General features: G+C 65.7%; 58 protein-coding genes (1 of these 58 cut by a window edge). 29 read left to right on the top strand and 29 right to left on the bottom strand.

What is annotated here, in order from left to right:
* Nucleotides 1-289 carry the 3' end of a sulfite exporter TauE/SafE family protein gene (locus tag ATE70_RS03485; protein ID WP_058536579.1) on the top strand. 473 nt of this gene lie to the left of the window's left edge, so only the last 289 of its 762 coding nucleotides appear in the window; the start codon falls outside the window, past its left edge; it ends in the stop codon at nt 287-289.
* On the opposite strand, the gene ATE70_RS03480 is transcribed toward ATE70_RS03485, so the two are convergent.
* Together ATE70_RS03480 and ATE70_RS03475 are read right to left on the bottom strand one after the other, a co-directional pair.
* Nucleotides 286-2,787, bottom strand: a complete 2,502-nt coding sequence (locus ATE70_RS03480; protein WP_058536578.1) for an ABC transporter permease — start codon at nt 2,785-2,787, stop codon at nt 286-288. The genes ATE70_RS03485 and ATE70_RS03480 overlap by 4 nt on opposite strands.
* 154 nt (nt 2,788-2,941) lie before the next feature.
* A complete protein-coding gene (locus tag ATE70_RS03475) occupies nt 2,942-3,613 on the bottom strand; it encodes an ABC transporter ATP-binding protein (protein ID WP_405053485.1) in 672 nt (223 codons plus the stop codon).
* Nucleotides 3,614-3,672: 59 nt separating this feature from the next.
* Between ATE70_RS03475 and ATE70_RS03470 the strand changes: the two genes are divergently transcribed.
* The gene (locus ATE70_RS03470) at nt 3,673-4,386 is read left to right on the top strand and encodes an arylesterase (RefSeq protein WP_058536576.1); all 714 of its coding nucleotides are present in this window, start codon (nt 3,673-3,675) and stop codon (nt 4,384-4,386) included.
* A gap of 91 nt (nt 4,387-4,477) precedes the next feature.
* On the opposite strand, the gene ATE70_RS03465 is transcribed toward ATE70_RS03470, so the two are convergent.
* The 3 genes from ATE70_RS03465 to ATE70_RS03455 all read right to left on the bottom strand — a co-directional run bounded on the left by ATE70_RS03465 (nt 4,478) and on the right by ATE70_RS03455 (nt 7,328).
* Nucleotides 4,478-4,930 carry an outer membrane beta-barrel protein gene (locus ATE70_RS03465; protein ID WP_058536575.1) on the bottom strand — a complete coding sequence of 151 codons (453 nt, stop codon included), beginning with the start codon at nt 4,928-4,930 and terminating at the stop codon, nt 4,478-4,480.
* A gap of 224 nt (nt 4,931-5,154) precedes the next feature.
* Complete coding sequence (gene rlmN, locus ATE70_RS03460; RefSeq protein WP_058536574.1) at nt 5,155-6,399, bottom strand: 23S rRNA (adenine(2503)-C(2))-methyltransferase RlmN; 1,245 nt, start codon at nt 6,397-6,399, stop codon at nt 5,155-5,157.
* A 185-nt stretch (nt 6,400-6,584) separates the two neighbouring features.
* Nucleotides 6,585-7,328 carry an SDR family oxidoreductase gene (locus ATE70_RS03455; RefSeq protein ID WP_058536573.1) on the bottom strand — a complete coding sequence of 248 codons (744 nt, stop codon included), beginning with the start codon at nt 7,326-7,328 and terminating at the stop codon, nt 6,585-6,587.
* Nucleotides 7,329-7,441: 113 nt separating this feature from the next.
* On the opposite strand from ATE70_RS03455, the gene ATE70_RS03450 reads away from it, so the two are divergent.
* Nucleotides 7,442-7,834, top strand: a complete 393-nt coding sequence (locus tag ATE70_RS03450) for a winged helix-turn-helix transcriptional regulator (protein ID WP_058536572.1) — start codon at nt 7,442-7,444, stop codon at nt 7,832-7,834.
* 101 nt (nt 7,835-7,935) lie between these two features.
* A complete protein-coding gene (locus ATE70_RS03445; protein WP_058536571.1) occupies nt 7,936-8,280 on the top strand; it encodes a GIY-YIG nuclease family protein in 345 nt (114 codons plus the stop codon).
* Between the two features lie 122 nt (nt 8,281-8,402).
* Here ATE70_RS03445 and ATE70_RS03440 read toward each other — a convergent pair whose 3' ends face one another.
* Nucleotides 8,403-8,732: a UrcA family protein gene (locus ATE70_RS03440; protein ID WP_058536570.1), complete on the bottom strand. Its 330-nt coding sequence runs from the start codon at nt 8,730-8,732 to the stop codon at nt 8,403-8,405.
* A gap of 151 nt (nt 8,733-8,883) precedes the next feature.
* On the opposite strand from ATE70_RS03440, the gene ATE70_RS03435 reads away from it, so the two are divergent.
* A complete protein-coding gene (locus ATE70_RS03435) occupies nt 8,884-9,765 on the top strand; it encodes a LysR family transcriptional regulator (protein ID WP_058536569.1) in 882 nt (293 codons plus the stop codon).
* Between the two features lie 195 nt (nt 9,766-9,960).
* On the opposite strand, the gene ATE70_RS03430 is transcribed toward ATE70_RS03435, so the two are convergent.
* Together ATE70_RS03430 and ATE70_RS03425 are read right to left on the bottom strand one after the other, a co-directional pair.
* Nucleotides 9,961-10,650: an aspartate/glutamate racemase family protein gene (locus ATE70_RS03430; protein WP_058536964.1), complete on the bottom strand. Its 690-nt coding sequence runs from the start codon at nt 10,648-10,650 to the stop codon at nt 9,961-9,963.
* Nucleotides 10,651-10,982: 332 nt separating this feature from the next.
* Entirely contained in the window at nt 10,983-11,480 is a 498-nt protein-coding gene (locus ATE70_RS03425) for a hypothetical protein (protein ID WP_058536568.1), read from the bottom strand.
* A 170-nt stretch (nt 11,481-11,650) separates the two neighbouring features.
* Between ATE70_RS03425 and dnaN the strand changes: the two genes are divergently transcribed.
* Entirely contained in the window at nt 11,651-12,766 is a 1,116-nt protein-coding gene (gene dnaN / locus ATE70_RS03420) for a DNA polymerase III subunit beta (protein WP_058536567.1), read from the top strand.
* An 86-nt stretch (nt 12,767-12,852) separates the two neighbouring features.
* Here dnaN and ATE70_RS03415 read toward each other — a convergent pair whose 3' ends face one another.
* Nucleotides 12,853-14,196 (bottom strand): PQQ-dependent sugar dehydrogenase, encoded by a 1,344-nt coding sequence (locus ATE70_RS03415; RefSeq protein ID WP_058536566.1) that lies wholly within the window; start codon nt 14,194-14,196, stop codon nt 12,853-12,855.
* A gap of 173 nt (nt 14,197-14,369) precedes the next feature.
* On the opposite strand from ATE70_RS03415, the gene ATE70_RS03410 reads away from it, so the two are divergent.
* A complete protein-coding gene (locus ATE70_RS03410; protein ID WP_058536565.1) occupies nt 14,370-14,585 on the top strand; it encodes a hypothetical protein in 216 nt (71 codons plus the stop codon).
* A gap of 3 nt (nt 14,586-14,588) precedes the next feature.
* Here the strand turns inward: ATE70_RS03410 and argC are convergent, their stop codons facing one another.
* The 3 genes from argC to ATE70_RS03395 form a co-directional block, all read right to left on the bottom strand.
* The gene (argC, locus tag ATE70_RS03405; RefSeq protein ID WP_058536564.1) at nt 14,589-15,515 is read right to left on the bottom strand and encodes an N-acetyl-gamma-glutamyl-phosphate reductase; all 927 of its coding nucleotides are present in this window, start codon (nt 15,513-15,515) and stop codon (nt 14,589-14,591) included.
* Between the two features lie 4 nt (nt 15,516-15,519).
* Nucleotides 15,520-16,464 carry a C40 family peptidase gene (locus ATE70_RS03400; protein ID WP_269433273.1) on the bottom strand — a complete coding sequence of 315 codons (945 nt, stop codon included), beginning with the start codon at nt 16,462-16,464 and terminating at the stop codon, nt 15,520-15,522.
* Nucleotides 16,465-16,549: 85 nt separating this feature from the next.
* Nucleotides 16,550-17,953: a leucyl aminopeptidase family protein gene (locus ATE70_RS03395; protein ID WP_058536562.1), complete on the bottom strand. Its 1,404-nt coding sequence runs from the start codon at nt 17,951-17,953 to the stop codon at nt 16,550-16,552.
* Here ATE70_RS03395 and ATE70_RS03390 point away from each other — a divergent pair.
* From ATE70_RS03390 to ATE70_RS03380, 3 genes are read left to right on the top strand one after another with little or no spacing between them, the layout of a single operon-like run.
* Entirely contained in the window at nt 17,952-18,842 is an 891-nt protein-coding gene (locus tag ATE70_RS03390; protein WP_231732807.1) for a DUF4163 domain-containing protein, read from the top strand. The two genes, ATE70_RS03395 and ATE70_RS03390, sit on opposite strands and share 2 nt — an antisense overlap.
* Before the next feature lie 16 nt (nt 18,843-18,858).
* Nucleotides 18,859-19,794, top strand: a complete 936-nt coding sequence (locus ATE70_RS03385) for an SDR family oxidoreductase (RefSeq protein WP_082640007.1) — start codon at nt 18,859-18,861, stop codon at nt 19,792-19,794.
* A gap of 24 nt (nt 19,795-19,818) precedes the next feature.
* Entirely contained in the window at nt 19,819-20,001 is a 183-nt protein-coding gene (locus ATE70_RS03380) for a DUF3008 family protein (RefSeq protein ID WP_058536561.1), read from the top strand.
* Nucleotides 20,002-20,113: 112 nt separating this feature from the next.
* On the opposite strand, the gene ATE70_RS03375 is transcribed toward ATE70_RS03380, so the two are convergent.
* The gene (locus tag ATE70_RS03375; RefSeq protein ID WP_058536961.1) at nt 20,114-21,652 is read right to left on the bottom strand and encodes a flavin-containing monooxygenase; all 1,539 of its coding nucleotides are present in this window, start codon (nt 21,650-21,652) and stop codon (nt 20,114-20,116) included.
* A gap of 192 nt (nt 21,653-21,844) precedes the next feature.
* Between ATE70_RS03375 and ATE70_RS03370 the strand changes: the two genes are divergently transcribed.
* From ATE70_RS03370 to ATE70_RS03360, 3 genes are all read left to right on the top strand, one after another.
* Nucleotides 21,845-22,969 (top strand): DUF47 family protein, encoded by a 1,125-nt coding sequence (locus ATE70_RS03370; protein WP_197411378.1) that lies wholly within the window; start codon nt 21,845-21,847, stop codon nt 22,967-22,969.
* Nucleotides 22,970-22,984: 15 nt separating this feature from the next.
* Entirely contained in the window at nt 22,985-23,998 is a 1,014-nt protein-coding gene (locus tag ATE70_RS03365) for an inorganic phosphate transporter (RefSeq protein ID WP_037511243.1), read from the top strand.
* Between the two features lie 72 nt (nt 23,999-24,070).
* Complete coding sequence (locus ATE70_RS03360; RefSeq protein ID WP_058536560.1) at nt 24,071-24,532, top strand: hypothetical protein; 462 nt, start codon at nt 24,071-24,073, stop codon at nt 24,530-24,532.
* A gap of 4 nt (nt 24,533-24,536) precedes the next feature.
* Here the strand turns inward: ATE70_RS03360 and ATE70_RS03355 are convergent, their stop codons facing one another.
* From ATE70_RS03355 to ATE70_RS03345, 3 genes are all read right to left on the bottom strand, one after another.
* The gene (locus ATE70_RS03355; protein ID WP_058536559.1) at nt 24,537-26,015 is read right to left on the bottom strand and encodes a DUF4403 family protein; all 1,479 of its coding nucleotides are present in this window, start codon (nt 26,013-26,015) and stop codon (nt 24,537-24,539) included.
* A gap of 370 nt (nt 26,016-26,385) precedes the next feature.
* A complete protein-coding gene (rimO, locus tag ATE70_RS03350; protein ID WP_058536558.1) occupies nt 26,386-27,753 on the bottom strand; it encodes a 30S ribosomal protein S12 methylthiotransferase RimO in 1,368 nt (455 codons plus the stop codon).
* Between the two features lie 19 nt (nt 27,754-27,772).
* Nucleotides 27,773-28,492 carry an esterase/lipase family protein gene (locus ATE70_RS03345; RefSeq protein ID WP_058536557.1) on the bottom strand — a complete coding sequence of 240 codons (720 nt, stop codon included), beginning with the start codon at nt 28,490-28,492 and terminating at the stop codon, nt 27,773-27,775.
* 64 nt (nt 28,493-28,556) lie between these two features.
* Between ATE70_RS03345 and ATE70_RS03340 the strand changes: the two genes are divergently transcribed.
* On the top strand, nt 28,557-28,883 hold the full coding sequence (locus ATE70_RS03340) for a DUF423 domain-containing protein (RefSeq protein WP_058536556.1): 327 nt from the start codon (nt 28,557-28,559) through the stop codon (nt 28,881-28,883).
* A 264-nt stretch (nt 28,884-29,147) separates the two neighbouring features.
* Here the strand turns inward: ATE70_RS03340 and ATE70_RS03335 are convergent, their stop codons facing one another.
* From ATE70_RS03335 to ATE70_RS03310, 6 genes are all read right to left on the bottom strand, one after another.
* A complete protein-coding gene (locus ATE70_RS03335) occupies nt 29,148-30,203 on the bottom strand; it encodes a potassium channel family protein (protein ID WP_058536555.1) in 1,056 nt (351 codons plus the stop codon).
* Nucleotides 30,200-31,252, bottom strand: coding sequence for a M23 family metallopeptidase (locus ATE70_RS03330; RefSeq protein ID WP_058536554.1), 1,053 nt, complete (start codon nt 31,250-31,252; stop codon nt 30,200-30,202). Before ATE70_RS03330 ends, ATE70_RS03335 begins: the two co-directional genes overlap by 4 nt.
* 149 nt (nt 31,253-31,401) lie before the next feature.
* The gene (surE, locus tag ATE70_RS03325; RefSeq protein ID WP_058536553.1) at nt 31,402-32,166 is read right to left on the bottom strand and encodes a 5'/3'-nucleotidase SurE; all 765 of its coding nucleotides are present in this window, start codon (nt 32,164-32,166) and stop codon (nt 31,402-31,404) included.
* Nucleotides 32,167-32,264: 98 nt separating this feature from the next.
* Entirely contained in the window at nt 32,265-33,545 is a 1,281-nt protein-coding gene (serS, locus tag ATE70_RS03320; RefSeq protein WP_058536552.1) for a serine--tRNA ligase, read from the bottom strand.
* A 182-nt stretch (nt 33,546-33,727) separates the two neighbouring features.
* The gene (locus ATE70_RS03315) at nt 33,728-34,189 is read right to left on the bottom strand and encodes an SRPBCC family protein (RefSeq protein WP_058536551.1); all 462 of its coding nucleotides are present in this window, start codon (nt 34,187-34,189) and stop codon (nt 33,728-33,730) included.
* Complete coding sequence (locus ATE70_RS03310) at nt 34,186-34,530, bottom strand: ArsR/SmtB family transcription factor (protein ID WP_058536550.1); 345 nt, start codon at nt 34,528-34,530, stop codon at nt 34,186-34,188. The genes ATE70_RS03315 and ATE70_RS03310 overlap by 4 nt, the downstream gene beginning before the upstream one ends.
* 140 nt (nt 34,531-34,670) lie before the next feature.
* Between ATE70_RS03310 and ATE70_RS25100 the strand changes: the two genes are divergently transcribed.
* From ATE70_RS25100 to ATE70_RS03290, 4 genes are all read left to right on the top strand, one after another.
* Nucleotides 34,671-35,525 carry a hypothetical protein gene (locus ATE70_RS25100; protein ID WP_197411377.1) on the top strand — a complete coding sequence of 285 codons (855 nt, stop codon included), beginning with the start codon at nt 34,671-34,673 and terminating at the stop codon, nt 35,523-35,525.
* Between the two features lie 60 nt (nt 35,526-35,585).
* Nucleotides 35,586-35,873 (top strand): hypothetical protein, encoded by a 288-nt coding sequence (locus ATE70_RS25095; protein ID WP_197411376.1) that lies wholly within the window; start codon nt 35,586-35,588, stop codon nt 35,871-35,873.
* Between the two features lie 365 nt (nt 35,874-36,238).
* Nucleotides 36,239-36,700: an RNA polymerase-binding protein DksA gene (dksA, locus tag ATE70_RS03295; protein WP_058536549.1), complete on the top strand. Its 462-nt coding sequence runs from the start codon at nt 36,239-36,241 to the stop codon at nt 36,698-36,700.
* Nucleotides 36,701-36,784: 84 nt separating this feature from the next.
* Nucleotides 36,785-37,174 carry a PilZ domain-containing protein gene (locus ATE70_RS03290; protein WP_058536548.1) on the top strand — a complete coding sequence of 130 codons (390 nt, stop codon included), beginning with the start codon at nt 36,785-36,787 and terminating at the stop codon, nt 37,172-37,174.
* 45 nt (nt 37,175-37,219) lie between these two features.
* On the opposite strand, the gene ATE70_RS24085 is transcribed toward ATE70_RS03290, so the two are convergent.
* A complete protein-coding gene (locus tag ATE70_RS24085; RefSeq protein WP_081940370.1) occupies nt 37,220-37,378 on the bottom strand; it encodes a DUF465 domain-containing protein in 159 nt (52 codons plus the stop codon).
* A 123-nt stretch (nt 37,379-37,501) separates the two neighbouring features.
* On the opposite strand from ATE70_RS24085, the gene ATE70_RS03285 reads away from it, so the two are divergent.
* Both ATE70_RS03285 and ATE70_RS03280 read left to right on the top strand, forming a co-directional pair.
* Nucleotides 37,502-37,699 carry a YdcH family protein gene (locus tag ATE70_RS03285; RefSeq protein WP_058536547.1) on the top strand — a complete coding sequence of 66 codons (198 nt, stop codon included), beginning with the start codon at nt 37,502-37,504 and terminating at the stop codon, nt 37,697-37,699.
* Nucleotides 37,700-37,861: 162 nt separating this feature from the next.
* Nucleotides 37,862-38,308: a DUF1465 family protein gene (locus tag ATE70_RS03280; RefSeq protein ID WP_231732806.1), complete on the top strand. Its 447-nt coding sequence runs from the start codon at nt 37,862-37,864 to the stop codon at nt 38,306-38,308.
* Between the two features lie 204 nt (nt 38,309-38,512).
* Here ATE70_RS03280 and ATE70_RS03275 read toward each other — a convergent pair whose 3' ends face one another.
* Nucleotides 38,513-39,592 (bottom strand): DUF2332 domain-containing protein, encoded by a 1,080-nt coding sequence (locus ATE70_RS03275; protein WP_058536546.1) that lies wholly within the window; start codon nt 39,590-39,592, stop codon nt 38,513-38,515.
* A gap of 39 nt (nt 39,593-39,631) precedes the next feature.
* On the opposite strand from ATE70_RS03275, the gene hisG reads away from it, so the two are divergent.
* The 6 genes from hisG to ATE70_RS03245 all read left to right on the top strand — a co-directional run bounded on the left by hisG (nt 39,632) and on the right by ATE70_RS03245 (nt 46,637).
* Complete coding sequence (gene hisG, locus ATE70_RS03270; protein WP_058536545.1) at nt 39,632-40,294, top strand: ATP phosphoribosyltransferase; 663 nt, start codon at nt 39,632-39,634, stop codon at nt 40,292-40,294.
* Nucleotides 40,281-41,573 (top strand): histidinol dehydrogenase, encoded by a 1,293-nt coding sequence (gene hisD / locus ATE70_RS03265; RefSeq protein WP_058536544.1) that lies wholly within the window; start codon nt 40,281-40,283, stop codon nt 41,571-41,573. The genes hisG and hisD overlap by 14 nt, the downstream gene beginning before the upstream one ends.
* 10 nt (nt 41,574-41,583) lie before the next feature.
* Nucleotides 41,584-42,033 carry a transcription antitermination factor NusB gene (gene nusB, locus ATE70_RS03260; protein WP_058536543.1) on the top strand — a complete coding sequence of 150 codons (450 nt, stop codon included), beginning with the start codon at nt 41,584-41,586 and terminating at the stop codon, nt 42,031-42,033.
* Nucleotides 42,034-42,217: 184 nt separating this feature from the next.
* Nucleotides 42,218-43,150 (top strand): thiamine-phosphate kinase, encoded by a 933-nt coding sequence (gene thiL, locus ATE70_RS03255; protein WP_058536542.1) that lies wholly within the window; start codon nt 42,218-42,220, stop codon nt 43,148-43,150.
* A gap of 128 nt (nt 43,151-43,278) precedes the next feature.
* Nucleotides 43,279-44,448, top strand: a complete 1,170-nt coding sequence (locus ATE70_RS03250) for a tetratricopeptide repeat protein (RefSeq protein ID WP_058536541.1) — start codon at nt 43,279-43,281, stop codon at nt 44,446-44,448.
* 62 nt (nt 44,449-44,510) lie between these two features.
* Nucleotides 44,511-46,637, top strand: a complete 2,127-nt coding sequence (locus ATE70_RS03245; protein ID WP_058536540.1) for a sodium-translocating pyrophosphatase — start codon at nt 44,511-44,513, stop codon at nt 46,635-46,637.
* Between the two features lie 233 nt (nt 46,638-46,870).
* Here the strand turns inward: ATE70_RS03245 and ATE70_RS03240 are convergent, their stop codons facing one another.
* The gene (locus ATE70_RS03240; protein WP_058536539.1) at nt 46,871-47,689 is read right to left on the bottom strand and encodes an SDR family NAD(P)-dependent oxidoreductase; all 819 of its coding nucleotides are present in this window, start codon (nt 47,687-47,689) and stop codon (nt 46,871-46,873) included.
* 313 nt (nt 47,690-48,002) lie between these two features.
* On the opposite strand from ATE70_RS03240, the gene ATE70_RS03235 reads away from it, so the two are divergent.
* Nucleotides 48,003-48,530: a CarD family transcriptional regulator gene (locus tag ATE70_RS03235; protein WP_037511307.1), complete on the top strand. Its 528-nt coding sequence runs from the start codon at nt 48,003-48,005 to the stop codon at nt 48,528-48,530.
* Nucleotides 48,531-48,667: 137 nt separating this feature from the next.
* Here ATE70_RS03235 and truA read toward each other — a convergent pair whose 3' ends face one another.
* Together truA and fmt are read right to left on the bottom strand one after the other, a co-directional pair.
* Nucleotides 48,668-49,411: a tRNA pseudouridine(38-40) synthase TruA gene (truA, locus tag ATE70_RS03230; protein ID WP_058536538.1), complete on the bottom strand. Its 744-nt coding sequence runs from the start codon at nt 49,409-49,411 to the stop codon at nt 48,668-48,670.
* A gap of 169 nt (nt 49,412-49,580) precedes the next feature.
* Nucleotides 49,581-50,501 carry a methionyl-tRNA formyltransferase gene (gene fmt / locus ATE70_RS03225; RefSeq protein ID WP_058536537.1) on the bottom strand — a complete coding sequence of 307 codons (921 nt, stop codon included), beginning with the start codon at nt 50,499-50,501 and terminating at the stop codon, nt 49,581-49,583.
* 180 nt (nt 50,502-50,681) lie between these two features.
* On the opposite strand from fmt, the gene recR reads away from it, so the two are divergent.
* Together recR and def are read left to right on the top strand one after the other, a co-directional pair.
* Nucleotides 50,682-51,278 carry a recombination mediator RecR gene (gene recR / locus ATE70_RS03220; protein WP_058536536.1) on the top strand — a complete coding sequence of 199 codons (597 nt, stop codon included), beginning with the start codon at nt 50,682-50,684 and terminating at the stop codon, nt 51,276-51,278.
* Between the two features lie 32 nt (nt 51,279-51,310).
* Complete coding sequence (gene def / locus ATE70_RS03215) at nt 51,311-51,844, top strand: peptide deformylase (RefSeq protein ID WP_058536535.1); 534 nt, start codon at nt 51,311-51,313, stop codon at nt 51,842-51,844.
* A gap of 181 nt (nt 51,845-52,025) precedes the next feature.
* Here def and grpE read toward each other — a convergent pair whose 3' ends face one another.
* Together grpE and hrcA are read right to left on the bottom strand one after the other, a co-directional pair.
* Nucleotides 52,026-52,580, bottom strand: a complete 555-nt coding sequence (gene grpE / locus ATE70_RS03210; protein ID WP_058536534.1) for a nucleotide exchange factor GrpE — start codon at nt 52,578-52,580, stop codon at nt 52,026-52,028.
* 5 nt (nt 52,581-52,585) lie between these two features.
* Nucleotides 52,586-53,629, bottom strand: coding sequence for a heat-inducible transcriptional repressor HrcA (gene hrcA / locus ATE70_RS03205; RefSeq protein WP_058536533.1), 1,044 nt, complete (start codon nt 53,627-53,629; stop codon nt 52,586-52,588).
* Between the last annotated feature and the right edge of the window lie 27 nt (nt 53,630-53,656).

Here is a 53,656-nt window from a genome sequence, read left to right as displayed (position 1 = left end):
GGTCGTGCCCTTTTACCTCCGCCGCCATCTCGAGCCCAAGGTCGCGCGCGCGTCGATGCTGCTGATCTTCTTTGGCACCGCGATCGCGGGGACACTCGCCGCGCTCTGGGTCGGGATCGCGACGTGGCGATTATTCCTGCTCGCGGTGATCCTGTTCGTGCCGATGTGGCTGGGAAACCATGTCGGCGCGCGCCATTTCGGCCGTGTCCCGCCGCATGTTTGGCAGGCGATGGTCGCGATCGTCCTCGGCATCGCGGCGGTGTCGGCGGTGGTGCGGATCCTGAACTAGAGGCTGCGCAGCGCCTGCGCGGGCTTCGCCGACAGCAGGGGCCAGCTTCCCGCAATCCCGATCAGGAAGGACAGGCCGGCGCCGCCGAGCAGGGTCATCCCGACGATCAGCGGGTCGGGCGCGAAGTCGAATTCGAACAGCTGCGTCACGACATACCAGGCGCCCGCAAGCCCCAGCCCGAGTGCGAGCACTGCCAAAATGCCCGCGAGCACCGCATATTCCATGCCCTGCGCGCCGAGTATCTGGCCCCTCGTAGCGCCAAGCAGTTTCAGGATCACGCTGTCGTAAACGCGCCGCTCGCGGCTCGCCGCAATCGCGCCGATCAGCACTGCGATCCCCGCCAGGATCGCGATGCTCGCCGCGGCGGCGATCGCCTGGCTCATCTGCGTCAGCAGCGTCGTCACCTGCGACACGACATCGCGCACCGCGATCAGCGACGCCGACGGAAAGGCGCGCGGAATGCTGCGCGACAGGGCGGCTTCGGCCTCGGGCCCGACCGCAACCGTCGCCACCATATTGTGCGGCGCGGCGTCGAAGGTGCCGGGCGAGAAGACGAGCACATAGTTCAGCCCGAAATTGTCCCAGTTGACGGTGCGGAAGGAGGCGACCTTCGCCTGGACTTCGACCCCCAGCACATTGACCGACAGCGTGTCGCCGATCTTGAGGCCGAGCGACGTGGCGACCTCCTGCTCGACGCTGACCAGCGGCGGTCCCTTGTAATCGGCGGCCCACCATTGGCCGCCAACGAGTTCGCTGCCGCTCGGCAACACCGGGCTGTAGGTGAGCCCGCGGTCGCCGCGCAGCACCCAGGCACCCTCGGGCAGCTCGGCAAGCTCGTTGACGCGCTGGCCGGCAAATTCGGTGACGCTGCCGCGCAGCGCGGGGATCATGTTGATCTCGGCTTTGGGGTCGGCCCCCGTCACGATCGTCTGAAAGCGTGCGGTCTCGGTGCGCGGCACGTCGAGCACGAAGAAGCTAGGCGCGCGCTGCGGCACGGTCGACTGGATTTCGGCGGTGATGCTCGTCTGGATCGCCGCCAGCGTCACGAACAAGGTCAGGCCCAGCCCGAGTGCGACGACGAGCGCGCCGGTGGCGGCGCCGGGGCGGTGGAGGTTCGCGAGCGCCAGCCGGAACAGCGGACGTTTGGGACGCGGCAGGCGGCTCGCGGTGCGCCGTACCAGCCAGCCGAGGCCGACGAGGATGAGCAGCAGCCCGATCGCCGCCCCGATGAAACCGAGCGCGAACAGGGGCTCGCGCGCGGTGCCGACCGCGAGTGCGATGATCGCCGCCAGCGCCGCCGCGACCGCGACGACCGTCTGCCGGTCGACCCGCGCCGCGCCGCTCACCGTCGCGCGGTAAAGCCCCGCGGCGGGAACGTGCCGTGTCGCCGCGAGCGGGGGCAGGGCAAAGGCGATGGCGATCAGCAGGCCATAGGCGGCGCTGACCGCAAGCGGCAGCGGATAGATCGCGACGCCGGGTTTGACGGGCAGAACATCGCCCGCAATCGCGCCGATGATCGCGGGCGCAAGCGCGCCGACGATCAGGCCGAGGGCGATCGACACCGCCGCGACCGCGAGGATCTGCAGCCCATAGATACGTGCCACCGTGCCGCTGTCGGCGCCGAGAACCTTCAGCGTCGCAAGGCCCGGGCGCTTGCCCGCAAGATAGCTCGCGACGCCATTGCCGACGCCGATCCCGGCGATCACCAGCGCCGCGAGGCCGACGAGCGACAGGAACTGCCCCATCCGCTCGATGAAGCGCCGCGTTCCCGGCGCGCCATTGCTGCTGTCGGTGATGTCCCAGCCCGCGTCGGGGAACTCGGCGGTCAGCGCCTTGCCGACCGCTTCGGGGTTCGCGCTCTCGGGCAGGCGGACGCGATATTTGCTCTCGTACAGGCTGCCCGGCTGGATCAGCTGCGTCGCGGGCAGGTCGGCCAGCCCGATGATCGCGACGGGCCCGAGCGTGAAGCCCTCGCCCAGCCGGTCGGGCTCCTCGGCGATCACGCCATCGATCAGGAAGCTTTTTTCGCCGAACTTCACGCGTTCGCCGACTTTGAGGCCCAGCCGCGAGACGAGATCCTTGCCGATCCAGATACCCCCCGGAGGCGGCGGACCTCGGCGCGCGCCGCTGTCGAGCCGCATCGTGCCATAGAGCGGATAGACGCCGTCGACCGCCTTCAATTCGGACAGCAAAGCCTCGCCGTCGGGATCGTTCGCCATCGCGCGCAGCCGCACGGTCGCCGAAGGTGTGCCGACGCGGCGGAAGCCCGCCATCTCCTCCGCAGTCGCCTCGCGCTGCGGCAGGCTGAATTCGACGTCGCCGCCGAGGATGGTTTGCCCGCGCACTTCGAGTTCGGAGGTGATGCCGCGCGTCAGGCTGCCGATCGCCGCGAGCGTCGCGACGCCGAGGAACAGGCAGACCGCGAGCAGGCGGAGGCCGCGGATGCGCGTCGCAAGGTCGCGCCGCGCGATCCGCCAGAGCGTGGCGAGCGGCAGCATCAAATCCTCCCTGCCGCGAAGCGGTGGGGAGGGGGACCGTCTGCGAAGCAGATGGTGGAGGGGCCGCGACGTCGGCGCCAAGGCCCCTCCGTCAGCGGCTGCGCCGCTGCCACCTCCCCATGGCTGCGCCGCAGGGAGGACAGGTTCGCCACGCTCACGCGGCCCGCTCTTCGATTTTCCCGTCGTGCATCACGACGACGCGGTCGCAATGCTCGGCGAGTTCGGGGTCGTGCGTGATGATGAGCAAGGTCGCGCCCAATGCGGCGCGGCGCGCGAAGATCAGGTCGATGATCGCGTGGCCGGTCGCGGTGTCGAGATTGCCCGTCGGTTCGTCGGCAAAGATGATCGCGGGCGAGCTTGCCATGGCGCGCGCAATTGCGACGCGCTGCTGCTCGCCGCCCGACAGCTGCGCGGGATAGTGGGTGAGGCGATGGCCGAGCCCGACGGCTTCAAGCTCGGCCGCGGCACGTCCGAACGGATCGGCGATCCCGGCCAATTCCAGCGGCACCGCGACATTTTCGAGCGCGGTCATCGTCGGCAGCAGGTGAAACGCCTGCAACACGATGCCGATCCGGCCGCGTCGCGCCCTCGCGAGGTCATCCTCGTCCATCGCCCCGAAATCGAGGCCCGCGACGCGGATGCTGCCGCCGTTCGCGCGTTCCAGCCCGGCCAGTACCGCCATCAGCGAGCTTTTCCCCGACCCCGACGGTCCCAGCAGCGCGACCGAGGCGCCCGCGGGAACCTCCAGATCGACGCCGCGCAAAATTTCAACCGGGGCCTTGTCGCTTCCAAGCGTGAGCGTCACATTGTGGGCGGCGATCGCCACTTCGGGCGCCAAGGCCTCGAGTGGTCGTTGGGCGTCGGGCAAGGAGAGGACCCTTTGAAATGAGAACGGCCGGATGGCGCTCTTTCTTGATATATGGTTGCGCAATCGCGCTTTGCCAACCGCTCGCGGCGTGCGGATCGGCGGAAAACCCGTCGGCTTCGACCAACGACAAGGTCGCGGCGAAAGCGGCGCCCGCAATCCCCGCCGACGCGCCGCTCGTGATCGCCTTTGGTGACTCGCTTTACGCGGGTTACCAGCTTGGCCCGAAGGAAGGGCTCGCGCCGCAATTGCAGGCCGCGCTCGCCGACGATGGCGTCGTCGCGCGCGTCCAGAATGCCGGCGTTTCGGGCGACACCACCGCCGCGGGGCGCCAGCGCCTGACCTATGTGCTCGATAATGCGAAGGCGAAGCCCGCGCTCGTCGTGCTCGGGCTCGGCGGCAACGACATGCTGCGCGGGATCGGCCCCGACCAGACGCGCGCCAATCTCGACGCGATGCTCGCCGAACTGAAAAAGCGCGAAATTCCGGTGCTGCTCACCGGCATGATGGCCGCGCCCAATCTCGGCAGCGACTATGCGAAGAAGTTCAACCCCATCTATCCCGAGCTCGCGTCGAAATATGACGCAAGCTTCTATCCCTTCATCCTCGACAATGTCGTTACCGACAAGGCGCTGATGCTCGGCGACAATATGCATCCCAATGCCAAGGGGGTGACGGTCGTGGCCGCAGGGCTGGCGCCGCTGGTCGAACAGGCGCTGCCGAACGCGGAATGAATATCCGCGCTGTCGCTGAGCGACAGGGCAAATAAAAAGGGGCGGCCCGACGGGCCGCCCCTTCTTGTTTCGTTTCGCTGTTCCGAAAGGATCAGAAAGCGAAGCCGACGCCGACCGCGAAGGTGTCGAAATCGCTGAAGTTCTCGATGAACTGGTGGCGATATTCGGCCTTGGCGTAGAGGTTCTGGCCCAGCTTGTGCTGGTAGCCGGCACCGACATAGGGATCGTCGATCTGGCCGAAGGTGTAACCGGCGTTGGCATAGAGCTTGCCGTTGGCGCCGACCTTGGCGCCCGCGCGGCCGCCGGCCGAGAACTGGACCTTGGCGCCGTCGATCAGCACCTTGTCGCCCGCGATTTCGGCGCCGGCGAATGCCGTCGAGCCGAGGTCGAAATCATAGCCGGCCGCGGCGCCAAGCGTGGCGTCGTCGAGGCCGCTGCCCGTGACATAGCCGCCGCGCACTTCGACGCGGCCTTCGCCCTGGGCCATGGCGGGGGTTGCAACGATGGCCGTCAGGAGAGCGGCTGCAACTGCGAATTTCTTCATGTTCTTTTCCTTCTGCTTTTAATCGGCCACGCCCTTTGGGTCGCGACGCCCCCTAAATGGGGCTCGCGGCTGTCGCTGCAATGAACGGATCGTTCAGAATGTGACAATTTTCTTACCTGTGTTATTTTTACCACACAGTATAGAATAGGTATGCGGTCGCAATCCCGCATATCCGCGGGTTTCTGACGCTTACGAAGATGGGAAAAAGACGCCGGGAGGCGTATTTAGCCGAGCGCGGCCTGCTTTTCCTCGGCGATCCGGTCGAGTTCGGCGCGACTCGGCTTGGTCGCCGCGCTCTTCAATTGCCCGCACGCCGCCATGATGTCGCGCCCGCGCGGGGTGCGCACCGGCGCCGAAATCCCGGCCTTGAAAATCAGGTTGCTGAACGCGCGCACCCGCTCGGGCGACGAACATTCGTACATCGCGCCGGGCCAGGGGTTGAACGGGATCAAATTGACCTTCGCGTGCAGGCCATATTCGCGAATCAGCCGGACAAGCTCGCGCGCATCGTCGTCGCTGTCATTCTTGTCCTTCAGCATCACATATTCGAAGGTGATGCGCCGCGAATTGCCCGCACCGGGATAATCGGCGCAGGCCTTCAGCAGTTCGTCGATGCCATATTTGCGGTTGAGCGGCACGATCTCGTCGCGAATTTCCTTCGACACCGCATGGAGCGAGACCGCGAGGTTGACGCCGATCTCTTCGCCCGCGCGCGCCATCATCGGGACGACGCCGCTCGTCGACAGCGTGATGCGGCGGCGCGACAGCGCAAGCCCGTCGCCATCCATGACGATCTTCAGCGCGCCCTTGACCTCGTCGAAATTATACAGCGGCTCGCCCATGCCCATCATCACGATGTTGGTCAGGATGCGTCCGTCGGCGGTGTAGTTGCCGCCTTCCTCGTCATCGTCATCCTCGGGATCGGGGCCAAAGCCTGCCATCGTGCCCTTCGGCCATTCGCCGAGTTCGTCGCGCGCCAGCATCACCTGTCCGACGATCTCGCCCGCGGCGAGGTTGCGGACGAGGCGCATCGTGCCGGTGTGGCAGAAGCGGCAATTCAATGTGCAGCCGACCTGGCTCGACACGCACAAGGTTCCCCGATCGGCGTCGGGGATAAAGACCATCTCATATTCCTGGCCGTCGGCGGCGGCGAGCAGCCATTTGCGCGTGCCGTCGCTCGACACCTGCGCCTCGCGCACCGTCGGGCGGCCGATGATGAAGCGGTCGGTCAGCCAGGGGCGCATCGCCTTTGCGATGTCGGTCATCGCCTCGAAATCGGTGACGCCGCGATGGTACATCCAGTGCCAGATCTGCTTGGCGCGCAGCTTCGCGGCCTTGGCGTCGAGGCCCGCCTCGACCAGCACGCCGCCGATCGCGTCGCGCGTCAGCCCGATCAGGTCGATGCGGTTGCCGCCGCGCAAGGGAACGGTGCCCGTCGTGACGGGGTCGATGTGGCCGGGAATCTGCATGATGCGCGGCCATATAGTGGGGAAGGCGCAAAAGCGCAATCTTCCGCCGTTGATCCTCCCTGCGCTGAAAGCGTGGGGAGGGGGACCGCCCGCGAAGCGGGTGGTGGAGAGGCCGCGTCATGGCCCCTCCGTCAGCGCTTCGCGCTGCCACCTCCCCATTGCTGTGCAACCGGGAGGATCGCCAATTAAAGCGACGCGAGCATCGCCAGCACCTGCGGCACCGTCCCGCTCGCCTCGGCATTGCGTAGCGGCAGGACGTTCTGCACCAGGATTTCCTCGGGGGTTGGCTCGACCGCGAACAGCGCCATCACCTCATCGGCGAACTCGTCCAGCGGCATATAGCCCTCGCGCGTCGACTGGCCGGGGGTCAGGTCGGTGCGCACCGCAGGCGGGGCCAGCTCGATCACCTCGACCTTGCCCGCGAGCTGGATGCGCAGCGCGACCGAGTAGCTGTGGATCGCCGCCTTGGTCGCCGAATAGGTCGGCGCCTTGGGGAAGGGGACGAACGCCAGCCCCGACGTCACATTGACGATCGCGCTGTCCGCCTGCGTCGCCAGATGATCGACCAGTGCGTCGATCAGCCGGATCGGACCGAGGATGTTGGTCACGACCGTCGCCTCGGCCTGCGACAAGTCGCGCTTCGTGCTTGCATCCTCGGCGTTCATGATCCCGGCATTGTTGACCAGCACATTGAGGCTCGGGAATTTTGCGACGATCTCCTTCGCGAAAGCCGCGATCGCATCGGCATCGGTGACGTCGAGCGCGACCGCCGCCATGTTCGGCCGCCCCGCGATCGCCGCTTCCAGTTTCGCGGCATTGCGCCCGGTGACGATGACCTTGTTGCCCGCGTCGTGCCAACGCTGCGCGAGCGCCAGTCCGATGCCCGAACCCCCGCCGGTGACGAGGATGGTGTTGCCTGTGGTTTTCATATTTGCCTCCTTAGGGGGTGGTGAGAAGGCAAAGATATCTCTACACTCTCCAAAAGAAAGTAGGCACCCGAAAGTGCCGTAGTTACCCAAAAGAGAGATTTGAATTTTCCGCCATGCCCACGCCCGAAAAAATCGCCTATGATCCGAATGCGCCGGTCGATCCGCGCGTCGAAACGCTCGTCAACGAACTGATCGGCCGAGTCGCCGACAAATGGACTCTACTCGTTCTCGAGGAGCTGGAGGATCACGGAACCTGCCGCTTCACTGAATTGTCGCGCCGCGTCCCCGGCATCAGTCAGAAGATGCTGACGCAAACCTTGCGCCAGATGGAGCGCGACGGGCTGGTGGTGCGGACGGTCCACCCCGTCGTCCCGCCGAAGGTCGAATATTGCCTGACCGACCTCGGCCACAGTCTCGGCGAAGCCTTTTGCGGCGTATGGGTATGGGCTGAAGCCAATCTGGAACAGGTCGCAAGGGCGCGGATGGCGTTCGACGCGCGGGGGTGAAGGCGGGGCAAGTTTGCGCCGGAGGCTGTTGAACGAAAGCAGCCAGTCCCCATCGTCACCCCGGGCTTGACCCGGGGCCTGCCTTGTCTTTTCATGCGACGATGGAACGCTATCCCTGCGTCTACATTCTGGCGCGTTCTTCCCACGGCACGCTTTACACCGGGGTCACGTCGAATCTCGTCCAGCGCATCTATCAGCATCGGGAAGAGACGTTCGAAGGCTATACCAAGGACTATGAAATCAAGCGGCTCGTTTGGTTCGAACGCCACGAGGCAATGGACTCGGCAATCCTGCGCGAAAAACGCATCAAGCGATGGTTACGGCCGTGGAAATATGAACTGATCCACGCGATGAACCCGACGTGGCGCGATCTGGCCGAGGATCTCGGTTTCGATCCGCTGCCGTTGGGAAGAATGAAGGCGGGTCCCGGGTCAAGCCCGGGATGACGAAGAGGCAACAATAGCTGCCCACCTCCAACAGCAGGCACCCCCTAAAGAAAAGCCGGGACCATGATCGTGCCCGAATCATGGCCCCGGCTTTGACGGGCCCTGCAACTTGGGTCCGCCGGTCAGTTGCGGATCGAGCTGACCTGGATCGGCTCGCCGCGCGACGCATTGGCGACCACCACATCGGCCTGCGCCGAGGCGACGCGCTTTGTGTCGCGGCGGCATTGCCGCACGTCATTCTTGCCCGCGATATCGAAATCGGGGGCGGTGCCGCACACTTCGACGACGGCGCGCCAGATGCGGCGGTCGAGCGCCTTGGTGCCGGCCTCGGTCCGAAGATCGAGGTCGCGGTGCGCCACGGCGACGCTCGGGTTCGCGGGTGTGGTTTGCGCCGATACGGGCTGGCCGATCGATACGGCAGCGAGGGCGGCGAGGATCAGAAGCTTTTGCATCTTGAGTCTCCATCGGCCGGCTTGGGAGGAGGGGAGGAAGCCGGTGGGACAGAAATAATCGATCGCTGCGGCCGAAAGGAGCAACGATGTTGCGCGGCCATTCTGCAAAATTGCAGAATGAGGGCGGGGCCATTATGTCGCACAAGGCGTCATGTATGATTGGAACGACCTGAAGGCCTTTCTGGCCGTTGCCGAGACCGGCAGCACGCTGTCGGCCGCGCAATCGATGCGCGTCAGCCAGACGACCGTCGCGCGGCGGATCGCGGCGCTCGAGGAGGCGACGGGCCTCAACCTGTTCGAGCGGCGGCAGGCGGGCTATGCGCTGACCCCGGTGGGCGAGGCGATGGTGGCAAGCGCTGTCGCGGTGCGCGATGCGGCCGACCGCTTCGGCGACGCGGCGGGCGCGCGCTCGCGCGATGCAGGCGGCACGGTCAGCCTGACGACGATGGAAATCTTCGCGGTCACCGTCCTGCCGCCGATCCTGCGTGACCTTCGCGCCGCGCATCCGGGCATCCATATCCATCTCGACACGTCGGACGAGCCGCGCGACCTCGCCGCGGGCGCTGCGGACATCGCGATCCGCAGCAGCAAGCAGCCCGCGGGCGCGGGGCTCGTCGGGCGCCGCATCGCCGACAATCCCTGGACCGTCTATTGCAGCCGCGCCTATGCCGATCTCCACGGCATTCCGCACGGGCGTGCTGAGCTTGCGACGCATCCGTTCATCGGCGGCGGCGGCGGCGTCTGGGAACCCTATCAGGCGTGGCTGCGCCAGCACGGGCTCGAAGAGTCGGTGGTGATGCAATATGACACGGGATCGGGGCTGCTCGCAGGCGTGCGCTCGGGCATGGGGCTCACCATCCTGCCCGCCTTCATCGCCGATCGCGAACCCGACCTGATCCGCTGCATCCCGCCGAAGACCGAGGATACGACGGGGCTGTGGCTGCTGACCCACGAACGGCTGCGCCACGTCCCGCGCGTCCGCCTCGTCCTCGATTTCCTCGCGACCGAACTGACAAAGCTCGCGCGCAGCTAGGGTCAGCACCTCTCGATTTTTATCTCGTCATTCCCGCGCAGGCGGGAATCCCGCTTTTTCCTTCCTTCTCTTCGCGCCTTTGCTTGAGGCTTTTTCAGCGTTTCGCGCGAAGACGCGAAGACGGTCTGCTAGCGCCAACGGAGTCAAAGCGGGATTCCCGCCTTCGCGGGAATGACGGAATCGCAGAGCCAGAGCCTAGGTGAGCGCGGCCTCGACCGCCGCATCAACATGCAACGCCAGCGTGTCGAACAGCGGCACCGCGCTGCCCGCTTCGCCGACCAGCAGCATGATTTCGGTACACCCAAGGACGATCGCCTCGGCGCCGTCTGCAATCAGCGCGGCGATGATCCGCCGATATTCGGCGCGCGATGCGTCGCGGACCACGCCCTGCACCAGCTCGTCATAGATGATGCTGTGGACGATCGCGCGATCGGCGTCGCCGGGGATCATCGCCTCGATACCCGCCGCCGCCATGCGCGCGGTATAGAAGGGCTTTTCCATCGTGAAGGCCGTGCCGAGCAACCCGACGCGCGAAAAGCCCGCCGCCTGGACCGCTGCGATCGCGGGGTCGGCGATGTGGAGAAGCGGCACCGGCGCCGCCGCCTCGACCGCCTCGGCGCACAGGTGCATTGTATTCGCGCAGATCAAGAGCAGTTCGGCTCCGCCCGCCGTCAAGGAACGGGCGGCGTCCGCCATCTGGCGATCGAGCACATCCCAGTCGCCGCTCGCCTGCAATTCGGCGATGGGCGCGAAATCGAGCGACAGCAGCAGGATGCGCGCCGAATGCAGCCCGCCCAGCCGCGCCCGCACGCCCTCGTTGAGCAGCCGGTAATATTGGGCCGAGCTTTCCCAGCTCAAACCGCCAATCAGGCCGATTGTCTTCATCTTGTCAGCTCCATCCATAAACCGCTGTCCTACAATATTGCGCCGATTTAGCGTGCCGGGCGATGACCAGCGACGCAGCTTTCCTCCTAACCGCTACAGGCACCCTTCCGCGCCCTCCAACGCGCGCGATGAAATGCGATTTGCGAGTGAAGTTGCGCAGTTTTCCGCCGTTTCGCGGAAACGCCTTTTCCTCTTACTTCGTCACCCCGGACTTGATCCGGGGTCCAGCTTCCGCAGATGCCTCGCATGGATCCCGGATCAAGTCCGGGATGACGAAGATTTGCGAATCGCGAGTGAAGTTGCGCAGAAATCCGCCACTTCTTCAAACCGCCTCAGCGCAGCTTGGCACACCCCAGCGCCGCCGCGTCAATCGCGGTTGCGGCGCCGCGCAGCCGGTAGGTGTCGGCGATCGCGCCGCCCGTCGCGGTCCCGCTCTCGATGCTCATGCTCGGTGCCGATCGCATCGCGGCGACGATCGCGGCGTCCATGCGCGGGTCGCCGGCCCAGCCGTGCGCGCCGTTGCCGGTCAGGATGAAGCGGCGACCGCCGATCGTCAGGCGCAGTTCGCGTCCGGGCGCACGCTCTTTCGACAGGCGGACGTAAAATTGCCCGCGAATGCGCGACTTTGGCCAATATCCGACGCTGGCATAGGCTTTGACCTTTGGCGTCCCGATCGTCGCCGACGGCGCGGCGAGCGCGTAGCAGCGCGGGGTCGCCGGATCGCGAAACGCGCCCCAGCCATCGAAAATGCCGAGCGCCGTGGGGCTGGCCGCCAGCGCCACCGCGGGCATCGCCGTCGCTATCAGGAAAAAGGAGGCCCAGCGCCGCATCGATCCTCGTTTGCGCGATTGGGGGAGCATTGCAAGCATGGCTTGCACGTGCCGCACCGTGCGTTAAGGAAGGTGGACATTTTCAGGGGCCGGAATCGGGGTGCGAATCGCCTCCGATGGTCTGTCCCCAAGGGACTTTTCCCGCGAAACACAGGGATGGCGGATTTAGAATGAAAGCGACGATCGAACGCGCAGTGTTGTTGAAGAGCCTCGGCCACGTCCAGTCGGTGGTCGAACGGCGCAATACCATCCCGATCCTCTCGAACGTGCTGATCGAAGCCGATGCGTCGGGCCAGCTGAAATTGATGGCGACCGACCTCGACTTGCAGGTCGTCGAAACGATCGCGGCCAAGGTCGAGACGGCGGGCACGACCACCGTGTCGGCGCACACCCTCTTCGAAATCGCCCGCAAGCTGCCCGAAGGCGCCGAGGTCAGCCTCGCCGCGGCCGAGGGCAAGATGCAGGTCAAGGCCGGCCGCTCGAACTTCAACCTGCCGACGTTGCCGCGCGACGATTTCCCGGTGATCGCCGAAGGCGACCTGCCGACCAATTTCGAACTGCCCGTCGCCGAGCTGATCCAGATCATCGACAAGACGCGCTTCGCGATCTCGACCGAGGAAACACGCTACTACCTCAACGGCATCTTCCTGCACGTGGCCGAGGATGCGTCGGGTCCGGTGCTCAAGGCCGCGGCGACCGACGGCCACCGCCTCGCGCGCTACACCGTCACGCGCCCCGACGGCGCGTCGTCGATGCCCGACGTCATCGTGCCGCGCAAATGCGTCACCGAAATCCGCAAGCTGCTCGACGAGGCCGAAGGCAATGTCGAAATCAGCCTGTCGGCGTCGAAGGTCCGCTTCCAGCTCGGCAACGCGATCCTGACCTCGAAGCTGATCGACGGAACCTTCCCCGACTACAGCCGCGTCATCCCGACCGCGAACGACAAGCTGCTCAAGGTCGATCCGAAGAGCCTGTACCAGGGCGTCGACCGCGTCTCGACGATCGCCAGCGAAAAGACCCGCGCGGTCAAGGTCGGCCTCGACAAGGACCGCATCACCCTGTCGGTGACCAGCCCCGAAAACGGCACCGCCGCCGAAGAGGTTGCGGCGTCTTATGACAGCGACGCGATGGAGATCGGCTTCAACGCCCGCTACCTCAGCGACATCCTCGGCCAGGTCGACGGCGACACGGTCGAACTCCACCTCGCCGACGCCAACGCCCCGACGCTGATCCGCGAAAGCGAAAAGAGCCCGGCGCTCTACGTGCTGATGCCGATGCGGGTGTAGTTTTCGTCGCCCCAGCGAAAGCTGGGGCCGCTATCGTTCCGTTTGACCGTTGGCGATCCCAGCTTTCGCTGGGATGACGAAATCAGCTACCCCGCCTTCGCGACCCGCCAGATCACCCCGCCGGTGTCGTCGGCGACCAGCGCGCTGCCGTCCTTCGCGACCTTGACGTCGGCCGGGCGGCCACGCGTCGTCTTGCCGTCCTTGCCGAGGAACTGGTCGAGCAAGGTGACGGGCAGTGCGTCGACCGGCTTGCCATTGGCACCGAACTTGACGAACACGACGCTGTACCCCGCAACGGGCTCGCGGTTCCACGACCCGTGCAGCGCGATCAACGCACCGTTCGCCCAACGATCGCCAAGGTCGAGGCCCTGGGTAAAGGTGAAGCCGAGCGGCGCGGTATGCGCCCCCAGCCCATATTCGGGACGCTTGACGTACTGGCGCCGATCCTCGGCCTCGGGCTCGACCCGCGGGTCGACGTAACCGCCCCAATAATACCAGGGCCAGCCATAAAAATCGCCTTCGGTGACGTCAGTCAGATAGTCGGGGACCAGATCGCTGCCGAGCATGTCACGCTCGTTGACGACGGTCCACAGCCGGTCGCTGCCGGGATAGAAATTGAGGCCGACGGGGTTGCGGATGCCCGCCGCGAAGGTGCGCATATATTTATTCTCGGGCCGCACCTCGAGCACGCTGGCGCGGCGGAACTCGCGGTTCATGCCCGCTTCGCCGATATTGGAATCCGCGCCGACGCCGATGTAGAGCCATCCGTTGGGTGCAACCGCGAGGCTCTTGGTCCAATGGCGGTTGGTGCCCTTCGCGGGCAGGTCGACGAGCTTGGTGGGCTTGCCGCTCATCTTCGTCTCGCCCGCCACATAGGGGAAGGCGAGCAGCGCGTCGGTGTTCGCGACGTACAGCGTGCTGCCGACCAGCGCCATGCCATAAGGCGAATTGAGCCCCGTGATATAGGCCGTCTTCACCTCGGCCTTGCCGTCGCCATCGGCGTCGCGGAGCAGGGTGATGCGGTTCGCCGAAGGTTTCCGGCCCGTGCCGCCCTTGCCCATCAGATTCTTCATGACCGCGCCCTGCACGCCGCCATCCTTGCGCGGCGGGCTCTGCGATTCCGCCACGAGGACATCGCCGTTCGGCAGCACCAGCATCGTCCGCGGATGGTCGAGCCCTTCGGCAAAGCGGGCGACCGTCAGCCCCTGCGCCGCGCGCGGCGCCTGGCCTGCGGGCCAGCTCGTCGCCTCGGGTACGTTCACCGTCGGGAAGCTCTCGGTCTTTTGCGACGCCATCACCGGCACCCGCCCGCTGAGCTCGGCGGTCGAGAAGCGCGCCACATCAGGGCGCGACATGACGTATAATGTGATGCCGCCGACAATCAGCAGCAGCAACAGGGCGAGGGCGGCATATTTCAGGATCTTGCGCATGGCGCCTGTCTACACGGGCAAAGCGCGGCGTCAAAGGGGCTTGAATCGGCACGCGAAGGGTTAACCGTCGAGCCTTTTGAATTAACCTTACCCAATTGTTCATCACGGTTGGGAACGACGCAGTGAGGGGCGTGCGTTAGGAGATGCACTCGACGTAACGGACCAGGAATTCGATGCACCTGCCAGCACCCTTTCTCACCGACCGCGATGCGGTCGAGGATGCCCATGCGCTGATCAGCATGCATGGCGAAGAAGCGGGCTTTGCCGCCGCAGCGCGCGCCGAGCAGTATCGCGTGCTCGGCAACCACGTCCATTTCGCCCGCTGGCGCCAGATCGAGCGGCTGATCACCTATTTGTCGATCGAGGACATCCTCGACACGGTGCACTGAGTCCTAGATTCGCAGGCCCGCGGTTTCGGGCAATCCCGCCATGATATTGAGATTCTGGACGCACGCGCCGCTCGCGCCCTTGCCCAGATTGTCGAGCCGCGCGACGAGGCGTGCCTGGCTGGCATCGCCATTGGCGAAGACGAACAGCTCGATCCGGTCATCGCCCGCATCCGATGCGCGGAGGAGGATTTCGCCGTCCGCCGGCGCCTCGCCCATAACGACGATCGGGCTCGCGCCATAGAAATCGGCGAGCGCCGCGCGCAGCGCGTCGGGCGACGCGGCACCGGGCATGGCATTCAGCGGCAACGGAACCTCGACCACCATCCCGCGATGCGCCGCGATCACCGCGGGCGAAAACAGCGGACCGATCGCAAGCCCGCACCGAGCCTGCATCTCGGGCACATGTTTGTGGCCGAGTGCCAGCGCATAGCCGCGCCACGCGATGTCCGGGTCCTCCTCGAAGCGCTCGATCAGCGCCTTGCCGCCGCCCGAATAGCCGCTGACCGCATGGCAGATATAGGGCCAGTCGGCGGGAAGCAGGCCCGCCTGCACGAGCGGTGCGACCAGCGCGATGAAGCCCGTCGAATAGCAGCCCGGGTTCGACACGCGCGCGGCCTCCGCAACGGCGTCGTGGCCGCTGACTTCGGGGAAGCCATAAACCCAGCCCGGCGCGACACGATGCGCGGTCGATGCGTCGATGACCCGGGTGCGATCATTGCCGATCATCGCGACCGCCTCGCGCGCCGCATCGTCGGGAAGACAGAGGATCACGAAATCGGCGTCGTTCAGCGCCTCGCGCCGCGCCGCCGCATCCTTGCGCCGCGCATCGTCGAGCGCAATCAGCGTGAACTCGTTCCGCCCCGCAAGGCGTTCGGCGATTTCGAGGCCCGTCGTACCCGCCGCGCCGTCGATGAAAACCGTTTTCGTCATAATGTTATCGCAGTCTTTTATATCCGCTCACCGGCGGATCATGATCCTTTGCGGCCGATCGCGCGATGACGTCGGCCAGCGGTTCGCTGTTCACCGCCATCCATCGTCGGCTGGCGTGAATGATCGTCTGGCTGTCCGCCATGATGCCGACGTGGCCGGGGAAAAAGACGAGGTCGCCGCGCGCGAGCGCCGCCGGATCGACATCCTTGTCGGCACCGAGCGACGCAAGCTGGAGGTCGCTGTCGCGCGGCAGCTGGATCCCCGCGGCAGCCCATACGAGCTGGGCGAGGCCCGAACAGTCGATCCCCTTCGCGGTGCGGCCGCCCCAGACATAGGGCGTGCCGATCATCTGCTCGGCGAGTTCGGCGGGGTCGTTGTCCTCTACGCCGACTTCGACGAGCGACGCGAGCGGCAGATAGCCGTGCGACGTCGCAAGCCATTCGCCCTCGGGCTCGCCCATCACCAGCGCGCCGCGCGGCAGGACGGCGGGGCCGCCGCTCGCGGCATCGGGCGCGCTGTGCAGCATCGCCTCGATCATCGCGACGCGGTGCGTCGGCGCGATCGGCGCGGCGAGCGCCTCGGCGGCGAGATAGCCGACATAATGGTCGGCGAGGCAATAGCCCCATGCCCAGCCGCCGGTGAGGTCAAGCAGGGCAAAGCCTTCGCCGAACAGCAACTCGCTCGTCTGGTCGGCGTCGACCGACGGCGATGCGCGCAGCGATGCGCCGGGCAGCACGCCGCTGCGCATCATCGGCGCGGCGTAGTGCGGCGCGAAATGCGTGCCGGCGACGGCGATATCGGCCAGATCGGGACGGATCGCGACGACGCGCGGATCGAAGCTCTGCGACGTGCCGGTCAGGCCAAAGCGATCGCGGCCCGCGCCCGCGGCGCCGGGACGCCCCATGCGCACGCGGCTTGCCGCTGAATTATCGCCACTTTCTGATGTCACTTGCCGTCCTGTAAAAAGCTGGGTTCCGCGGGCCGCGGGCAATCGCGCGCCATTAGACCAGCAGGACCCTCTTGATCAAGAAAGTTCAGGCTTTCCCGCGCCGGTCATAGCGTGCCTGGAGCATCGCCCATGCGGCGCGGAGGCCAAGCGCGGCGCCGCCTTTCGGCCGCCCCGGCTTCGCCGAAGGGCGCCAGGCGAAGGTGTCGAGATGCGCCCATAGGGCGCCCTCGGGGACAAAACGCTTCAGGAACAGCGCCGCGGTGATCGTCCCGGCGAAGGGCGAACTACCCGCATTGCCAAGGTCGGCGATGTCGGTTTCGAGCAGGTCGGCGTAGCCATCCCACAGCGGCATCCGCCACAGCGGATCGTCGCGGTCGATCCCACCCGCGAGCATCGCTTCCGCAAGCGTGTCGTCATTGGCGAAGAGCGGCGGCAGGTCGGGGCCGAGCGCAACCCGCGCGGCGCCGGTCAGCGTCGCGAAATCGACGATCAGCTCGGGCTTGCCTTCGCCCGCCTTCGCGAGCGCGTCGCCGAGCACCAACCGTCCCTCCGCGTCAGTGTTGCCGATCTCGACCGTCAGCCCCAGGCGGCTCTTCAGCACATCTCCGGGACGGAAAGCATCGGCCGAGATCGCATTTTCGGCCGCGGCGACAAGGCAGTGAAGGCGAACCGGCAGCCCGCTCGCCATCACCAGTTCGGCGAGCGCGAGCACATGCGCGGCGCCGCCCATATCCTTCTTCATGAGCCGCATTCCCGCCGCGGGCTTGATGTCGAGCCCGCCGCTGTCGAAGCTGATCCCCTTGCCGACCAGCGCGACGCGCGGATGGTCGTCCTTGCCCCACTCGATCTCGATCAGCCGCGGCGCGTGATGCTTGGCGGCCGCGCGGCCGACCGCATGGATCATCGGATAGCCCTGTTCGAGCGCCTCGCCCTTGGTGACGGTCAGCTTGCCCCCATGCGCCTTCGCGATGCGTTCGGCCGCCTTTTCGATCGCCGCGGGCCCCATGTCGGCGGCGGGCGTGTTGACGAGATCGCGGACGAGCGCAACCGCGCGCATTTCCGCAACCATCGGCGCGATCGCACCGACATCGGTCGTCAGTAGGACGCGCGGGCCTTTAGTCGGCGGATTCGATTTATAGGTGTCGAAGCGATATTGCGCGCTCATCCACCCGAACAGAGCCTTGCCCGGCTGCTGGCCTTCGAGGCGGTAACGGCCTTCGGGCAGGATCTGCCCGAGCTTGGCGAGGCACCAGGCCGACAGGCTTTCGGTATTCGTCACGGTGGTGACGACCGCCCATTTTTCGGGATCGTCCCCCGGCAGGATCGCGTGGACAAAGGCATCGGGTTTGAAACCGACCGCGGCAAGATGCGCGCGTTCGCGGGCGCTGCGGCCCTTCAGCCACTCGTCATAGCCCTTCTTGTCGACGAGATGGATCGGGCGCGCGTCCTGTCCCTTGTCGGGCTGGATCAGATCGGAATAGTCGGTCATGCACGCGGTGCTAGGCCGCGCGGGATATTTTGTCGATTCCCGGCGTTATGTCTGGATGACGATCAACGCATCCTGGCGAAATGCCACTTCGATCCTTGCCGGCGCGCTGCTGCTGGCGGGTTGTTCCGACGACAAGCCGACGAAGGCGGAAAAAGTGGCGGCCGCGTCGGTGCCCGGCGCGCCGTCCAGCGCCGCCGCCGACGAAGCGGCGAAGGGTGCGCCCGCGTCGAACGTCACCGAAAGCAACGACCTGATCGAGTTCGTTTATGCTTATCCTAAAGAAGCCGCCCAGATCCCCGAACTCGCCAAGGCGCTCGACAGCGACCGGGAGGCGAAGCGTGAGGCGTTGATCGCCGCCGCGCAGCGCGACGAGGCGGCCGCCGAGAAAGGCGACTATCCGTATCGCGCGCATAGCCATCGCCAGACTTGGCAACGCGTGACCAGCACACCGCGTTTCCTCAGCCTCTCGGCCGAGATCGAGACCTATACCGGCGGCGCACACGGCATGCAGACCTTCGACACGCTGATCTGGGACCGCAACCGGCGCAAGCAGCTGAAGCCGCTCGACCTGTTTCAAAGCAGTGAGGCGTTCGACACCGCGATCCGCGAGCCATTCTGCGCCGGCATCAAGCGCGCGAAGGCCGCGAAGGGGATAATGGCCGACGAGGCGCCCGACAGCCCGTTCGGCAAATGCCCGCCGGCGTCGGCACAGACGGTGTGGCTCGGCTCTTCGGACGGCCGCTACCTCGACCGCATGACAATCGCGATCGCGCCCTATGAGGTCGGCCCATACGCCGAGGGGAGCTACAAGATCAACGTGCCGGTAACGGGTGCGCTCGTCAAAGCCGTGAAGGATGAATATGCGCGCGACTTCCTCCCCATCAACTGAACCGAAGGACAAGCTCATGGCGAAGCAGCCCAAAGCCGGCAAGGTTGGCGAAAGTGCGAAAGAGAAGAAGGGCAAGCGGAGCGCCGCGACGAAACTGCGCCACGCGGTTGGGTCGGGCAAAACGATCGCCGAGCCGCCATCCGACCGCGAAGCCGATCTTGATCGCGCGCCCAAGTGGGAGCCGCGCTATCCGGGCTCGGGCCGGCTCGAGGGCAAGGTCGCGATCGTCACCGGCGGCGACAGCGGGATCGGTCGCGCGGTGTGTGCGCTGTTCGCGCGCGAGGGCGCCGACATTGCGATCGTCTATCTCGACAACAAGGCCGACGCCGTCGAAACCGCGGCGATCGTCGCGGCCGAGGGGCGACGTGCGATCGCGATCAAGGCCGACGTCGGCAAGGCGAAGGCGGGCGAAAAGATCGTCGCACAGACGGTCGGCAAGCTCGGCCGCCTCGACATCCTCGTCAACAATGCCGGCGAACAGCATCCGGCGGCCGATATCCGCGACATCAGCGAGGACCAGCTGCAGCGTACCTTCGCCACCAACATCTTTGGCATGTTCTATCTGGTGCAGGCGGCTTTGCCGCACCTAAAAAAGGGCGCGGCGATCGTCAATTGCACCAGCGTCACCATGTATCAGGGCTCAAAGGGTCTGCTCGATTACAGCGCCACCAAGGGCGCTATCACGGCCTTCACTCGCTCGCTCAGCGAGAATCTGGTGGGGAAGGGCATTCGCGTGAACGGCGTCGCACCCGGACCGATCTGGACCCCGCTGAACCCGCGCGGGGGCGCGCCCGCCGAGAAAGTGGCGACCTTTGGCGAGAGTACCCCGATGAAACGCCCCGGCGAGCCCAATGAAGTTGCGCCCTGCTTCCTGTTCCTCGCGTGCGACGACAGCAGCTATATGTCGGGTCAGGTGCTGCATCCCAACGGCGGTACGATCGTTAATGGCTAGCGGGGCGGGGCACGGAGAAACGCCATGCCAGCCAAATCGAAAGCACAGCAGAGAGCCGCCGGCGCCGCGCTCAGCGCCAGGCGCGGCGACACGCCCAAGTCGAAACTCAAAGGCGCATCGAAAGAGATGGCCGAGAGTATGACCGAAAAGCAGCTCGAGGATTTCGCCAAGGGCTCGACCAAGGGCAAGCCTGAACACGCGGATTGATAGATAAAAGGGTAAGTCGTTTCACGTCGCCCCCGCGAAGGCGGGGGCCGCTGGAGAGGTAACGCAAGGCCGACGGCGGCCCCCGCCTTCGCGGGGGCGACGATCTCTGACCCTACTCCGCGGCTTCCAGCTCCGCCGGTGCCGCCGCAACCTTGGCCTTCGCGTTGGAGAAGGTCAGTACCCCGTCGGCAATCGCGCCGGTGCGCATGTCGATCCGGTCCTGGACATAATTCTGGCTGAGCCGCCAGGGCAGCGCGACCGTGCTCTTCGGCATGATGTGCAGCGACCGCTGGATATAGCCCGACGAGAAGTCGAAGACATTTTCCTCTTCGAGGCTCGACGGGTCGGCGAGCGCCGGAGTGGCGACCGTGGTGCCGGTGTCGCGCATATGGTTGAGCACGCGGCAGACATATTCGGACACGATGTCGGCGCGCAGCGTCCAGCTTGCGTTGAGATAACCGAACACCGCTGAGAAGTTCGGCACGTTCGAGAACATGCACGCCTTGTAATAGAAATGGTCGTGCCAATCGACGGGCGCACCGTCGACGCGCACCGGAATCTTGCCCGCGACGGCGAGCTTCAGGCCCGTCGCGGTGACGATGACGTCGGCGTCGAGATGCTTGCCCGATTTCAGCTGGATGCCGGTCGTATCGAACTTCTCGATATGATCGGTCACGACCGACGCCTTGTCGGCTTTCATCGCCTCGAAGAAATCGGCGTCGGGGACGAGGCAGAGGCGCTGGTCCCACGGGTTATAGGGCGGGGTGAAAGCTTCGGCGTCGTAGCGGTCGCCAAGGCTCTCTTGCAGCTTCTTCGTCAGGAACTCCTTGACCTTCTCGGGCTTCTCGCGCGCACGGCGAAAGGCGATGTCCTGTAGCCGGACATTCTTGAAGCGTGTGATCTTGTACGCGAGCGTCTCGGGCAGGAATTTGCGAAGGAAGTTGGCGAACGCGTCCTTGGCGGGCCGGATGAAATACCAGGTCGGGGTGCGCTGGAGCATCGTGACGTGCGCGGCTTCTTTTAACGACGGGACAATGGTGACCGCGGTCGCGCCCGATCCGATCACGACGACTTTCTTGCCCTTGTAATCGAGATCCTTCGGCCAGAATTGCGGGTGGATGATCTGGCCCTGGAAATCGTCGCGGCCCGCGAACTGCGCGTCGAAGGGCTCGTCATAGTCGTAATAGCCCGAGCCGAGGTAGAGCCAGCGCGCGGTCGTGGTCGACCTCGCGCCCTCGCTGTTCTCCATCGTCACCGTCCAGCGCGCCGCTGCGCTGTCCCAGTCGGCGCCGACGACTTTGCTGTCGAAGCGGATGCGTTCGCGGATATGGCGTTCGTCGACGATGCGATTAAGATATTCGAGGATCGACGGCCCGTCGGCGATCGACTTTTCATGCTTCCACGGTTCGAAGACGAACCCGAGCGTGTGCATGTCGCTGTCCGAACGGATGCCGGGGTAACGGAACAGATCCCAGGTGCCGCCAAGCTGTTCGCGGCGCTCGACAAGGCCGAAGCTGCGGTCGGGAGAATTCATCTGCAAATGCACGGCCATGCCGATGCCCGAAATCCCCGCGCCGACGATCAGCACATCCTGATCGACCGGTGCAGCTTTCGCGTCCGCGGGACGTTCCGTCGTCGCCGTGCCTGCCATCATCCTGTCTCCCGACTATGTTTGATGGGTAGATTACGCACCGCGTTTCATTTTGCAATCGAATTGACGTTTACGGAAAGTGCGGCGGCGATGAAGCGTCCTTGTCGCTGTCACATTATTGTCATAGGGGCGTAACCTCTTTGTCACCCATGGCCTCGCGCGCCCGAAATCGCCGGAAAGGATGAAAGCCTCATGCGTCAGATCGCTGTCCTTCCCTATCGATTCGGGGGTCCCGCGCAGGACGGCCCGACCGAAATCCTGCTGATCACGTCGCGCGAGACAAAGCGTTGGGTGGTGCCAAAGGGCAATCCGCTGACCGGCATCACGCGTCACGCCGCCGCCGCGATCGAGGCCGAGGAAGAGGCGGGGGTGATCGGTGCGGTGTGCCCGACGCCGATCGGCAGCTATGAATATCGGAAGCGCCGCGCTAACGGCGCGTCGATCATGTATAATGTCGAAGTCTTCCCGCTCGCGGTGACGAACGAGCTCGAAGACTGGAAGGAAATGGACGAACGCGACCGCAAATGGTTCTCGTTCCGCGACGCCGCGTCGGCGGTCGAGGAACCCGATTTGCAGGCGCTCATCCGCTCGTTCGGCGATGGCGGTTTCCGCGCCGTCGCCCAGCCGCGCGGGGTCGTCGAAAACGTAGCAGACAAGACAGGGGTTAGCTGGATGTTCGCATGGTTTCAGCGTTTGCTGCCGCGACAGGGAAATTTCTTCGAATTGTTCGAAAGCCACGCTGCGACGCTCGTCGCCGGGGCAAATGCCTTGTCGCGCATGTTGCAGGGCGGCGAGGGCATCGCCGACCATATCCAGGAAGTCATCGAGCGCGAGCATGACGCCGACGCGATCACCCGCGAAGTGCTCCAGACCGTGCGCCGCACTTTCCTTACCCCGTTCGACCGCAGCGCGATCACCGACCTGATCGCCTCGATGGACGATGCGATCGACGAGATGCAGAAGACCGCGGGCGCCGTCGACCTGTACGACGTCACCGAATTCGAACCCGAGATGCGCGACATTGCGGGCATCATCGTCGACGCGGCGCGCCTGACCGCGGAAGCGCTGCCGCTGCTTCGCAACATCGGCGCCAACGGCCCGCGGCTCCACGAGCTGACCGAACGGCTGGTGCGGATGGAGGGGCATGCCGACGAAATCCACGCCGCAGGGCTCAAGCGCCTGTTCCGCGAGCATGGCGAATCGAACCCGACCCGCTTCCTGATCACGCGCGAACTCTTCCGCCATCTCGAGCGCGTCACCGACAGCTTCGAGGATGTCGCGAACGAAATCGACGGCCTGGTCATCGACCACGCATAAGCGGGGGCGTCCACCATGCACGAACTCGCTTTTCCCCTCCTCGTCGGCCTCGTCATCCTCGCGCTGGCGTTCGACTTCCTCAACGGCCTGCACGACGCCGCGAACAGCATCGCGACCGTCGTCGCGACGCGGCTGCTGCGGCCGGTGCAGGCGGTGCTGTTCGCCGCCTTCTTTAACTTTGCCGCTTATTTCCTGTCGGTCATCTTTCCCGAACTGCACAAGGTCGCCGAGACGATCGGCAAGGGCATCATCGACAAGGATCTGGTCACGCCAGCGGTCGTCTTCGGCGCGCTCGTCGGCGCGATGTTCTGGAACGTCGTGACCTGGCTCAAGGGAATTCCGTCGTCGTCGAGCCACGCGCTGGTCGGCGGGATCGTCGGTGCGGGCGTCGCGCATGCGGGGTTCGAGGGGATCGAGTGGACGGGGCTCAACAAGACCGTCATCGCAATCTTCCTGTCGCCGCTGCTCGGCATGATGCTCGCGATGCTTGTGATGCTGGTCAGCAGCTGGGCGCTCCGCCGGTCGACCGCCAGCTTCGCCGAGAAGACCTTCCGCCACCTCCACCTTTTTTCGTCCGCTGCCTATTCGATCAGCCACGGGCTGAACGACGCACAAAAGACGATGGGGATCATCACCGTGCTCCTCTATTCGACCGGCTATCTCGGCGGCGAATTTCATGTGCCGCACTGGGTGGCGTTCAGCTGCTACATCGCGATCGCGCTCGGCACGCTGTCGGGTGGGTGGAAGATCATCGAGACGATGGGCGGCCGCATCACCAAGCTGTCGCACCATCAGGGCTTTGCCGCGTCGACCGGCGGGTCGATCATGGTGTTCACCGCCAGCCTGCTCGGCATCCCGGTGTCGACGACGCACACGATCACCGGCAGCATCATCGGCGCCGGCGTCGCGCGCCGGACGACCGCGGTGCGCTGGGGGGTGGCGGGCAATGTCGTCGCGGCGTGGTTCATCACCATTCCGGCGAGCGCGGCGGTGGCGGCGGTCTTCTATGCGATCACTCGCCTGTTCTGAACCGGGCGGGGTTGCGTTTGAATGAGAACGTAATAAGAACGCTCCGCTTGATAAATAAGGGGAGCGTCCGTCATGGCCGGCGATTTCGATTTCCAGATTGGCAGCTGGCAGGTGCGGCACCGCCGGCTGAAAGAGCGGCTTGCCGGTTGCTACGATTGGGAGGAATTCGACGGGACCTCCGACATGCGGCCGATCCTGGGCGGCGACGGCAATGTCGAGGACAATGTCCTCCATATCCCCGGCGGAACCTACCGCGCGATCGCGCTGCGATCCTATGATCCGGTGCAAGGTAACTGGGCGATATGGTGGCTCGATGCGCGCAGCCCGCATGCGCTCGACGTTCCGGTGATCGGCCGGTTCGAGGATGGCGTCGGCCATTTCTATGCCGACGACGTGCTGGGCGATCGGCCGATCCGGTTGCGCTTCATCTGGAGCCGCACCGACACCGCGACCCCGCGCTGGGAGCAGGCGATGTCGGCCGACGGCGGGGAAAGCTGGGAAGTGAACTGGACGATGGATTTTACCCGCCGCTGACCGATCACCGCGCCGGACGGTAATCGACGCTGGCGCCGCCGACCATCCGCACCGGGAGGTAGAGGCCGTTGCCATAAGCCTTGATCTCGCCGGTTTCGAAACGGTCGACGCGGGTGCGGATGACAAAGGCGCCTTCGCGCCGCTGGTCGACCGCCCGCTTGATCTTGCCTTGCAGCTTGCCGAGGTCGTTGGTGAAATTCTGGGTCAGCGCGTCGGCGATCAATGGCGCGAAACCCTCGCTGCGGCCAAGGAGGATGAGGAGGTCGCCGCCGACCCCGTTGGTGTCGCCGTTGATGACAAGGTCGGTGAAATGAACCTCGGCCGATCCCGGCTTGTTGGCCGGGATGGCGGTCATCCAGATGCGCCCGCGCGTCGGGGCGCCCGATCGCATCTCCAGCTTCGCCTCCACGTCGACGCCCACCGCGATCCGGCCGCCCTCCGCGCCGTAGATCGCCGACTTGCCGAATTTGACCATCATCGAGCCGAGTTTCGGCAGCACGAAAGGCCGCTGCGACCGCTTGGCGAGCGCGCGGTCGACCACCGGTTGAAGCTGCGCATAGTCGGCGATCACCGGCACGCGCACGTCGAGATGCGGTTTGGGGATTTCGCGGACCAGCCGCGGCAGCGGGGTCGGCGCGGGGTCGTTCGGCCGCCCCGAGACGAAGGTTTCGGTGATCGCCTCGAGTCCGAGGTTGAGGTTCAAGCGATCCCCCTCGATCCGGTAGCCGCCGTAGAGGATGCGCTGCGGCGTGACGCGCATCCACACCGGCGGATTTTCGCGGTTGAGTTCGAGCGATGTGAAGCTCTGCCGCCACACGTCGGCCGCCTGTTTGCGGATGTCGATCTTCGCGATCTCGCGCGTCACCTCGCGCTCGACACCCGCCACGACGGGTTTCAGCTTCGCGTCGGCCTGATCGGTGAAGGTGATCCGGCGCCCGAGAAAATCGATGCCCGGCGCCTTGGTCCAGCCATAGGTGATGCGTGCCTTGCCCTCTGTGCGCCAGTCGGGGGTGAGCTCGATGCGGATCCGCGCATGCGCCATCGCCGCGCCCGTCGCGGTCTCGCCCTTCAGCACCCCGCCAACGTCGCGCGCGGCGATCGTGGCCCGAAGCGGCACGTCGACGACGATCTCGCTCCCGTCGCCGCGCAGCCGCAGCGGCCCGCGCGTCACCTGACCAACGATCGTGCAGGCGATCGGCGGGGTGGCCTTGACCTTCTTGCCGAAGACTTTCACCCGCTGAGGCTGGACGCAGGCGCGTTCGCGCTGGTTGATCGTCCACAGCGTCTTGGGCACCGCGCGTTCGAGCGCCTGCTTGAGCGAGGCGGTGTTGGCGTTGATCGGCACCGCGATCAGCGATTTCTGCGTCGGGGAGGGCGCTTTGTCGGTCGCGCGCGGCGGCGCTTCGACGTCGGTGCGGCGGTCGCAGCCGGTGAGCGCGGTGGACAGCAGCAATGTGGCGGTCGCCAGCTGGACTATTCGCATGCGGTGCCCCCTGATGCGGTATCTGCTCTTTATAACATCGGATATGTTAAGCCGTTCCTTGCGAAAAAGCCTGGAACGAAAAGTGGCGGAGAACTGCGCAACTTCACACTGAATTCACCTTCGGTGCAAATTCTGTACTACCAAGCCTCGTCACCCCGGACTTGATCCGGGGTCCCGCTGAGCGACGTTGAAAAGCGGGACCCGGATCAAGTCCGGGGTGACGAAGGAGGGGGAGCGGGGGCTTGTCGCCGAAAGCGCAGAAAACTGCGCAACTTTACGCTGGATTCGCTGTATGGTGCGGCATTCCGAGGTCATTCCGCAAGGCTATGCGAGCCAAATAATGTAGGACAGCGATTTTTCGCAGGTGGCGCTACGCGACCACCCCGAACAGATCATGCTCGTCGGCATCCTCGATTGCGACATCGACGATGTCGCCGGCCTTCAGCGTCGCCGCGACGTCGCGGAGGTAGACGTGGCCATCGATCTCGGGCGCATCCGCCTGTGAGCGCCCCGTTGCGCCGATGCTACCGTCCTCGTCGGCCTCGCCGACCTCGTCGATGATCACCGGCAGCGTGCGGCCGATTTTGGCTTCGAGTTTCGCGGCGCTGATCGCGGCGGTCTTGTCCATGATGCGCTGGTAGCGCTCTTCCTTGACCTCTTCGGGGACCTGATCGTCGAGCGCATTCGCCTGCGCACCTGCCACGGGTTCGAAGCGGAAGGCGCCGACGCGGTCGAGCTGGGCTTCGTCGAGCCAGTCGAGGAGATATTGGAAATCGGCTTCGGTCTCGCCGGGGAAGCCGACGACGAAGCTCGAGCGGATCGAAATGTCGGGGGCGATCGCGCGCCAGTTCTTGAGGCGTTCGAGCACCTTCGCTTCGTTCGCGGGGCGCTTCATGCGCTTGAGGACGCTCGGCGCCGCGTGCTGGAAGGGGATGTCGAGATAAGGCGTCAGCAGCCCTTCGGCCATCAGCGGGATCACCGCGTCGACGTGCGGATAGGGATAGACATAGTGGAGGCGCACCCATGGGGCGCGGCCTTCGCTCGTCTGGAGCTGGCCGAGTTCGCGCGCGAGGTCGGTCATGTGCGCACGGACTTCGCGCCCGTGCCACGGACGCGGGTCGTGGCGGATGTCGACGCCATAGGCCGAGGTGTCCTGGCTGATCACCAGCAGTTCCTTGGTCCCCGCGGCGACGAGCTTTTCGGCCTCGCGCAGCACCGCGTCGATGCGGCGGCTGACGAGTTTGCCGCGAAGGTCGGGGATGATGCAGAAGGAGCAGCTGTGGTTGCAGCCTTCGCTGATCTTCAGATAGCTGTAGTGGCGCGGCGTCAGCTTTAGCCCGCCTTCGGGAACGAGGTCGACGAAGGGACCCTGCGTCGGCGGCGCGGCGTCGTGGACCGCGTCGACGACCTGCTCATATTGATGCGCGCCGGTGACCGCGAGCACGTTCGGGAAGCGCGCGCGGATGACCTCGGCCTCGTTGCCCATGCAGCCGGTGACGATGACGCGGCCATTCTCTGCCATCGCCTCGCCGATCGCCTCGAGGCTTTCTTCCTTCGCCGAGTCGAGGAAGCCGCAAGTGTTGACGAGCACGACGTCGGCGCCCGCATAATCGGGCGACAGGCCATAGCCGTCGGCGCGGAGCTTGGTCAGAATCCGTTCGCTGTCGACGAGTGCCTTGGGGCAGCCGAGCGAAACCATGCCGACCTTCGGCTGGGTGGGGAGGGTTTTGACTGTCATGATTGGCGGCGCCCCTAGTCTATTTTTCGGGGTTTGTCACGCCTGCCAATGTGTCCGCGACGATTCGCCACACGCGCGGGTTGATGCCTAGGCCGAGGTGCGTGCTGTCGACTTTGATGTTCCGCGCCTGCGGATTGTAGATGTCGACCGCGATGTCGGGGCCGACGATGCCGTCGCGGTCGGAGTAGATGATGGTGAGCGGCTGCGTCAGCCCCTTCAGGTTTCGCGCATGAATCTCGCGCTCGATCGCATCGAAATCGCGCCCCGCGAAGCGCTGTGCGAGCGCGGTATATTTGGGGCCGCCGATGATCGGCGTGCCCATCGTGATGATCTCGCGGACGAGGTGCGGGTAGGCGCGCGCGGTTTCGCGGGCGATGACGCCGCCGAGGCTCCAGCCGATCAGGGTGAGCGGCGCGCCGTCGGCCTTGACCCATGCGGCGGCTTGGCTCGCGAAGCGTTCGACGTCGGCGGCGACGCGGCCCTGGTTGCGGCCCATGCCCCAGTCGCGGACATGATAGCCGAGGTGGCGGAGATACGCCTCCAGGGGCCGCATCGAGAGTTCGCTCGCGCCATAGCCGGGGAGGAGGGCGACCGGGCGCCCGTCGCCGCGCGGCGCTCCAATCAGGTGATAGCCCGACAGGCCGTAGCGGAGCATGTCGAGCGGCAGGGCCAACTCGCCGAGCGTCGCAAGGCGGCTCGGCGGCTTCAAATCCGTGGGAAGCGGGGTGTCGCGGGGCATCGCCTTCTCCCTCCTGTCGCCCTATAGCTCGCCGCATCGGCACGGCATTGCAAGGGTGGTGAACATGATTGGCGTATTCGCAGCGATTTCGGCGGCGGTGGCCGTGGCGGCGGGCGCGTTCGGCGCGCATGGTGCGGCGGGACCGCAGGAGGCCGAATGGCTGCGCACCGGCGGACTGTACCAGCTGATCCATGCGGTCGCGGCGATCGCGATCATGGGCACCGCGCGCGGACCCGCGATCATGCTGCTCGTCGGCGCGGCGCTGTTTGCGGTCACGCTTTATGCGATGGCGCTCGGCGGGCCGCGGTGGCTGGGGGCGGTGACACCGATTGGCGGGACGTTGCTGATTGTCGGCTGGCTCTGGGCCGGCTGGCTTTACTGGCGGGGTTAGGGTCAGAACCGGCTAAAAGCGCGATCGAGGCGTCGAAATGGCGAAGATATCGGGTTCGGGTGGACCGCCGCGGGTAGCACCGCTACCCGCAAGGCCGCACGGGCCTGAGATCGAAGCCATTTCGGCGTCCCTTCGGGATTTGACCGATTTTGTCCATTGCGTCGTCGGCAAGTCTGGAAATATCGACATATTCCTGCGCCTTGCCTCCTCGCACTGAACAAAATCGCTTCAAACCTCGATCGCACTTTTAGCCGGTTCTGACCCTTAGTCGGCTTCGCAGGTTTCGCTGTTGACGACCTCGACGATCATGTCGCCCGCCTGCAGCTTGCTCGCTTCGTCTTCCCAGAAACCATAGGGTTTGCCGCAGCGGTAGATGCGCAGGCCGCGCCCGCCGCTCGCGAGTTGATCGAGGCTTTTGCCGATTTCTTCGCCGCGGACCGGGCGTTCGCGCAGCTGCACCTTGCCGCCGATCGCGGCAAGGTCGGCCATATAGTCGGCGACATGTTCGCCCTGCGCCGAACCCGCGAGGAGCAGGCCGGTGAAGCTGACCGGGTTGATGACGTTCGTCGCCCCCGCCTGGCGCGCGAGCAGTTCATTGTCCTGCGCGCGGATGACGACGCTGATCGGGACATTCGGGGCAAGATGACGGACGGTGAGCACGATGAGGATCGAACTGTCGTCGCGTCCCGCCGAAACAAGGACGGTGTGCGCCTTGGCGATCTGGACGTCGATCAGCGTGTCGTCGTTCGACGCGTCGCCCTGAAGCACGTTACAGCCGACTGCCTCGGCCGCCTGGATGCGCGGGCCCGACTGGTCGATCACGACGATGCACGCGGGGTCGGTGCCGCGCGCGATGAGTTCGCGAACCGCCTCCGCGCCGCTGGTGCCGTAACCGAGCACGACATAATGATCGGTGAGCTTTGCCTGGATGCGGGCCATGCGCCATTTTTCCCATGTGCGTTTGAGGACGAAATTATAGGCTGTGCCGACGAAGATGAAGAGCACCATGATGCGGATCGGGGTGACGATCACCGCCTCGATCAGGCGCGAGCGGTCGGACACCGGCGCGATATCGCCAAAGCCCGTCGTGGTGACCGAGATCATCGTGAAATAAACGACGTCGAGGAAGCTGATCTGGCCGTCGTGGCTGTCCTTCAGCCCCGCGCGGTCGACCCAGTGGACAAGCACGACGATCGCGATCAGGGAGAAGGCGACGCCGAGCCGTGTGATGACATCGGCCCAGATCGGCCATTTGCTCGCGCGCTTCAGCGGGCGAAAGATGTGCGGCATTTTCAGCTTGTCGGAGGGCCGACGGCTCATCGGGGCGGCAACTGCTTCATCGGATCGACTGGTATGCGATTTTTGCGCAGCTGGAAATGGAGTTGCGACGTCTGGACCTGTCCGGTCGCGCCGGCGCGGCCGATGACGTCGCCCATGCGCACGCTCTGGCCGCGCTTGACGTCGATCCGGCCCGCGTGGCCATAGGCGCTGACCCAGCCGCCGCCGTGGTTGATCAGGATCAGCCCGCCATAGATGCCGACCTGGTCGCCGGCATAGGCGACGACGCCGCCTGCGGTCGCGCGGATCGGAGTGCCCGCCGCGGCGGCGATGTTGATGCCGTCACTGACCCTGCCCGGCGCGATCGGGCCGAAGCGCGCGAGGATCGGCCCATTGAGCGGCCATTCGAAGCGGCCGGCGAAGTAGGCGGGCTCGGCGATCGCGGTGGTGACGGGCGGGCGCGGGGTGGCGCTGCCAGCGGTCGGTCGGGCCGCTTCGGCGAGCGCGGGCTGGCTGCCCGTCAGGATGTCATCGATGTTGAGGCGGAAAGCGGCGGCGCGCGCGCCGACATCGACCGGACCGCGCGGAAGGACGCGCGCGTCGGAGGGCAGGCGCAGGCGCTGGCCGACGCGCAATATATAGGGTTCGGACAGCGCGTTGACCGTGATGATCTCCCCCCAGTCCACGCCATAGGCCGCGGCGATGCCGATCCCCGTCTCGCCAGCGCCGACACGGTGGTAGAGGCCGGCGGGGATGCGCAGCTCTTGCCCGAAGCGGAGCGTATAGGGCGGCACGAGGTCGTTCTCGATCGCGAGCGCCTCGGAGCCCGCCCCGGTTTTCTCGCCGACCGCGCGGAGCGTCTCGCCGGGGCGGACCGAATAGACGCCTGCATTCACGCGGACAGCGTTGGTTGTGACCGACTTGAGCGTCCAGGTCGGGCGCTCATAGACACCAGTCGCTTCGCCGATCGGGCGGCGTTCGAAGTCTGGTGCCGGAACGGGCGGCGAAGGCGGAGCGGGTGTCGCCGGAATGCAGCCGGCGAGCGATGCAGCGCACAGTAAGGCCGCGATATGATGTCTGAAATCCCCCATGCGCTCCCTTTGCCAAAGCAAAGCGGCGGTGGCTAGACTTCTGTCTCGGGATGAGACGGAATTCCCACTTTCGTCATTCCCGCGAAAGCGGGAACCCAGTCCGGCGTTGCTGCTGGGTTCCCGCTTTCGCGGGAATGACGAATGGTTATTTACGCGCCGTACGCACCGCGCAACGCGGCGAGCGACGCGTCGTGGGTCAGGTCGAGCTGGAGCGGGGTGACCGAGATATAGTTGTCGTCGATCGCCTCGAGGTCGCTGTCGTGGCCGAGGCTGTGTTCGATACCGTGAAGCCCGAACCAGAAATAGCGATAGCCGCGCGGGTCGGTGCCCTCGACGATCGAGCCGCGGCCATAGTCATGGAAGCCCTGCCGCGTGACGCGGATGCCCTTCACCTCTTCGGCGGGGATCGCGGGGAAATTGATGTTGATCAGCGTGCGCGGCGCCATCTCCATGGCGAGGAGCGGGCGCAGCACTTTCGCGCCCCACGCCGCGGCGGCTTCGAAGGGCACGCTGTCGCCCATGCCTTCCCTGGCGTACACCTGGCTGAGCGCGATCGAAGGGATGCCCGCGAGCGCGCCCTCGATCGCCGCCGAGACGGTGCCCGAATAAGTGACGTCGTCGCCGAGGTTGGCGCCGCGGTTGACGCCCGAGAGGATCAGGTCGGGCTTTTCGGGCATCAGCTTGCCGATCGCCATCATCACCGAATCGGTCGGCGTGCCGCTGCACGACCAGCGACGCTCTTCGTGCTGGCGGATGCGAACAGGGCGCGAGAGGGTGAGCGAGTGGCCGGCGCCCGACTGTTCCTCGGCGGGCGCGCAGACCCAGATGTCGTCCGAAAGCTCGCGCGCGATCGCTTCGAGCACCGCCATGCCGGGGGCGTGATAGCCGTCGTCGTTGGTGAGGAGGATGCGCATTCGGACTCTTTCTCTCTTCGTCACCCCGGACTTGATCCGGGGTCCCGCTTTTCGACGTCGCTGAGCGGGACCCCGGATCAAGTCCGGGGTGACGGGGGTTAGTTGGCCGGGGTGAGGCGAGTGATGCCGCCCATGTACGGCAGCAGCGCCTGCGGAATAGTGACGCCGCCGTCGGCTTGCTGGTAATTTTCGAGGATCGCGACGAGCGTTCGGCCCACGGCAAGCCCCGAGCCGTTCAGCGTATGGACGAACTCGTTGCTCTTCGCGCCCTCGCGGCGGAAGCGCGCGTTCATGCGCCGCGCCTGAAAATCGCCGCAAGTCGAGCAGCTCGAAATTTCGCGATAGGCGTTCTGGCCGGGCAACCAGACTTCGAGGTCATAGGTCTTGCGTGCCGAAAAGCCCATGTCGCCGCTGCACAGCAGCATCTTGCGATAGGGGAGTTCGAGCGCCTCAAGGATCACCTCGGCGGCGCGCGTCTTGCGTTCGAGTTCGGCGTCGCTGTCCTCGGGGCGGACGATCGAGACGAGCTCGACCTTCCAGAACTGGTGCTGGCGGATATAACCGCGCGTGTCGCGCCCCGCCGACCCGGCTTCGGAGCGGAAGCAGGGGGTGAGCGCGGTCATGCGGATCGGCAGATCGGCTTCGGGCAGGATTTCCTCGCGCACCGCGTTGGTCAGGCTCATCTCCGAGGTCGAAATCAGCCAGCGGCCGTCGGTGGTCTGGAACAGATCCTCGCGGAACTTCGGGAGCTGCGTCGTGCCATACGCAGCTTCGTCGCGGACCATCAGCGGGGTCGCGCATTCGGTGTAGCCTGCGTCGATCGTCTGGCGGTCGATCATGAACTGGCCGATCGCGCGTTCGAGGCGTGCCATCTGGCCCTTCAGGAAGGCGAACCGCGCGCCCGACATCTTCGCTGCGGTCTCGAAGTCGAGGCCGAGCGCGGGGGCGAAATCGGCATGTTCCTGCGGCGTGAAATCAAACGTGCGCGGCGTGCCCCAGCGCGCGATCTCGACATTGCCGTCCTCGTCCTCGCCCGCGGGGACGTCGGCGAGCGGGATGTTCGGGATCGCGGCGAGGATATCCTGCAGCGCGGCGAGTTGTTCGCGCTCGGCGTCTTCCTTGGCGGGGAGGGCGGTCTTGAGGTCGGCGACCTCTGCCTTCAGCGCCTCGGCCTTGTCCTTGTCGCCGCTGGCCATCGCCTGGCCGATCAGCTTCGACGCCTCGTTACGGCGTGCGAGCGATGTCTGGATTTCGGTCTGCAACGCGCGCAGCGACGCGTCGGCCGCCACGATCTGGGCAGACAGGGGTTCGAGGCCGCGGCGCGCGAGGCCGGCGTCGAACGCTTCGGGATTTTCCCGGATCAGGCGGATATCGTGCATGCGCCGCGCTATGGCGTTGCGGGTTGCAAGGTGCAAGTCTGACGTTCGCCCGGTCCTCCCTGTCGCGAAGCGATGGGGAGGTGGCAGCGCGAAGCGCTGACGGAGGGGCTATGGCGCGGCCCCTCCACCACTCGCTACGCGAGCGGTCCCCCTCCCCATGGCCTGCGGCCACAGGGAGGATCTCATTTCTCCAGCATTCCCGCCAGCTGGCTAATCGCCGTGCCCCAGCCTTCGTGGAAACCCATCTCCTCATGCTTGGCGCTGTCCTCGGGGGTCTTGTGGAGCACCCGCGCCGAATAGAGGGTGCCGCCGTCCTGCGCTTCGAAGGTCAGGATCGCGGTCAGCGCGAGCCATGGTTCGGCGGGCTGCCAGCCTTCGGTCAGCACGGTGGTGAAGACGAGGCGCTCGTTCGGGACCGCCTCGAGGAAGCAGCCATCGACATGCGGCTGGAAATCGGCAGCGCCCGCCTCGCGCATCCGCGTCACGAACCCGCCGCCGGGCCGGAGGTCGAGTTTGACGACCTGACATTCGATCGGCGCGGGGATCCACCATTTTGCGAGATTCTCCGGCACGCTCCATGCGTCCCATACCGCCGATGGCGGCGCGGCGATGTGGCGGGAAATGGTGAGTTCGCTTTTGCTCATGCGTTTTGCTCCGGGGGATTTTGCGATTCGACGAAATCGGCGAGGCGGTCGGTGCGGCCCTGCCAGATCGCGCGTTGCTGCGAGAGCCAGCCTTCCGCCGCCGCGAGCCGCTCGGCATCGATGCGGCAGGTGCGGACGCGGCCGTGCTTTTCGGTGCGGATCAGGCCCGACAGCTCGAGCACCGACAGATGTTTGAGGAAGGCGGGGAGGCCCATCTCGAAGGGCTCGGACAGCCGCTTTACCGGCGCGGCGCCTTTGAGCAGGCGGCTGACGACCGCGCGGCGCGTCGGGTCGGCGAGCGCGTGGAAGAGCGAATCGAGCGCGGCTTGTTGGTTCACCATGTGGCGAACTATATTAATAGTTTCCCATATGGCAAACTGATTCTCGTCGCGCATAAAAAAGGGCCGCCCCCGAAGGGGCAGCCCTTAGTTCGGTGGTCTGGGTTAGCCCCCCGGACCGCCAGTGGATTTCTCAAGCCGCGTTGGCGTTGTCGTCGTTGCGGTTCGCCGCGCGGCGCCGCGCGACAAGCGCAGCGGCTGCAGCGCCGAACAATAGCATCATCGGCGGTGCAGGAACAGGGGTCGGGTCACCCGACGAGCTACCATGGCTGCTGCTGCCGCCCGAACTCGACGAAGACGACGAGGAACTGCTGCTCGACGAGGATGACGAGCTCGTGCTGCCGGTCGAACCAAAGCTGCTGGTGCTGCCGGTCGCGCCCGACGAGGTTGCGCCGCTCGACGTGCTGCTGGACGACGACGAGGACGAGCTGGACGACGAGCTGCTGGAGCCGCCCGAACTGCCGTGCGACGAACTGCCCCAACCCGAGCTGCCCTTCGAAGAGCTGCCGCCCGAAGAGGACGAGCTCGACGACGAAGAGGAAGAGGACGAGCTCGACGACGAGCTGCTGCTCGACGAGGAGGTGCTGACGTTGCCCGAAGAGGTCGAAACATTGCCCGACGAGGTCGAAGTGCTGACGCTGCCGGTCGAGGTCGAGACACCGCCCGTCGACGTCGAAGTCGAAACGCCGCCCGTCGAGGTCGACACGCCGCCCGTGGACGTCGAGACACCGCCCGTCGAGGTCGACACCCCGCCGGTGGACGTCGAGACGCCGCCGGTCGAGGTCGAGACACCCGATGAGGTGCTGGACGTCGTGCTGAGGCCGCCGGTCGTCGTCGAGGTGACGACGATGCTGCCGCTGCTGCCGCCGCCGCTGCTGCCACCGAAGAAACCGCCGAAGAAGCCGCCGCCGAAACCGCCGCCAAAGCCGCCGCCGATCACGGTCACGCCGCCGCCGCTGCTGCCGCCTTCGAAGCCCCCGCGCGGGAAGGGCGCGTAGGGGATGGGGGGCAGCGGGATCGTCTGCGTCACGACCTGCGTCTGCGGGGTCGCGGTGCGAATGATGCGCTTCGTCGTAACGACGCGGCGCACGCGCTTTACGGGCTTGCGGGCGGCATGGCGCTTGCGCACCACCTTCTTGCCGGCGCACGGCGAGCAGGACTGGACTGTCTGGGCGCGCGCCTTCGGCACGTCGGCGATCTGCATCGCGCCGCTACCGATGATCGCCCCGCCGCAGGTGCAGGCGCAAAGCTTGGCAAGGGCCATTCGGACAGACATAGGCTTTTCTTTCTTTCCCGTTGCAGGTGCGAAGCGCCATCGACCAGCACCCCCGTCACCTTCGCTATAACTCAAAAGGCCAAAGCTTTATGAACGCGGCAATTGTGTTAACCGCGTTCACCTGTCCGAGAGCGGGAAATGCCATGCGGAATCAACAAAAATCCCGGTATCTGTCCCAAAACAGAACGGATTATGTAACAATTCTATGCAATTGGTTAACCTTCGGACCTAAGTCGCGTCGCGCTATGGCGTCCGGCGGGTCGTCACCGGGCGGCAGAATCGCCCCCGACACGATGCCGGTTCATCGCCGCTTCACGGGTCGTCGCTATCGGCAGCTTGGCGCTTGTATCGTTGCCAGCGGCTGGGTATAGGCGCGCCACTCCCCGAGCTGTTTAACAGCCCGTAAGGTGACAGGAAAGGACGCGAGAGCCCCTCATGCCGACCAAGATTGCCGACGTTGGCGCTGACGCGCTTCGCGAAGCCAAATCCAATCTCGATTCGGATTATGTCCCCAGCGACGACGAAGAGTTTATGAACGAGCGGCAGCAGGATTATTTCCGCGGTCTGCTGCGCGCCTGGAAAAAATCGATCCTCTCCGAATCCGAATCGACGCTGGCGCATCTTCAGGACGGCCCGCTGCGCGAACCCGACCTCGCCGACCGCGCGTCGAGCGAAACCGACTGGGCGATCGAACTTCGCACCCGCGACCGCCAGCGCAAGCTGATCGCCAAGATCGATTCGGCGATTCGCCGCATCGACGAAGGCGAATATGGCTATTGCGCGGTCACTGGCGAGCCGATCTCGCTCGCGCGCCTGCAGGCCCGCCCGATCGCGACGATGACGCTGGAGGCGCAGGAGCGCCACGAGCGCAACGAACGGATTTCACGCGAAGATTAGTCGTAGAGGACCGCGGTCCATTTACGATTCCGCAACGACCCGGCCCTAGATTCCGCTCCTCAATCACAAGAGGAACGGGGCGCAATGGATTCACTAGGACCCAGATCGGTCGACGAGGAAGTCGCGGCGCTGTCGCGCGGTGCCGATCGCGACAGCCTGTTCCTGCAGGCCGGCCTGATCCTGCCCGGCAGCCCGGACCCCGTTACCGTGCGCGTGCGCAACCTGTCGCCCGGCGGCATGCTGGCCGAGGCGAACGTCAAGGTCGCGCAGGGCGCGGCGGTCGAGGTCGACCTGCGCAACGTCGGCCCGGTCGCGGGCCGCGTGATCTGGGTGGGTGAGGGCAAGTTCGGTATTGCGTTCGACCGTCAGGTCGACCCGCAGGCTGTGCGTCGTCAGGTGGTTTCGCAGTCCGATTTACCGCCGCATCTTCGGCGCACGGGCCTCGAGAAAGGGCCCCTCTATCGCCGGCGCTGATGCGTCCTTCACAGGGTGGCATCAGCGGGGCGATAGCGCTGGCGATCAGGCGATCGTCAGCATTTCCTCCTTGAGTTTCAGTTTCTGCTTCTTGAGCTGCGCGACGACTCCGGTATCGGGGGCGGGACGGCGCTCTTCATTCGCAATTTTCGCATCGAGGTCCGCGTGACGGGACTTCAGGGTGGAAAGGTGCGACGTGCTCATTGGCATTCTCCTTTTCGACTCGATGGGCAAGGCGAATTAAATCACGAAACCTCCCCGATGTCGTGCCGATTCGGCCAAGCGGTCCCCGTTGCGGACCAGTGGTGAACGTGGCAGGGAGGCGATGTGAACCCCGAGGAAATTACCCAGCGCCTGGAACTGCTTCGCATCGAGCATCGCGACCTCGATGCGGCGATCATTGCGCTCGGCACCGCGGCGGTTCCCGACCAGCTGCAGCTTGCGCGCCTGAAAAAACGCAAGCTGCGCCTCCGCGACGAGATCTCCTGGTGCGAGGACCAGCTGCTTCCCGACATCATCGCCTAGGACCGGCCGACATTCGGCCCATGCCGGCCTGCAAATGGCGACCGATCCTAAACGCCTGAATCAAAACGGGACGGCCGGCGCCCGTATTTTCATGGTTACCGACGTTGCGGACCCGATGGTCGGCATGGCATCTCGCGCGTCATGGTCGGTGGGCGAACGAACATGATGGCAATCGATGTGCCGGTGCAGCGCGCACAGGTCGAAAATCTCTATGTCGAGGCGATGCTGCTCGCCGATGAGGCGCACGCCGCTTTTGCCGTGCAGCGCGACCTCGGGCGGGCCGGCGGCGACGCGGCGGCGCAGATCGGCCTTGCGTGCGAATCGTTGAAGACGACGACGCGGCTGATGCACGTCATCGCCTGGCTGCTCCATCGCCGCGCGATGTTCGCGGGCGACCCTGGGGCGGGGCCGCACGACAGCGCGGCGCGGATCGGCGAGGCCGTCGCGGCCGACTGGGATATCTGCGCGAGCTTCGATGTGTCGGTGCGCCGGATTGTTTCGGCGAGCGAGCGATTGTTCGAGCGGATCGCGATGCTGGAGGCCGGCTGGGAAGCGCCGGCGGTGACCCCGGTGCAGCAATTGCTGGCGCGGTTGGAGGCGCGGCTTTGAACCGGTAGCCGCCGGTCAACGATACAGCGCTTTCGATTGGAAGCAGACTCTTCATTCATCGTCACCCCGGACTTGATCCGGGGTCCCGCTTGATATCAGAGCCGGTCGATCCCTCAAAAAAGCGGGATCCCGGATCAAGTCCGGGATGACGAAGGAAAATGAGCAACGCTGCTTCCCACCCCTAAGTGGACGTCAGCTATCCAGCTAACCCAGCCACTCGATCCACGCGCCATGTGCGTGCGCTTGCCCGATTTTCCTCGGCGCCTCGCCGCCCGGCCAATAGCGCACGACCAGTTCATGATGATGCACCGTGCGGTTCGCCTCGAGCGCCACCCACGCGAGCGGTCGCTCGGCGGTCGCGCGCTTGCCGGCGTCCTCCATCGCGGCGGTGACGCGCGCTTGCTGGTTGGTGGGGACATATTGCCAGACGACCGAATGCATCAGCACGCGGGTCGTCCCTTTTGCTTGCGGTTTCGCGAGTTCGGCCTCGACGAAATCTGCAGCGGTCGCACGGATCAGTTGCGGTGGGTCCTCGGTCGCCGCCGCAATCGCCGCCTCGATGCGCGCGAAGCGGATATGATGCTCGGGCCAGATATAGGCTTTGAGCCGCAGCGCCTGCGCAGGATCGGTCAGGTCGACGGGGGCGACATCGCAGCCCTTGAGGCCGGCGAATTCGATCGCATGCTGCGGCGGATGGTCGCCGCGCCATTGGGGGGTGAAGGCGATCGCGCCGGGCTGCGGCCCGACGTGCACGCCGCCAAGGTCGTAATGATAGCGGTCGATCATCAGGTTGATCCCGCCGCTCGACCCGATTTCGCGGCAGTCGAAAAGCGGCGGCAGGCCGCGGTCGGCGAGCCAGAGCATCGCCGCGATAAAGTTTGACGAGCGTCCCGCTTCGTTCGTTTGCGGCGGGCCGTCGAGCCAGGGCAGCAGCGCCGCCTCATGCCGCGCGACAACCGCGGCGATGATTGTGGCGTCGTTGATATCCTCCGAATCGGCATAGATGGGCGCGAGTTCGTGCGCGGTTCCCGTCAGGTGCAGCGCGTGGATGCCGCCGGCGGCGCGCAGCGGCAGCGCGTCGGCGAGCGGCGGACCCTGCCAGCCGGCGATACGGCGCGCGAATTCGCTCGCCGGCTTGTCGAGCAGCGCGCCAAGCGCAGCGACGACGCGCGCGGTGACGCGCGCATCGTTGGCGCGGCAATAGGCGACCTGATTGGCGAAAGCGGTGCGGACGGCCTTCGGGCCGGTCTCGGCCATGTCGATGAACTCGTAGCGCTCGCTCATTGCCCTTTTTCCTCTCGCCGCTTATGGGCGCGCAAGCTTATGCCCGAACCGATCATCTTTGCCATCCCGAAGGGGCGCATCCTCGACGAGGCGCTGCCCCTGCTTGCGCGCGTCGGGATAGAGCCGTCGGACGAGTTTTTCGATAAGAAAAGCAGGGCGTTAGTTTTTGGGACAAATCAGCCGCACATCTCGCTGATCCGCGTCCGCGCGTTCGACGTCGCGACCTTCGTCGCGCATGGCGCGGCGCAGCTCGGCATCGTCGGCTCGGACGTCGTCGACGAGTTCGATTATAGCGAGCTTTACGCGCCGGTGGACCTTGGCATCGGCCACTGCCGCCTGTCGCTCGCCGGGCCGGAAGGCAGCGCGCCGCCGGGGCTGGGCGAAAGCCATATCCGCGTCGCGACCAAATATCCCGGAACGACACGCCGCTGGTTCGAGGCGCAGGGCATCCAGGCCGAATGCATCAAGCTGAACGGCGCGATGGAAATCGCGCCGAAGCTGGGGCTGGCCTCGCACATCGTCGATCTGGTTTCGACCGGGCGCACGCTGGTCGAAAATGCGCTCGCCGAACAGAAGATCATCAGCGAGGTGTCGGCGCGGCTGATCGTCAACCGCGCGGCGTTCAAGCTGCGTTCGGCCGAGGTGCCGGCGCTCGTCGAACGCTTCCGTCAGGCAGTAGGGCAGGGCGATGCGGCGGCTTGATGCTTCCGAACCCGGCTTCGCCGCCGAGTTCGACGCGCTGGTCAACGATCGGCGTGAGAGCGATTCCGACGTTTCCGCTGACGTCGCCGCGATCATCGCGCGGGTGAAGGCCGAGGGCGACGTCGCGCTCGCCGATTATACCGCGAAGTTCGATCGCTTCGATTTGGACGCGAGCGGGTGGAGCATTTCGAAGGCGGAATGCGCCGCGGCCTATGAGGCGCTGGCGCCCGAGCTTCGCGATGCGCTGAACCTCGCCGCCGACCGTATCCGCGCCTATCATGCGGCGCAGCTCCCCGAGAATCGCGACTATCGCGACGCCACGGGTGCGCGGCTCGGCGCGCGCTGGAATGCGGTCGATGCGGCGGGGGTCTACGTCCCCGGCGGGCGTGCCGCCTATCCCTCGTCGGTCTTGATGAACATCCTCCCCGCGAAGGTCGCTGGGGTCGAACGCATCGTGATGATGACACCCACGCCGGGCGGTGAAACCAATCCCGTGGTGATGGCGGCGGCGCATATCGGCGGGGTCGATGAGATCTGGCGCATCGGCGGCGCGCAGGCCGTCGCCGCGCTCGCCTATGGCACCGACAGGATCGCGCCGGTCGACGTCGTCACCGGCCCGGGCAACGCGTGGGTCGCCGAGGCGAAGCGGCAGGTCTATGGCGTTGTCGGCATCGACATGGTCGCGGGGCCGAGCGAGATCGTCGTCGTCGCCGACAATCGGAACATGCCGCATGTCATCGCCGCCGACCTGCTCAGCCAGGCCGAGCATGACCCGACGAGCCAGTCGATCCTGTTCACCGACGACGCGGCTTTTGCCGATGCGGTTGCGGCGGCGGTCGATGCGATCATCCCGACACTCGGCACCGCAGCCACAATGCGCGAAAGCTGGGACGCCAACGGCGCGATCATCGTCGTGCGCAGCCTTGCCGACGCGATCCCGCTCTGCGACCGGCTCGCGCCCGAGCATCTCGAACTCGCGGTCGACGCCGCCGAGGCCGACGCGCTCTTTGCCAAGGTGCGCCATGCCGGCTCGGTCTTTCTCGGCCGCCAGACCCCAGAAGCGATCGGCGATTATGTCGCGGGTCCGAACCATGTGCTGCCGACCGGCCGCCGCGCGCGCTTTTCGAGCGGGCTGTCGGTCAGCGACTTCATGAAGCGCACCAGCTTCCTCGCGCTCGACGAAACGAGCCTTGCCGCGATCGGCCCGGCCGCGGTCGCGCTCGCGGGGGCCGAGGGGCTTCCCGCCCACGCGCTTTCGGTCAGCCAGCGTCTCAGCTAAGAAAAGAGTCATGAACAAACGTTCCCAGTCCCGCTCCGCCGCCCGTCTCGCCGCCGTCCAGGCGCTCTATCAGCATGAGATGGAGGGCACGCCCGTGCCCAAGCTGATCCACGAATTCCATCAGCATCGCATCGGCGCGACGATCGAGGACGAGGAATATGCCGACGCCGACACCGCCTTCTTCGACGACATCGTCAAGGGCACGCTCGCGCGCATCGAAGAAATCGACGCGGCGATCGTCGCGCGGCTCGCGAGCGGCTGGTCGATGGAGCGGCTCGACCGCACGATGAAGGCGATCCTGCGCGCGGGCTGCTACGAACTGATGGCGCGCGGCGATGTGCCCGTCGGCGCGGTGGTTAGCGAATATGTCGATGTCGCAAAGGCGTTCTTCGATACGCGCGAGGCAGGGTTTGCCAACGGCCTGCTCGATGCGATCGGCAAGGATGTGCGGGCGAAGTAATCAAGGTCCTCCCTGTGGCGTAGCCATGGGGAGGGGGACCGCGCCCGAAGGGCGTGGTGGAGGGGCGGCGATGTTGCGCCAATAGCCCCTCCGTCAGCGCTTCGCGCTGCCACCTCCCCATCGCTGCGCGACAGGGAGGATCGGTATCTTTTATACCGCACCGCTATCCTCTAGGCTTCCCCGCATGAGCGAAGCCGACTTCATCGCCCGCCTGCGTGCCATCGCGACCGATCCCGCCGCGCGCGGGCTGGCCGACGACGCCGCGGTGCTCGGCGACCTTGTCCTCACTCACGACATGATCGTCGAGGGCGTTCATTTCCTTCCCGACGATCGGCCGCAGGATGTTGCGTGGAAGCTCGTTGCGGTGAATCTTTCGGATCTGGCGGCCAAGGGCGCGGCGCCGCTCGGCGTGCTCGTCGGCTACAGCCTGACCGGTGACGAGCTGTGGGACGCCGCCTTCGTTCGCGGTCTGGGCGAGGTGCTGCGCCGGTACGAGGTGCCGCTGCTCGGGGGCGACACGGTGGGCATCCCGGGAGGTGCGCCGCGCACATTCGGGCTCACCGCGATCGGCAAGGCGCCCGCGACCGGCGCCCCCGCACGAAGCGGCGTCCGGCCGGGCGACCAGATCTGGATCACGGGAACGATCGGCAATGCGGGGCTCGGCCTTGCGATGCGGCTCGGGCAGGTCGATCCGAACGAAACCTGCCTCGCCGCCTATTGCCGTCCCGAGCCCCAACTGGCCTTCGGGCAAGCGGTGGCGCCGCACGTCCATGCGATGATGGACGTGTCCGACGGCCTGCTGATCGATGCGCAGCGCATGGCCGGGGCGAGCGGATGCGAGCTTGGCATCATGCTGGAATCGGTGCCGCTCTCGGCCGCGCTGCTCGCGGTGCGCCCCGACATACTCGACACGCGGCTCGCGGCGGCGAGTGCGGGCGACGATTATCAGCTGCTGTTTACCGCCGATCCCTCGGCCGCCGCGACGATCCGCGAGACCGCGGCCGGGTTGAATGTCACCGTCACACTTCTTGGTCACGCCGGGGTCGGTGAGGGAATCACGCTGACACACCGGGCACAACGCATTGCGCTGCCCGATCGCCTTGGCTTCATGCACTAGCCCCCATTCCCGCCTGCGCCCTGGATCGGCAACGGGATATTTTGCTTTGAAATCCGTTTGATGGCAAAGCGATGCGCTCGGGTGGAACCGTCCGCCCCGGCAGGTGCGGTGAATCAGAAGGACCGGGAATGGTCGACCGAAAAAGCGGGCGTCAAGGCTTTGCCCGGGCGCTTCTCGCGATCTGTTTCGTATGTTTCTGTCATCCCGCGCAGGGCGCCGGCACCCCGGACCCGGCAGAAGACATGCAGGCGCAGACGGTCGCGACCGATCCCGAGCCTCCCGAAGCCGACGAACCACCCGATCAAGTCACGACGCTTGCGACTGACTGCACGGCGGACGATGCCGAGGCGTGCACGCGGCTTGGCTATGTCCATCACGAGGGCGATGGCGTTCCGAGGGATGACGCCCGCGCCACACCGCTGTTTGCCCGGGCCTGCCATCTCGGCGACATGACGGGCTGCACGATGGCAGGTTATGCCTATAGCGAAGGGAGTGGCGTCGAACGCTCGCGCGAGTTCGCCGCCGCCTATTACGCCTTCGCGTGCCACGGCGACGAGGCGACGGCATGCTCGAACCTTGGCCTCGCCTATGTGGGCGGAGACGGAGTTGCCAAGGATCCGCGACGCGCCACCCAGCTGTTCGCAAAGGCCTGCGATCTGGGCAGCGTGTCGGGATGCGCGAACCTTGGCGCATCCTATTCGCTGGGCAAGGGCGTCGCACCGGACCAGCGTCAGGCAGCGCGGATCTTCGAGCGCGCCTGCAAGGCGGAAGATCAGCACGCCTGCTATAATCTCGGCGTCCTCCACCGCGACGGGCTCGGCATGCCGCGCGACGAAAAGAGAGCCGCCGCGCTGTTCGAACAAAGCTGCCGCGTCGACGACGCATCGGCCTGCGGCAATCTGGCGACGCTGGTCGACGACGGGCGCGGTGTGCGCCGGAACCGCCAGCGCGCCCTCGAACTGTTCGACAAGGCGTGCGCACTGGGTGAGGCCGAAAGCTGCTTCACGCTCGGGCGCGCCTATCAGACGGGCAAGGGCATCGAACGCGATAATGCGCGCGCGATCGAGCTGCTCGAGCGGGCGCTGAAGCTCGACCCCGACACCGAATCCGCTGCCGACGCGCAAAGGGCGCTGAAGGCCGCACGCGACGAAGCCGCTTCGCCGGCGGCCGCTCGTGCGGCGGAAATCACGGGAAACTCCCGAATAAGCGGGGTTGCGTGTCGCTTTCTTTCTTCCCATAAATCGGCGTCCAAATTTGGGGCGGTCGCATCAGGGGAGAGAGCGAACCGGCATCAATAAGTCGGACGTGCTCGACTGCTATCTTCTGCGTCGCCCTTCTCAATGGGAAGGAATAGTCACGCATGAATCCGGTTTTGATCGCGATAGCGTGCGGCCTGTTGGCCGTACTCTATGGGTTCATTACCTCGCGGCAGGTGCTCAGCGCCTCCGCCGGTAATGAAAAGATGCAGGAAATCGCCGCCGCCATTCAGGAAGGCGCCAAGGCCTATCTCGGCCGCCAATATCGTACCATCGCCATCGTCGGCGTCGTTGTCGCCATTCTTGTCGGGCTGTTCCTTGGCCGAATCTCGGCGACCGGCTTCGTCATCGGCGCCGTGCTGTCGGGGGTTGCCGGTTTCGTCGGCATGAACATCTCGGTCAAAGCCAACGTCCGCACCGCAGCCGCGGCGCAGACCGGGCTGCAGGCGGGCCTGACCATGGCGTTCCGCGCCGGCGCGATCACCGGCATGCTGGTGGCGGGGCTCGCCTTGCTCGCGATCTCGGTCTTCTTCTGGTATCTGACCGGCCCGGGTGGCTTCACCGTCGGCGGTGAAGATCGCACCGTCGTCGACGCGCTTGTCGCGCTCGCCTTCGGCGCTTCGCTGATCTCGATCTTCGCGCGTCTCGGCGGCGGCATCTTTACCAAGGCCGCGGACGTCGGCGCCGACCTTGTCGGCAAGGTCGAGGCCGGAATTCCCGAGGACGATCCGCGCAATCCGGCGGTGATCGCCGATAACGTCGGTGACAATGTCGGCGACTGCGCCGGTATGGCGGCCGACCTGTTCGAAACCTATGTCGTCACCGTCGGCGCCACCATGGTGCTGATCGCGCTGCTGCTGAAGGGCACAGGCGATATGCTGCTCCCGCTGATGACGCTGCCGCTGCTCATGGGCGGCGTGTGCATCATCACCTCGATCATCGGCACCTATTTCGTTCGTCTCGGCAGCGGGACGAACGTCATGGGCGCGATGTACAAGGGCTTCCTCGTCACCGCGGTGCTCTCGATCCCGGCGATCTGGTTCGCGACCAGCTATGTGCTGAAGGGCGACATGACGACGACGATCGCCGAGGTTGGTGGCAAGGCGTTCAACGGCAGCGACCTTTTCTATTGCTCGCTGCTCGGGCTCGTCATCACCGGGCTGATCATCTGGATCACCGAATATTACACCGGCACCAATTTTCGTCCGGTGCGTTCGATCGCCAAGGCTTCGGAAACGGGTCACGGCACCAACGTGATCCAGGGTCTCGCGGTCAGCCTTGAATCGACCGCGCTGCCGACGCTCGTGATTTGCGTCGGTATCGTCGTCGCGTTCCAGACCGCGGGCATCGTCGGTATCGCCTTTGCCGCTACCGCAATGCTGGCGCTCGCCGGCATGGTTGTTGCGCTCGACGCTTATGGTCCCGTCACCGACAACGCCGGCGGCATTGCCGAAATGGCAGGCCTCGACGATTCGGTGCGTGAAAAGACCGACCTGCTCGACGCCGTGGGCAATACGACCAAGGCGGTCACGAAGGGCTATGCGATCGGGTCGGCGGGTCTCGCGGCGCTGGTGCTGTTCGGTACTTATACGGCCGACATCACCGAATATTCGGCGAAGCTCGGGCTGACCGAGCCGCTGACCTTCTCGCTGTCGTCGCCCTATGTCATCGTCGGGCTGCTGCTCGGCGCGCTGTTGCCGTATCTGTTCGGTGCGATGGGGATGACCGCGGTTGGCCGCGCGGCGGGCGAGGTGGTCAAGGACGTCCGCGACCAGTTCAAGAACAACCCGGGCATCATGACCTATGAATCGAAGCCCGACTATGCGCGCACGGTCGACCTCGTCACCAAGGCGGCGATTAAGGAAATGATCATTCCGTCGCTGCTTCCGGTGCTCGCGCCGATCGTCGTGTTCTTTGTGATCCGTGCGGTGGCGGGACCAGCCGCGGCATTGGAAGCGCTCGGCGCACTCCTGCTCGGCGTCATCGTCGGCGGGCTGTTCGTCGCCATCTCGATGACCTCGGGCGGCGGCGCATGGGACAATGCCAAGAAATATATCGAAGACGGCAACCACGGCGGCAAGGGCAGTGAGGCCCATAAGGCCGCGGTGACCGGCGACACCGTGGGCGATCCGTACAAGGATACCGCGGGCCCGGCGGTCAACCCGATGATCAAGATCACCAATATCGTGGCGATCCTGCTCCTCGCGGCGCTGGCGCACGGCGCGGCGTAAGCTGCGCTGCCTGCGGGCAAAAGAAAAGCCCCGCCGGAACGATCCGGCGGGGCTTTTTCATAGTGACGGCTTGGGGTGGGAAGTCGTCGTTGCTTCCTTACCCTTCGTCATCCCGGACTTGATCCGGGATCCCGCTTTTGTGATGCATCGGCAGGCTTCGACCTCAAGCGGGACCCCGGATCAAGTCCGGGGTGACGAGAGTGTAGGAGTCGGCGACCGTTCGTTGCAGCCGTTCAGGTCGTGTTCGTCGCTTTCATCTGCTGTGCATAGCCCGCCTGTACCATCGCGCTCATCCGGTCGAACAGCGCATCGGGGTCGCTGCGGCGGAGGCCGGCGATCATCGCTTCGGCGCCCTCGGCGACGACCAGTTCGCGCGTCCCGGCATCGACCGCCGCGAGCATCTGTGCCGCGGCGTCGTCGGGCGACAGGCCGTTCTCGATCGCGGCATCGCTTTCCCCGCGCGTGCTGCCGTCGGCGTTGAGCGCGTTGCGGCTGACGTTCGTCCGCACCGAACCCGGCGCAACGACGAGGACTTTCAACCCCAGATGCGCATTCTCGGCGCGCACGCTGTCGTGATAGCCGATCAGGCCATGCTTGGCGGCCGAGTAAGCGCTGCGCAGCGGCACCCCCGCGATCCCCGCGACGCTCGAGATCGCGATAATCTGGCCGCCGCCCGCGCCGACCATGCGCGGCAGGAGTTGCTGGGTCAGCGCGATCGGGGCGAGCAGGTCGACGCCGATGATTTGCTGATAAACCGCAAAATCGGTTTCGATCGCGAGGCTGCGCTGCGAGATGCCGGCGTTGTTGACGAGCCCGTCGATGCGGCCCTGCCAGCCCCATGCCTGCTCGGCGATGGCGGGGAGGGCGGCATAATCGGTCGCCTCGAACGGCAGGACCAGCGTCTCGGTGGCGCAATCGGCGGCGACGGCTTCCAACGCCGCGACGTTGCGGCCCGACAGAATCAGCTTTGCGCCGCGTGCCCCGAGCGCGCGAGCGAGCGCCGCGCCGATGCCCGAGGAGGCGCCCGTGATCCACCAAATTTGATCCTGCATACCGGCTCCCTATCTATGATTTCGTTTCAACCTGAAACGGGTCTGAGGAGCCGTCAAGGTGCCGACCGACGCATTTCCGCGCAGGGGTGGCAATTTTGTTGCGAATCTGTTATAATAAATATCAACACGCCGACACCCTGCCTCTTCCCGCCGCTCGGGCTGGGGCACATTCGGCGTTTCCGATGGAGCCATATCCCTTGTCACTCTGACTGGCTAGCGCCGCCCGAATGCTCATCCCCCTCAATACGGAGGGCCGGATGTCCCGGTGTTGTCGCAGTTTCCGGTCAGGGTCAAGGCACAGAAAGGAATTTGCATGTCCGTGAACACGCTCTTGTTCGAAGTCGGCGATTATGTTGTTTATCCCAAGCATGGCGTGGGGCGCGTCATCGAACTGCAGCGGTCGGAAATCGCCGGCATGCAGCTCGAACTTTATGTCCTGCGCTTCGAAAAGGAAAAAATGACGCTTCGCGTGCCGACGAACAAGGCCGAAGGCGTGGGCATGCGCAAGCTGTCGTCGGACAAGACGCTGAAGGAAGCGCTGCAGGTTCTGACCACCAAGCCGAAGGTCAAGCGCACCATGTGGTCGCGCCGTGCGCAGGAATATGAAGCGAAGATCAATTCGGGCGACCTCGTGTCGATCGCCGAAGTGACCCGCGACCTGTTCCGCGCCGACGACCAGCCCGAGCAGAGCTATTCGGAGCGCCAGATCTTCGAAGCGGCATCGAGCCGCCTCGCGCGCGAACTCGGCGCGATGGAAGAAAGCGACGAAAAGACGGCGCAGGCGAAGATCCTCCAGATCCTCAACGAGCATGCGCCGCTGTACTACGCCGAAAAGGTGTAAGCGCGCAGCTTAGCGATAACAGGAAGGGGCGGTCCGAAAGGGCCGCCCTTTTTCGTTGTGCACCCCGGCGAAAGCCGGGGCCCATGCGGTATAGCGCGGCGGTGACCATCTGGGCCCGGCTTTCGCCGGGGAGCAGATCAGGCCGGATAGGTTGCGCTGACGAAATAAAGCCCGTCAGGCGGCGCATTCAACCCCAGCGCGTTGCGATCCGCTGCCTCCAGCGCACCCTTCAAATCGCGCGCCGACCATTTGCCATAGCCAACCAGCGCGAGGCAGCCGACCATCGAGCGTACCTGATGGTGCAGGAAGCTGCGCGCCGCGGCCTCGATAATCAACTCATCGCCGTGGCGGCTGACGGTCAGTTTATCGAGCGTCTTCACCGGGCTTTGCGACTGGCAATGCGCCGAGCGAAAGGTCGTGAAATCGTGAAGGCCGATCAGCTGCTGCGCCGCGGCGTGCATCGCATCCGAATCGAGCGGCCTGGCGACCTGCCACGACAACCCCTTGTCCCACGTCAGCGGCGCGCGGCGGTTGACGATGCGATACTCGTACGACCGGCCGATGCAGGCGAAGCGCGCGTGCCAGTCGTCGGGGACGATCTCGCACGCCACCACCGCGACCGGCGCGGGCCTCAACTGCGCGTTGAGTGCCTCGGTCAGCTTGAACGGGGTCAGCGGTTTTTCGATGTCGACATGCGCGCGCATCGCGATGGCATGGACACCCGCGTCGGTGCGTCCGGCGCTGAACACCTGCACCGTCTCGGCGGTGAAGCGGTGGATTGCTTCCTCGATCGCCTGCTGGACGCTCGGGCCGTGCGCTTGCCGCTGCCAGCCCATGAACGGGCGGCCGTCAAATTCGATCGTGAGGGCAAATCTTGTCATCGCCGCCCCCTTAGCCGTTCGTGTTGAGCGAAGTCGAGACGTCGTTGCGACCCTCTCCCCTTGCGGGAGAGGGGGCTTGTACTATCGATAGGGCGACCCCTCTCCCAGCTTCAGCTAGGCAGCGAGCTGCCAAGCTTGCGCAACCCTCTCCCGCAAGGGGAGAGGGAGATTAGGCCAGTCGGGTGCCTTTGGGGATCGCGCGGCCGCGCAGCAACTCGCCGGCGTCCATCGCGGGCTTGCCGGCGCGCTGGACCCGCGTCGCGCGGATCGCGCCGGGGTTGCAGGCGACGGCCAGCGCATCGTCGAGCGTGACGCCGGGAGTGGCGCCCGCGACCGTATCGGATGGGTGCACCACCTCAGCGGCCAATATCTTGTAGCGTTCGTCATCGAGTTCGAAAAAGGCGCCGGGCATCGGATTGAACGCGCGGATCTGGCGCTCGACCTGCACCGCGCTCGTCAGGAAATCGAGCCGCGCTTCGCTCTTGTCGATCTTGGCCGCATAAGTGACGCCTTCGTCCGGCTGCGCTTCGGGGGCAAAGGCATGGAGGTCGCTCAGAACCTTGACCATCAGCCCGGCGCCGATCGCCGCCAGCTCGACGGTCAATGCGCCCGCGGTCTTGTGGCCCGTCGGGGTCCGGCCGATCAGCCGCATCGCGCCGGTGTCGAGCCCGACATCCATCTGCATGATCGTCACGCCGGTCTCGGCATCGCCCGACAGGATCGCGCGCTGCACCGGCGCGGCGCCGCGCCAGCGCGGCAGGATCGAGCCATGGACGTTGAGGCAGCCTTCGCGCGGCGCATCGAGGATCGCCTTCGGCAGGATCAGGCCATAGGCCGCGACCACCGCGACATCGAGGTCGAGCGCCGCGAATTCGGCCTGGGCCTCCTCGCTCTTCAGGCTCTTCGGCGTGCGCACGGGCAGGCCAAGGTTCTCGGCCCAGACATGCACCGCGCTTTGCTGTACCTTCTTGCCGCGCTGCGCGGGGCGCGGCGGCTGCGTATACACGGCCACGACCTCATGCCCCGCGGCATGAAGCGCGGCGAGCGTCGGCACCGCAAAGGGCGGCGTTCCCATAAAGGCGATGCGCATGGGCGGGGCTTTGGCGGAGGATGCGGCGTCGTGCAAGGCTCTCTCACCCTTTCTTCGTCATGCCGGACTTGATCCGGCATCCCGCTTTTTGGAGTGAGAAAAGGAAGCGGGACCCCGGATCAAGTCCGGGGTGACGAAGGGGTTATTGTGCACGGTGCGAGACACCACTACCACCGCCCAATGGCGTCCACCGAAATCGAAGCGCTCGTCCAGCAACTCGCCCGCCTGCCGGGCCTCGGCCCGCGCTCGGCGCGGCGTGCTGTTCTGCACCTGATGAAGAAGCGCGAGAGCGCGTTTGTGCCGCTGCTCGCGGCGTTGCAGACGGTGTCCGAACGGCTCGTCACCTGCGGCATCTGCGGCAATGTCGACACCCACGATCCCTGCGCGATCTGCGCTGACCCGCGCCGCGATGCGCGGTCCTTGTGCGTCGTCGAGGAGGTGTCGGACCTGTGGGCACTCGACAAGTCGCGGCTCTTTCCCGGAAAATATCATGTGCTCGGCGGGCGATTGTCGGCGCTGGAGGGCATCCGTCCGCAGGACCTTGCGATCGACGCGCTGGTCGCGCGCGTCGCCGCGGGCGGCATCGACGAGGTCGTGCTCGCGATGAACGCGACGCTCGAGGGGCAAACGACGGCGCATTATCTCGCCGAACGGCTTGAGGGTTATCCGGTGCGGTTGACCCAGCTTGCGCACGGTCTGCCTGTTGGCGGCGAGCTTGATTATCTCGACGAGGGGACGCTGGCGCAGGCGCTGCGGGCGCGGCGGCCGGTGGGTTGACGTCGGGCGTTCGAGTTCATACCTGAGCCCCCATGGCCTTACTCCCTATCATAGAGACCCCGGATCCCCGGCTGCGTATCATTTCGAAGCCCGTCGAGACCTTCGACGCCGAGCTGAAGACGCTGATCGCCGATATGTTCGAGACGATGTACGACGCCCCCGGCATCGGGCTGGCCGCGATTCAGGTCGGGGTGCCGAAGCGCATCCTCGTCATCGACCTGCAGGAACCCGATCCCGAGGACGAAGAGGGCAAAAGGCTCATCCGCGAGCCGCGCGTGTTCATCAATCCCGTCTTTTCGGACGAGAGCGAAGAGCATAGCGTCTATTCGGAAGGCTGCCTGTCGGTCCCCGAGCAATATGCCGATGTGACGCGCCCCGCCGAGGTTACCGTCGACTGGCAGGACGAGGACGGCAAGCATCATCAGGAACGCATGACCGGCCTGATGGCGACGTGCATCCAGCACGAGCATGACCATCTGGAAGGCATCCTCTTCATCGACCATCTGTCGCGGTTGAAGCGCGACATGGTGCTGAAGAAGCTCGCGAAGATGCGCAAGGCGGCGTGATGGATATTCCCTCTCCCCTTGCGGGAGAGGGCAGTGAGACTTGCCAGCTTGCTGGCTAGTCGCAGCGGGAGAGGGGGCTGCTCCCTTATGATAGGGCGGAACCCCTCTCCCAGCTTCGCCTAGGCGGCCGAGCCGCCAAGGCTTCGCATCCCTCTCCCGCAAGGGGAGAGGGCATTAGCGACTACCCCGCCTTTGCGACGCCCACCATCGCGGGGCGCAGCAGGCGATCCTTCAGCATATAGCCCGCCTGCATTTCCTGCACGATCGTGCCCGGCGTCTTGTCGCTCGGGATTTCGAGCATCGCCTGATGCTGGTTGGGGTCGAGCGGCAGGCCGATCGCGGCGATGCGCGTGATGCCGTTGCGTTCGAAGACGCTGAGCAATTCGCGCTCGGTGGCTTCGAGGCCGGTAATCATCGGCTTCATCGCCTCGTCGGCGCGCTGTTCGTCGCTGAGCGCGGCGAGTGCGCGGCCGAGATTGTCGGCGACCGACAGGATGTCGCGCGCGAACTTGGTCGCGGCATAAGCGTGCGCGTCGGCGATTTCCTTGTCCTTGCGGCGCGTGACATTCTGCGTCTCGGCGCGCGCATAAAGCAGATCCTGCTGGAGCGTCGCGACCTGTTCGGCGAGCTGCGCCAGCTCTTCATTTTCGCCTTGCGCGGGGTTTGCCGCTTCGGCGGTTTCAACTTCGGGGTTCGCGCCGTCGTCGACCGGCGTGTCGTTTTCAATGTTCGTCATAAGCCTTATCGTATCAGTCTGGAGAGCGATTGTGCGGTGAAATCCACCATGGGAACGATGCGGGCATAGTTCAAGCGCGTGGGACCAATGACCCCGACCACGCCGACCACGCGCCCGTCCGATCCGCGATAGGGCGCCGCTATCACGGACGAGCCCGAAAGCGAGAATAATTTATTTTCCGACCCGATGAAAATTCGCGTCGCGGCGCCCTCGCGCGCGCTGTCGAGCAGCTGCGCGATATCCTGCTTGGTTTCGAGCTCGTCGAGTAGCTGGCGCACGCGGTCGAGGTCGCCGACCGCGCTCTCGTCGAGCAGATTCGCCTGTCCGCGCACGATCAGCACCGGGCGGTCGGCGCCGTCCGAGGACCAGATCGCGAGCCCGCGGCTGACGAGATCCTGCGCCGCGCGGTCGATCGCGATGCGCTCGGCCTCGATCTCATGCCGCACGCGTGCCATCGCCTCGGTCAGCGTGAGTCCGGCGAGCATCGACGAGATATAATTGCCCGCCTCGACGAGCGCCGAGGGGTTGAGCCCCGGCGGAATGTCGATGACGCGGTTCTCGACCGCGCCGTCGCCCGCGACGAGCACGACGAGCGACTGGTTCGCCGACAGCGGCACGAAGGCGAGCTGTTTGAGCACGCGCTCATGCTTGGGCACGAGCACAAGGCCCGCGCACGCCGACAGCCCCGACAGCGCCGAGGTCGCCTGTGCGAGCGCACTTTCGATCGGGCCGGCGTCGGACAGGCTCGCCTCGATCTGCGCGCGGTCCTCGGCGCTGGGTTCGGCGACCTGCATCATCCCGTCGACGAAGAGGCGCAGCCCCTGCTCGGTCGGCAGGCGTCCGGCGCTGGTATGCGGGCTGGCGAGCAGGCCGAACTCCTCGAGGTCCTGCATCACGTTGCGGATCGATGCGGGCGAGAGGTTGAGCGCGGCGAGCTTCGACAGCGTGCGCGAGCCGACGGGCTGGCCGGTTTCGAGATAGGCGTCGACGACCAGCCGGAACACGTCGCGGGCGCGCGTGGTGAGTTCGGTGATCGGCGGGGTGGTCATAATGGGGATTTAGGGATGGGGAGGGGT

The sequence above is a fragment of the Sphingopyxis sp. H053 genome, assembly GCF_001468225.1.
Lineage (GTDB): Bacteria > Pseudomonadota > Alphaproteobacteria > Sphingomonadales > Sphingomonadaceae > Sphingopyxis.
The sequence above is the reverse complement of the archived record's forward strand: the minus strand, read 5'-3'. Positions and strand labels throughout refer to the sequence as shown.

What these genes read in the sequence shown, in the direction of transcription:
- ATE70_RS03310 (WP_058536550.1), bottom strand. Translation starts at nt 34,530, where the DNA reads ATGGTGAACCAACAAGCCGCGCTCGATTCGCTCTTCCACGCGCTCGCC.
- ATE70_RS03330 (WP_058536554.1), bottom strand. Translation starts at nt 31,252, where the DNA reads ATGGGGGATTTCAGACATCATATCGCGGCCTTACTGTGCGCTGCATCG.
- ATE70_RS03435 (WP_058536569.1), top strand. Translation starts at nt 8,884, where the DNA reads ATGTATGATTGGAACGACCTGAAGGCCTTTCTGGCCGTTGCCGAGACC.
- ATE70_RS03470 (WP_058536576.1), top strand. Translation starts at nt 3,673, where the DNA reads ATGAGAACGGCCGGATGGCGCTCTTTCTTGATATATGGTTGCGCAATC.
- ATE70_RS03235 (WP_037511307.1), top strand. Translation starts at nt 48,003, where the DNA reads ATGTCCGTGAACACGCTCTTGTTCGAAGTCGGCGATTATGTTGTTTAT.
- ATE70_RS03345 (WP_058536557.1), bottom strand. Translation starts at nt 28,492, where the DNA reads ATGCCCCGCGACACCCCGCTTCCCACGGATTTGAAGCCGCCGAGCCGC.
- ATE70_RS03240 (WP_058536539.1), bottom strand. Translation starts at nt 47,689, where the DNA reads ATGCAGGATCAAATTTGGTGGATCACGGGCGCCTCCTCGGGCATCGGC.
- surE (WP_058536553.1), bottom strand. Translation starts at nt 32,166, where the DNA reads ATGCGCATCCTCCTCACCAACGACGACGGCTATCACGCCCCCGGCATG.
- ATE70_RS03395 (WP_058536562.1), bottom strand. Translation starts at nt 17,953, where the DNA reads ATGACCGACTATTCCGATCTGATCCAGCCCGACAAGGGACAGGACGCG.
- ATE70_RS03370 (WP_197411378.1), top strand. Translation starts at nt 21,845, where the DNA reads ATGCGTCAGATCGCTGTCCTTCCCTATCGATTCGGGGGTCCCGCGCAG.
- dnaN (WP_058536567.1), top strand. Translation starts at nt 11,651, where the DNA reads ATGAAAGCGACGATCGAACGCGCAGTGTTGTTGAAGAGCCTCGGCCAC.
- grpE (WP_058536534.1), bottom strand. Translation starts at nt 52,580, where the DNA reads ATGACGAACATTGAAAACGACACGCCGGTCGACGACGGCGCGAACCCC.
- nusB (WP_058536543.1), top strand. Translation starts at nt 41,584, where the DNA reads ATGAACAAACGTTCCCAGTCCCGCTCCGCCGCCCGTCTCGCCGCCGTC.
- ATE70_RS03245 (WP_058536540.1), top strand. Translation starts at nt 44,511, where the DNA reads ATGAATCCGGTTTTGATCGCGATAGCGTGCGGCCTGTTGGCCGTACTC.
- ATE70_RS03275 (WP_058536546.1), bottom strand. Translation starts at nt 39,592, where the DNA reads ATGAGCGAGCGCTACGAGTTCATCGACATGGCCGAGACCGGCCCGAAG.
- dksA (WP_058536549.1), top strand. Translation starts at nt 36,239, where the DNA reads ATGCCGACCAAGATTGCCGACGTTGGCGCTGACGCGCTTCGCGAAGCC.
- ATE70_RS25095 (WP_197411376.1), top strand. Translation starts at nt 35,586, where the DNA reads ATGATGCGCTTCGTCGTAACGACGCGGCGCACGCGCTTTACGGGCTTG.
- ATE70_RS03410 (WP_058536565.1), top strand. Translation starts at nt 14,370, where the DNA reads ATGCACCTGCCAGCACCCTTTCTCACCGACCGCGATGCGGTCGAGGAT.
- ATE70_RS03465 (WP_058536575.1), bottom strand. Translation starts at nt 4,930, where the DNA reads ATGAAGAAATTCGCAGTTGCAGCCGCTCTCCTGACGGCCATCGTTGCA.
- ATE70_RS03335 (WP_058536555.1), bottom strand. Translation starts at nt 30,203, where the DNA reads ATGAGCCGTCGGCCCTCCGACAAGCTGAAAATGCCGCACATCTTTCGC.
- hrcA (WP_058536533.1), bottom strand. Translation starts at nt 53,629, where the DNA reads ATGACCACCCCGCCGATCACCGAACTCACCACGCGCGCCCGCGACGTG.
- ATE70_RS03340 (WP_058536556.1), top strand. Translation starts at nt 28,557, where the DNA reads ATGATTGGCGTATTCGCAGCGATTTCGGCGGCGGTGGCCGTGGCGGCG.
- ATE70_RS24085 (WP_081940370.1), bottom strand. Translation starts at nt 37,378, where the DNA reads ATGAGCACGTCGCACCTTTCCACCCTGAAGTCCCGTCACGCGGACCTC.
- ATE70_RS03480 (WP_058536578.1), bottom strand. Translation starts at nt 2,787, where the DNA reads ATGCTGCCGCTCGCCACGCTCTGGCGGATCGCGCGGCGCGACCTTGCG.
- ATE70_RS03375 (WP_058536961.1), bottom strand. Translation starts at nt 21,652, where the DNA reads ATGGCAGGCACGGCGACGACGGAACGTCCCGCGGACGCGAAAGCTGCA.
- ATE70_RS03380 (WP_058536561.1), top strand. Translation starts at nt 19,819, where the DNA reads ATGCCAGCCAAATCGAAAGCACAGCAGAGAGCCGCCGGCGCCGCGCTC.
- ATE70_RS03450 (WP_058536572.1), top strand. Translation starts at nt 7,442, where the DNA reads ATGCCCACGCCCGAAAAAATCGCCTATGATCCGAATGCGCCGGTCGAT.
- ATE70_RS03440 (WP_058536570.1), bottom strand. Translation starts at nt 8,732, where the DNA reads ATGCAAAAGCTTCTGATCCTCGCCGCCCTCGCTGCCGTATCGATCGGC.
- ATE70_RS03430 (WP_058536964.1), bottom strand. Translation starts at nt 10,650, where the DNA reads ATGAAGACAATCGGCCTGATTGGCGGTTTGAGCTGGGAAAGCTCGGCC.
- ATE70_RS03445 (WP_058536571.1), top strand. Translation starts at nt 7,936, where the DNA reads ATGGAACGCTATCCCTGCGTCTACATTCTGGCGCGTTCTTCCCACGGC.
- ATE70_RS03365 (WP_037511243.1), top strand. Translation starts at nt 22,985, where the DNA reads ATGCACGAACTCGCTTTTCCCCTCCTCGTCGGCCTCGTCATCCTCGCG.
- hisD (WP_058536544.1), top strand. Translation starts at nt 40,281, where the DNA reads ATGCGGCGGCTTGATGCTTCCGAACCCGGCTTCGCCGCCGAGTTCGAC.
- recR (WP_058536536.1), top strand. Translation starts at nt 50,682, where the DNA reads ATGGCGTCCACCGAAATCGAAGCGCTCGTCCAGCAACTCGCCCGCCTG.
- ATE70_RS03390 (WP_231732807.1), top strand. Translation starts at nt 17,952, where the DNA reads ATGCACGCGGTGCTAGGCCGCGCGGGATATTTTGTCGATTCCCGGCGT.
- ATE70_RS03455 (WP_058536573.1), bottom strand. Translation starts at nt 7,328, where the DNA reads ATGAAAACCACAGGCAACACCATCCTCGTCACCGGCGGGGGTTCGGGC.
- ATE70_RS03385 (WP_082640007.1), top strand. Translation starts at nt 18,859, where the DNA reads ATGGCGAAGCAGCCCAAAGCCGGCAAGGTTGGCGAAAGTGCGAAAGAG.
- fmt (WP_058536537.1), bottom strand. Translation starts at nt 50,501, where the DNA reads ATGCGCATCGCCTTTATGGGAACGCCGCCCTTTGCGGTGCCGACGCTC.
- truA (WP_058536538.1), bottom strand. Translation starts at nt 49,411, where the DNA reads ATGACAAGATTTGCCCTCACGATCGAATTTGACGGCCGCCCGTTCATG.
- ATE70_RS03280 (WP_231732806.1), top strand. Translation starts at nt 37,862, where the DNA reads ATGATGGCAATCGATGTGCCGGTGCAGCGCGCACAGGTCGAAAATCTC.
- argC (WP_058536564.1), bottom strand. Translation starts at nt 15,515, where the DNA reads ATGACGAAAACGGTTTTCATCGACGGCGCGGCGGGTACGACGGGCCTC.
- hisG (WP_058536545.1), top strand. Translation starts at nt 39,632, where the DNA reads ATGCCCGAACCGATCATCTTTGCCATCCCGAAGGGGCGCATCCTCGAC.
- ATE70_RS03355 (WP_058536559.1), bottom strand. Translation starts at nt 26,015, where the DNA reads ATGCGAATAGTCCAGCTGGCGACCGCCACATTGCTGCTGTCCACCGCG.
- thiL (WP_058536542.1), top strand. Translation starts at nt 42,218, where the DNA reads ATGAGCGAAGCCGACTTCATCGCCCGCCTGCGTGCCATCGCGACCGAT.
- ATE70_RS03425 (WP_058536568.1), bottom strand. Translation starts at nt 11,480, where the DNA reads ATGCGGCGCTGGGCCTCCTTTTTCCTGATAGCGACGGCGATGCCCGCG.
- def (WP_058536535.1), top strand. Translation starts at nt 51,311, where the DNA reads ATGGCCTTACTCCCTATCATAGAGACCCCGGATCCCCGGCTGCGTATC.
- rlmN (WP_058536574.1), bottom strand. Translation starts at nt 6,399, where the DNA reads ATGCAGATTCCCGGCCACATCGACCCCGTCACGACGGGCACCGTTCCC.
- ATE70_RS03250 (WP_058536541.1), top strand. Translation starts at nt 43,279, where the DNA reads ATGGTCGACCGAAAAAGCGGGCGTCAAGGCTTTGCCCGGGCGCTTCTC.
- ATE70_RS03415 (WP_058536566.1), bottom strand. Translation starts at nt 14,196, where the DNA reads ATGCGCAAGATCCTGAAATATGCCGCCCTCGCCCTGTTGCTGCTGCTG.
- ATE70_RS03315 (WP_058536551.1), bottom strand. Translation starts at nt 34,189, where the DNA reads ATGAGCAAAAGCGAACTCACCATTTCCCGCCACATCGCCGCGCCGCCA.
- ATE70_RS03360 (WP_058536560.1), top strand. Translation starts at nt 24,071, where the DNA reads ATGGCCGGCGATTTCGATTTCCAGATTGGCAGCTGGCAGGTGCGGCAC.
- serS (WP_058536552.1), bottom strand. Translation starts at nt 33,545, where the DNA reads ATGCACGATATCCGCCTGATCCGGGAAAATCCCGAAGCGTTCGACGCC.
- ATE70_RS03290 (WP_058536548.1), top strand. Translation starts at nt 36,785, where the DNA reads ATGGATTCACTAGGACCCAGATCGGTCGACGAGGAAGTCGCGGCGCTG.
- rimO (WP_058536558.1), bottom strand. Translation starts at nt 27,753, where the DNA reads ATGACAGTCAAAACCCTCCCCACCCAGCCGAAGGTCGGCATGGTTTCG.